Below are 57671 nucleotides of genomic sequence, written 5' to 3'. Positions count from 1 at the left end.
CCGCACGCTGCCCTCGGTCACCTCCGGCACCGCGCTGACCCTGCCCGCCGACCCCGGGTCGGTGGGCCTGGTCGCCCTGGAACCGGGCCGCGAGGGCGAGGTGCTCAGCGAGGTGGACGTGGTGTTCCCGCTGCTGCACGGCGCCTACGGCGAGGACGGCACCATCCAGGGCCTGCTGGAGATGGTCGGCGTCCCCTACGTCGGCCCCGGCGTGCTGGCCAGCGCGGTCGCGATGGACAAGGGCTTCACCAAGAAGCTGCTCGCCGCCGAGGGCCTGCCGGTGGGCCGGTTCGTCGAGCTGCGCCGCACCGCCACCACCCTGACCCCCGCCGAGCGCGACCACCTGGGCCTGCCGGTGTTCGTCAAGCCCTCCCGCGCGGGCTCGTCCACCGGCATCACCAAGGTCTCCGACTGGTCCGACCTGGACGCCGCCATCGCCACCGCCCGCGCGGTCGACCCCAAGGTCCTCATCGAGGCCGCCGTGGTCGGCCGCGAGGTCGAGTGCGGCGTCCTGGAGTTCCCCGACGGCCGCGTCGAGGCCTCCGCCCCCGCCGAGGTCCGCATCCTCGACGAGCGGGTCGAGTGGTACGACTTCGACGCCAAGTACGTCGACGACTCCGTCGAGCTCGACATCCCCGCCAAGCTCGACGACGAGGTCGCCGCCGCCCTGCGCGAGATGGCGATCCGCGCCTTCACCGCCCTGGACTGCCAGGGCCTGGCCAGGGTGGACTTCTTCGTGGGGGAGGGCGGGGAGCTGACCATCAACGAGGTCAACACGATGCCCGGCTTCACGCCCACGTCCGCCTACCCGAAGATGTGGTCGGTGACCGGGGTGGACTACCCGACGCTGCTGGCGACGCTGGTGGACACGGCGCTGGCTCGGGGGACCGGGTTGCGCTGATCGTGGCGGGCGGGGGCTTGCTGCGGGGGCTTGCTCGCCTCGCCTTCGGCTTCGGCGTTGGTAGAGCCCGGTCGTTTTCCGGCTGGCTCGATGCGGTGGTCCTGTTTGGTCGGGGCCCCTGCGGCGATCATGTGCTTGGGGTGGGGGAAAGGTGAGGCCTTCGGCCCCACCCCCCGGTCGTGGGTAGCACATGATCGCCTTCCCCGGCCAAACAAGACCACCGCATCGAGCACCTCCGTAGCCGGGCCGCCGGTTGTGGGGGTGGTGGCGTTGTGGGCAAAGACCGCTTCTTCCGGCAGGGGCGTAGCCGGGCTGGCGGTGGGGGTTGCGTTGTGGGCGAAGCGAAGGAACCCCCGGCTGCGGGGTTGGGGTGAGGCTGGGCCCTTCGGGGGAGTCAGGGGGTGACGGGTTGGGCGGGGAGGACGCGGCCCACGATCTCGGACACGGTCTGCACCGGGCCGGTGCCCACCCCGTCGGGCAGGGTGAGTGCCACGTAGACGCCCCGGTCGACGGCGAACCAGGTGGTGGCGCCGTCGCCTTCCACGGGGAGCCACTGGACGCCGGAGATGACCCGCAGCTGGGAGGTCGGGGTCAGCTCGGGTGGCTTGTTCAGGCCGCAGCGCAGGACGACGGGGTCGCCGGTGCGATCGCCCCAGGCCACCGCGCCCGTGGGGGCGGGGTCGGCGAGGGGGAGGCGGTCCAGGGTCTTGCCGTTGCTGGGCAGGGCGCCGTTCAGCTCGGTGACCAGGGACGTGCACGCCGTCGACCCGGCCGCGGGGGCCTCCACGGGGACCAGGCCCACGGGGCCGGTGCGCGGGGGTGCGGAGGTGGGGGTCGCGGTGGAGGTGTCACCGGGACCGAGGAAGCGGCTGGCGACCACGACGCCGACCAGGAGCAGGACGACCAGGACCGCGGCGGTGGTGACCGCGCGGCGGGGCAGGCCCTGGACCGGGGGCGTTGTGGGGGTGTCGGCGTCGGGCGGTGTGGTCACCGGCCCAGTGGACCACGGGTCAGATGTGCACCACGGGGCAGGTCAGGGTGCGGGTGATCCCGTCGACGTTCTGGATGTTGGCGACGACGAGCTGGCCGAGCTGGTCGACGTTGTCGGCCTCGGCGCGGACGATCACGTCGTAGGGACCGGTGACGTCCTCGGCGGTCGTGACACCCGCCAGGCCGGAGATCTCACCGGCGACGGTGGCCGCCTTGCCCACCTCGGTCTGGATCAGGATGTATGCGTGGACCACGGCGCGCCCCTTCGCGGCTAGGTGTGGGCTGGTGAGAACGTGTCAGCAACGTACCCCAGACCGGGTCGCCGTGGGCCGCGGTGGTGGGAAGTCCACCAGTGGGACGCCAGACTGTCGGTGATCGGAGGACCAGGGTGCGACCGGACACGCCGGGCGAGCAGGAGACGGTGGCCGACCTCGGCGAGTTCGGGGTGATCGGGCGGCTCACCGCGGGCCGGGCGCACCCGGCGGCCACGCTGCTGGGCCCCGGCGACGACGCCGCGGTGGTGAGCGCGGCCGACGGCCGGGTGGTGGCCAGCACGGACGTGCTGGTGGAGGGCGTGCACTTCCGGTTCGACTGGTCCGACCCCGAGCACGTCGGGCACAAGGCGGTGGCGGTCAACCTCGCGGACGTGGCCGCCATGGGCGCGGTCCCCACCGGTGTGCTGGTCGGCATCGCGTGCCCGCCGACCACCAGGGCGTCGGTGCTCGACCGGATCACCGCGGGCATGTGGCAGGAGGCGAACCGGGCCAAGGTGGGCGTCGTCGGCGGCGACATGACCTCCGCGCCCACTGTGGTGATCTCCGTCACGGCCCTGGGCGAGCTGCGCGGGCGCGACCCGGTGACCCGCTCCGGGGCCAGACCCGGTGACGTGGTGGCCATCGCGGGCAGGCTGGGCTGGAGCGCCGCCGGGCTGGCCGTGCTCAAGCGCGGCTTCCGCTCCCCGGTCAACGTGGTGGCCGCCCACCGCGCCCCCGAACCGCCCTACGCCGCGGGCCCGCAGGCCGCCGACGCGGGCGCCACCGCCATGGTCGACGTCTCCGACGGCCTGCTCGCCGACCTCGGCCACGTCGCCACCGCCTCCGGGGTGTCGGTCGACGTGCGCACCGACCTCGTCGAGGTGCACCAGCGGCTGCTCGACGTGGCCTCCGCGCTCGGCGGCGACCCGCGGGGCTGGGTGCTCACCGGCGGCGAGGACCACGCCCTCGCCGCCACCTTCCCCGGCCCGCAGGCCGTCCCGGACGGCTGGCGGGTGGTCGGCACCGTCGGCAGGCCCGCCGCGAGCGGGCCCGCCGTCACCGTCGACGGGGCGCCCTACGCGGGTCCCGCGGGCTGGCAGCACTGGCGCTGAGCGACAATCGGGCCGTGCCGAGCTCCACCGACATCCGCGTCCGCCCCTACGACCACCCCGACTCCGCGCTGCTCGTCGCGGAGGTCCAGCAGGAGTACGTGGTCCGCTACGGCGAGCAGGACGGCAGCCCCGTCGACCCGGCCGAGTTCGCCCCGCCGCGCGGCCTGTTCCTCGTCGCCTACCTCGACGGCCGCCCGGTCGCCAGCGGCGGGTGGCGCACGTACGGCGACGACGCGGTGGAGGTCAAGCGCATGTACGTCACCCCCGCCGCGCGCGGCCTCGGCCTGGCCAGGGCCCTGCTGGCTGAGCTGGAGCGGGCCGCGCTCGCCGCGGGCCGCACCCGGGTCGTGCTGGAGACCGGGGAACCGCAGCCGGAAGCGGTGCGCCTCTACGCCACCTCCGGCTACACCGCGACGACCCCGTTCGGGTACTACGCCGGGGCGCCGCAGTCGATCCACCTCGCGAAGGACCTCACCCCGCAGGAGCAGCAGTGCCCGTCTACGCCCTCGGCGACCTGACCCCCGACATCCACCCGGACGCCTACGTCCACCCCGACGCCACCGTCATCGGCGCGGTCACCCTGCGCGCGGGGGTGTCGGTGTGGCCGCAGGCGGTGCTGCGCGGCGACTACGGCACCATCGAGGTCGGGGAGCGCACGTCGGTGCAGGACGGCACGGTGGTGCACTGCACCGAGTTCCACCCGGTGCGCATCGGCGCCGACTGCGTGCTCGGCCACAACGTCCACGTCGAGGGCGCCACCGTGGGCGACCGCTGCCTCATCGCCTCCGGGTCGGTGCTGCTCAACGGATCGGTCGTCGAGGACGGCGCAGTGCTGGGCGCGGGCGCGGTGATGTCGTTCAACGGCTTCCTGCCCGCCCGCGCCATGGCGCTCGGCGTGCCCGCCCGGGTGCGCGAGGGCCACGTCGTCCCCGAGGACATGACGTCGGGCATCGTGGCCAAGTACCTGGAGAACAGCGCGATCTACAAGCAAGGCCTGCGCAGGCTCGACGCGGTGGGTGAGTAGGCTCCGACGCCGTGCCACGACCACTGACGGAGATCGTCGAAGCGGGCTGGGCCGAGGCCCTCGCCCCCGTTGCGGACCAGATCGCGGCCATGGGCGAGTTCCTGCGCCGCGAGATCGCCGAGGGCCGCCGCTACCTGCCCGCAGGCGAGCACGTCCTGCGCGCCTTCCAGCAGCCCTTCGCCGACGTCCGCGTCCTGATCGTCGGCCAGGACCCCTACCCCACCCCCGGCCACGCCGTCGGCCTCTCCTTCTCGGTGGCCCCCGACGTCCGGCCGATCCCCAAGAGCCTCATCAACATCTACAAGGAGTACCAGGAGGACCTGGGCCACCCCCTGCCCACCAACGGCGACCTCACCCCCTGGGCCGACCACGGCGTCCTGCTCCTCAACCGGGCGCTGACCGTCGAACCCGGCCGCGCCAACTCCCACCAGGGCAAGGGCTGGGAGCAGGTCACCGAGCAGGCCATCAAGGCCCTCGCCGCCCGCGGCGGCCCCCTCGTCGCGATCCTCTGGGGCCGCAACGCCCGCAACCTCAAGCCCATGCTGGGCACCGTCCCCGCCATCGAGTCCGCCCACCCCAGCCCCCTGTCGGCCCACGCGGGCTTCTTCGGCTCCAAGCCCTTCAGCCGCGCCAACGCCCTCCTGGAGGAGCAGGGCGGACAACCGATCGACTGGAAGCTGCCCTAACCCGCGCACCGGGGGTGCCGCCACCACCTGGCACCCCCGCCGCCGCCTCGCCGCCTCGTCCCTTTGCCCCCTTGCCCCCTCGCCCCTTGGCCCCTACGGCCTCGCGCCTCGTCGCCCTCTCGGCCCGCGCTGCCGCAGGCGTACCCCGGGCAAGGGGACCCCTGTTTTCAACGCTACCGGCGCAGGGCAACGAAAAGGGAGCCCACGGCACCGGCTGTGGACAACTCGCCGGGCTGTGGACAACCGGTGAGCTGTGAGCCCGGCTGGAATGGTGGGGCCGCGTGGTTCCCGGCCGATCCCGTGGCCCGGCACGCAACAGAACCGTCCGCGCGGGAGGCAGCCCGCAGCGACGGGGTGCCCCTGCCGGGCGAGGCGGTGCCGCGCTAGGCCTTCTCCAGGAAGGAGGCCTTGTCCTCGGTGACCAACTGGGACACCATCCCGGCCAGCCCGGGGTAGGCCGTCAGCGCGGGGTCGTCGGCGATGAGGGCTTGGGCCACCACCCGGGCGTCCGCGATGACGTCCTCGTCGCGGAGCAGGGAGAGCATCTTCAGGCCGGACTTGGCGCCGGACTGGGAGGAACCGAGGACGTCGCCCTCCCGGCGCTGTTCGAGGTCGAGGCGGGCCAGTTCGAAGCCGTCGAGGGTGGAGGCGACGGCGTCGAGGCGGTCGCGGGTGGCGGTGGCGGCGGGCAGGTCGGTGACCAGCAGGCAGACGCCGGGGGCGGAGCCGCGGCCGACGCGGCCGCGGAGCTGGTGCAGCTGGCTGACGCCGAAGCGGTCGGCGTCGAGGATGACCATGGCGGTGGCGTTCGGGACGTTGACGCCGACCTCGACGACGGTGGTGGCGACGAGGACGTCGACCTCGCCCGCGGCGAAGGCGCGCATGACGCGGTCCTTGTCCTCCGGGGGCATCCGGCCGTGCAGGACGTCGACGCGCAGGCCCGCGAGCGCGCCGCCCGCGAGGTCGGGGGCGACGTCGTTGACCGCCAGCGGGGGCCTGCGGCCGGAGCCGTCGTCGGCCACGTTCGAGTCCTCGTCGCCGATGCGCGGGCACACCACGTAGGCCTGGTGGCCGGAGTCGACCTCCTCGCGGACGCGCTGCCAGACCCGGTCGAGCCAGGCGGGCTTCTCGGCGGCGGGCACGACGGTGGTGGAGATGGGGGAGCGGCCCGCGGGCAGCTCGCGCAGCGACGAGGTCTCCAGGTCGCCGTAGACGGTCATCGCCACCGTGCGCGGGATCGGGGTGGCGGTCATGACCAGCACGTGCGGGCTGACGTCGCCGGAGCGGGCGCGCAGGGCGTCGCGCTGCTGCACGCCGAAGCGGTGCTGCTCGTCGACGACCACGAAACCCAGGTCCGCGAACGACACCTTGTCCTGGATCAGGGCGTGCGTGCCGACCACGATGCCCGCCGCCCCCGACGCCGCGTCGAGCATCGCCTGCTTGCGCGCGGCGGTGGGCAGCGACCCGGTGAGCAGGGTGACCGCGGTGGCGTTCTCCGCCGCGCCGAGCTGACCGCCGCCCGCGAGGTCGCCGAGCATCTCGGTCAGCGAGCGGGCGTGCTGGGCGGCCAGCACCTCGGTGGGCGCGAGCAGGGCCGCCTGCCGCCCCGCGTCGACGACCTGGAGCATCGCCCGCAGCGCCACCATCGTCTTGCCGGAGCCGACCTCGCCCTGGAGCAACCGGTTCATCGGCACCTCGCCGGACAGGTCGGCCGCGACCGCCTCCCCGACCTCCACCTGCCCCCGGGTCAGGGTGAACGGCAGCCGCGCGTCGAAGGCGTCGAGGATGCCGCCCGGGGTGGGCGGGCACGCGGGCGCCGGGCGCGCCCCGGCGGCCTGCCTGCGCTGGGCCAGGGCGAGCTGCAGGGCCAGCGCCTCGTCCCACTTGAGCCGGGTGCGGGCCACCTCCAGGTCGGCCCACTCGGCGGGGCGGTGGATCGAGCGCACCGCCGCGTCGTACTCCGCCACCTGCAAGCGCTTGCGCAGCTCGTCCGGCATCGGGTCCTCGATCTCGTCGAGCACCGCCAGCGCCTGCTGCACGCACTGCGCGATCTGCCAGGACTGGATCTTGGCCGCGGCCGGGTAGACCGGGATGAGCCCGCCGGCGAACTCCTCCACCGCGGGCACCACGGCGCCCTCAGCGCCCTCAGCGCCCTCGACCTCGACGTCGAGCAGCTGGTAGTCGGGGTTGGCCAGCTGGAGCTTGTTGCGGAACGCGGTGACCTTCCCCGCGAACAGCGCGCTGGTGCCCGCCTTGAGCTTGTCGACGTGCCAGGGCTGGTTGAAGAACGCGCACTCCAGGTCGCGCTTGCCGTCGGTGAGCTTGACCTCGACCAGGCTGCCGCGCTTGGTCTTCATCTGCCGCTTGGCCACCGAGACGACCTTGGCCATGACCGTGACGTGCTCACCGATCTCCAGGCCCGCGATGTCGGTGAGCTGCCCCCGCTCGGCGTACCGGCGCGGGTAGTGGCGCAGCAGGTCACCGGCGGTGTGCAGCTCGAACGCCGACGCCAGCGCGTCGGCGGACTTCTTGCCCACCACCCGGTCCAACCGCTCGCCCAGGCCCGTCATCGCCCCACCCCACCCGCTCCCGATCGCCGTCCGTGAGTGCGCGCCTGATTATGTCGAGCACCCCCGACAGCGGCCGGGCCACCCGCCCGGGTTGTCCACAGGTGGGCGCCCGCGGGTCACTCCAGGCCGAGCGCCAGCAGCGAGTCAACCTGCTCGCCGCGGTAGACGACCAGCTCGGTCTGCGGGCTCTCCCGGCGCAGGAACCCGCCCAGCTCCTCGGCCAGCCCGCCCGGCGCGTCCCGGCCCAGCACGGCGGTCACCAGCTCGCCGCCCGCCGCGAGCATCCTGCGCACCACCGCGCACGCGGCCCGCGCCACGGCCGCGTCGTGCGGCGGCCCGGGTTCGACGAGCACCACCTCGCCGTCGGAGAGGGCCAGCACGTCCTGCGCCCGGCACCGCCCCACCCAGGTGATCGCGTCCTCGGCGGCCACCACGACCTCGCCGCGGCGGGTGGCGGTCGCCGCCTCGACCATCGCCACCACGTCCTCGGCGGGCCTGCGCCGGGGGTCGTGCACGGCCACGGCCGCCAGCGCCTGCACCGGGGACGCGCACGGCACGACCACCACGTCCTGCCCGGCCGCCACCGCCCGGATCGCCGCCTCGTCGGCCAGGTCCACCAGGCCGCTGCCGCCGGGCAGGACGGCCACGTGCGCCGCCCGGGTCCCGGTGATCACCTGGAGCAGCTCGTACGGGGTCGGGTCGGTGCCCGCCTCCACGTGCAGCACCGCGACGCCCTCGGCGCGCAGCAGCTCCGCCAGCCCCGGCCCGCGCACCGCCGCCACCACCGCCCGGTCCCGCTCGAACCGCGCGGGCGCCTGGGGGGCGGCGTCGGCGAACCGGGCGACCCGGATGCGCCGGGGCCTGCCCACCTCCACCCCGGCCTCGACCGCGGCACCGATGTCGTTGCAGTGCACGTGCACGGTCCACAGCCCCGCGCCGTCGCCCACCACCGACACCGAGTCGCCGATGCCGACCAGCACGTCCCGCAGCGCCGCCGCCGCCTCGTCCGGCACGCCGTTGAGCAGGTACATGACCTCGTAGGCGTAGAGGTCCGAGCCTGCCTCGCGGGAGGCGAACATGGGGTTGTCCACCCGCTCGGCCACCTCCACGCCGCTCAGGTCCGGCTCCCGCTCCTCCACCACCGCCAGCAGCGCCTCCAGCAGCACCACCACCCCGCGCCCGCCCGCGTCGACCACGCCCGCGTCCGCCAGCGCCCCGAGCTGGCGGGGCGTGCGCTCCAGGGCCACCAGCGCGGCGCCCAGCGCAGCGGCGGCCACGTCGTGCAGCCCGTCCCCGCCGGTGGCGTCCGCGGCGGCGGTCACCACGGTGACCATCGTGCCGGGCACCGGCGCCGCCATCGCCGCCCGCGCCAGCTCCGCCCCCCGGCGCAGCGCCGCCCGCAGGTCCGGCCCGCTGACCTCCGGCACCTCCCGCAGCGCCTCGGCCATGCCCCGCAGCACCTGCGAGGCGATGACCCCGGAGTTGCCCCGGGCGCCGGTCAGCGCCCCGGTGGCCAGCACCCCGAACGCCGCCCCCGCGTCCGCCCGCTCCGCCGCGGGCGCCCGCAGCAACGCCTCCAGCGCCGCCCGGGCCGTGCCCAGCAGGTTCGACCCGGTGTCCCCGTCGGCCACGGGGTAGACGTTGATCCGGTCGATGCCCTCCCGGTGCGCGTCCAGCGCGCCGACGCACGCCGCCGCCCACCGCCGGACCGCCCCCGCGTCGAGTGCCTCCAGCAACCGGGCCTCCCACCGTCGTGCGCCTGCTCGGCGAGCCTAACCGCCCGGGTGGGGCCACCCGGTTTGGAGCGCGGACCGCCCACGGGCTACTCTGTGTCGACCGCCTGGGCCCGCCTGGGCTGACGTAGTGCGCCCGCGCCCCTGGGGAAGCGGGCACCCGCAACCTGAAGGAGTGTCGACGTGGCTGCCGTGTGCGACGTCTGTGGCAAGGGGCCAGGCTTCGGCAAGTCGGTCTCGCACTCGAACCGGCGCACCAACCGCCGGTGGAACCCGAACATCCAGACCGTGCACGCGAAGACGGGCATCTCCCAGCGGAAGCGCCTGAACGTGTGCACCTCCTGCCTCAAGGCGGGCAAGGTCGTTCGCGGCTGAGTCGAGCCAGCAGACAAGACCCCGGGAACCGGCGCCCTCGCTGAGGGCGCCGGTTTCTGCCGTGTCCGGGGTGGGGCGGGCTTGGCTTGCGCTGCGCGGGGTTTTGGACAAGCGGGTGGCTTGGGTGGTGGGCCCGGTTGGGTGGATCCGCTTGGTCGGGGCCCCTATGACGATCATGTGCTGTCGGGCGGGGAAAAGGCGGGCTGAAAAGACGCCCGCCCGTCCCGTTGGGTAGCACATGATCGTCACCCCCGACCAAGCGGATCCACCCAACCGGGCAGTGCCTGCTGTTCGGGCTCGGCTTGTGGGGGTGGGCGCCTTCCCTCCCAACCCAACCCGGCGCCGAGCCAGGGCTCTTCGGTCTTTGCCCACAACGTCACCACCTAGGCAGCAGGCGGCCCGGCTATGCCCCTGCTCGATGCGGTGGTCTTGTTTGGCTGGGGTGGGCGATCATGTGCTACTCACGGCGGGGGGTGGGGCCGCAGGCCTCACCTTTTCCCCACCCCGAGCACATGATCGCCGCAGGGGCCCCGGCCAAACAGGACCACCGCATCGAGCCAGCCGGAAAACGACCGGGCTCTTCACTCCGGGCGAAGCCCGAGCCGCAAAAGCCCCGGGCAGCACAGGAGGCCCCGGTCACGAGGACCGGGGCCTCCCGCATGCCCTAGTGCGTCATCGAACTGTCAGCGAGATCCGAACAACGGGCGAGCCCGTCAGCGCCCCGCGCGGGCGGGGGTGCCGTTCGACGTCTGCGCCTTGGCGTCCGCCTGCTTGGCGGGCGCGGGCTTGGCGTCCGGGGTGGCCGCGGCCTCGGCCTTGGCGAAGACCTCGGCGAAGTGCTTCTTGGCTTCCTCCAGGATGGAGAAGGTGCTGTGCACCTGGGCGCTGACCTTCTTCTCGAAGGCGTCGGCCTTCTCGTGGCGGTCGGTGGCGCTGGCGAGCTTGGACTCGGCGTCGGCGATGAGGTCGGCGGCGCGCTTCTCGGCGGTCTCGCGCTGGGAGCGGATGTCGGCCTCGGCCTTGGCGCGGTGGTCGGCCACCGACTTCTCGGTGTCGGACTTGTGCTTCTCGGCGTCGGCGATGAGCTTCTCGGCCTGCTTCTCCGCGGCCTCGCGCTGCGCGCGGATCTCCGCGTCGACCTTGGCGCGCAGGTCGGCGATGGACTTCTCGGTGTCCGACTTCATCTTCTCGGTGTCGGCCACCAGCTTGGCCGCGGCCGCCTCGGCCTGCTCGCGCTTGGTCTTGAGCTCGGCGTCGGTCCGGCTGCGCAGGTCGGCCATCGCCTTCTCGGTGTCGGCCTTCATCTTCTCCGCGTCGGAGACGAGCTTGGCCGCGGCCGCCTCGGCCTGCTCGCGCTTGGCCTTGAGCTCGGCGTCGGTCTTGGCGCGCTGGTCGGCCAAGGCCTTCTCAGTGGCCGCGGTCTGGTCGGCCAGGGCCTTCTCGGTGCGCGCGGCCTGGGCGTTGAGGTCGGCCTCCACCTTGGCGGTGCGGTCGGCCAGCGCCTTGTCGGTCTGCTCGGTGCGGGCCTTGAGGGTGGCCTCCACCTCGTCGGTGCGCTTGGCCAGGGCCTGCTCGGCCTGGGCGCGCTTGGCGGCCAGCTCCTTCTCGGCCTGGGCGTCGGCGTCCTTGCGCAGCCGCAGCGCCTCGGCGTCGGCGGCCTCGCGGACCCGCAGCGCCTCGGCGTCGAGCTGGTCGCGGTGGGCGGTGGCGTCGGCGTAGAGCCCGGCGATCCGCTCGTCGTTGGCCTTGGACTGGGCCTCGACCTCGGCGCGCGCGTCGGCCATGAGCTTCTTGTGCTCGGCGGTCAGGGTGGCGCGCATGGTCTCGTACTCGGCGTCGAGCTCGGCGTGGTTGCGGGTGTAGTCCGCCTCCAGCTGCTTGCGGCGCTCCTCCAGGTCCACGATCATCTTGTCGTGCTTGGCCTTGAGGTCGGCGGCGTACTTGTCCGCGGCGGCCTTGGTGGCGTTGGCGGCCTCGTTGGCCTTGTTGCCGGTGTTCTGCGCGTACTGCTCGGCCTTCTGCCGGGTCTGCGCGGCGTACTCGTCGGCGCCCTTGCGGGTGCCCGCCGAGTAGCCGTCGGCCTCCTTGCGGGTGTTGGCCGAGTACGTCTCGGCGTCCGCGCGGGTCGACTTGCCGTACTCGTCGGCCTGCCGCTTGAACTCGGCGATCTCCTCCTCCGCCAGCTGCATCATCAGGCGGACCCGCTCGGTCATGCCCTCGGTGCTGTTGGGGTTGGCGCTGATCCGGTTCAGGCGGGTGGTCGTCTCCAGCAGCTGCTGCTGCAGCGACCCGAGCGACTTGGTCAGCTCCGCCACCTTCGACGAGGCCTCGTCCCGGTCCTTCTGGGCGTGGCGCAGGTCGTAGGTCAGGCGAGTGACTCGCTCGTTCACCTGCCGCGGGTTGTACCCGCGCAGGACGGTGTCGAAGTGGGGGAGCCGGTCGTTCGACTCGGCGACGTCACCAGAGGGCATTGCCTCACTTTAGTATGCCCACCCGAGGGGTGAACACGGCGGAGGGCATAATTCCCGGTGACGCCCCGCTCGGCAACTCGACGTGACAACGGCGCGTTGTCCACTGGCACCGGGGGGATCCTGTGGACTTCCGCCCGTGCGTGCTCACCTGGGCGCAGATTTCAGCCCCCGCAAGCCATCGCGGAATTGTCCGTCCTATCAGGCTGGTGTGGAACCGCTTCCGGGCGCGCTCATTTCCGAGCCGGTCCCGATATCCTTTCGTGTTCACCCGCTGACCGGTGGTGGTCGCGGATTCCGGCCTTTCCGGCGCCCCCGTGACACCTCGCCGCCGGGTGTCACCGGCCGGGGTGGCGGCCAGTCGGGGCGCTCCCCCGGACGGCGAACCGGCAACTGGTGAACCTTGCCCCGGCCGAACCAGGTCCGTTACCGAGGTCACATGACCAGGACTCGCGCCGCGGCCGCCCTGGCGGCCCTCGCCCTCAGCGCGCTCGCCGCCACCCCGGCCGCCGCCGCCGACCAGCCCAACCCGCCGAACTGGGGCCTCGACCGCATCGACCAGGTCACCGGGACCAACGGCAACTACCACTACGAGACCACGGCCGCGAACGTCACGGTCTACGTCATCGGCACCGGGGTCAGCCCGCACCCGGACTTCTCCGGCCGCCTGCTGCCCGGCCACGACGCGACCGGCGGCGGCAGCACCGCCGACGGCAACGGCAGCGGCACCTTCCTCGCGGGCCTCGTCGGCGGCACCACCTACGGGGTGGCCAAGGGCGTCAAGCTCGTCCCGGTGAAGGTGCTCGGCGCGAGCGGGTCCGGGTCCACCCAGACCGTCGTCGCCGGCCTGGACTGGGTCGCCGCGCACGCCACCCGGCCCGCCGTCGCCGTCCTGTCCGTGGGCGGCGGCCCCAGCCAGGCGCTCGACGACGCCGTCCGCCGGGTGATCTCCTCCGGGGTCACCGTCGCGGTCGCCGCGGGCGCCTCGGCGAGCGACGCGGGCAACTACTCGCCCTCCCGCGTGCCCGAGGCCCTGGTGGCGGGCGCGCTCACCCGCACCGACTGCCACGCGAGCAGTTCCAACTACGGCCCCCTGGTCGACGTGCACGCCCCCGGCGTCGACATCAAGGGGCCGTGGACCGGCGGCGGCACCAACACCCTGTCCGGCACGACGGCCGCCGCCGCGTTCACCGGCGGCGCGGCCGCGCTGCGCCTGGCGGTGGCGCCGACCATGACGCCCGCGCAGGTGCACGCCGCCGTCGTCGGCTCGGCGGTGCCCAGCGCGTGCGCGTTCCCGGCGGGCACCCCCAACCGCATCCTCCACACCGGACCCTTCGGCCGCTGAGCCGGCACGCGCGCCCGGACCGCGGCAGCGGGCGCGCGTCACCCCCCGTGGTCGAACGGCCTCCGACGGCGGCACCGGGCGCACCGGGGCGCGCGCCCGCGGGGTGGGCGCCGGTGCTCACCCCGTGCGCGAAACCGCGCCGTGGATCTTGTCCGGGCTGCGGTTCTCCCGCACGACCGGCACAATCCCCGGTGAGGTGCGCCGTCGGACCGAGGTCGACCGGGTCGTGGGACGACGCTCCCGCCACCTGGGAAATCCACGGTAACCTGCCGCGACCGACCCTGAATCAGCAGGAGGTAGCCGGGCATGTTCCGCAAGGTGCTGGTCGCCAACCGAGGCGAGATCGCCATCCGGGCGTTCCGAGCCGGGTACGAGCTGGGCGCCGGGACCGTCGCCGTCTTCCCGCACGAGGACCGCAACTCCCAGCACCGGATGAAGGCCGACGAGGCCTACGAGATCGGGCAGCCCGGCCACCCCGTGCGCGCCTACCTCTCGGTCGAGGAGATCATCAAGGCCGCCAAGAGGGCCGGGGCCGACGCGGTCTACCCCGGCTACGGCTTCCTCTCGGAGAACCCCGAGCTGTCCAAGGCGTGCGCGGACAACGGGATCACCTTCGTCGGGCCCTCCGCCGACATCCTGGAGCTGACCGGCAACAAGGCCCGCGCCATCGCCGCCGCGCGCGAGGCGGGCCTGCCGGTGCTGCGCTCGTGCCCGCCGTCCAAGGACGTCGACGCGCTGCTCGCGGCCGCCGACGACATCGGCTTCCCGGTGTTCGTCAAGGCCGTCGCGGGCGGTGGCGGGCGCGGCATGCGCCGGGTGGCCGAGCCCGGCGCGCTGCGCGACGCGCTGGAGGCGGCCATGCGCGAGGCGGAGTCGGCCTTCGGCGACGCCACGGTGTTCCTGGAGCAGGCGGTGCTCGACCCGCGCCACATCGAGGTGCAGATCCTCGCCGACGGCGTCGGCGGGGTCATCCACCTCTACGAGCGCGACTGCTCCCTCCAGCGCCGCCACCAGAAGGTCATCGAGATCGCCCCCGCGCCGAACCTCGACCCGGAGCTGCGCGCGAAGATCTGCGCCGACGCCGTGCGGTTCGCCGAGCACATCGGCTACACGAACGCGGGCACGGTGGAGTTCCTGCTCGACACCCGCGGCAACCACGTCTTCATCGAGATGAACCCGCGCATCCAGGTCGAGCACACCGTGACCGAGGAGGTCACCGACGTCGACCTGGTGCAGGCGCAGCTGCGCATCGCCGCCGGGGAGACCCTCGACGACCTCGGCCTGCGCCAGGAGGACGTCTACCTGCGCGGCGCCGCGCTCCAGTGCCGGATCACCACCGAGGACCCGGCCAACGGGTTCCGCCCGGACACCGGGATGATCTCGGCCTACCGCTCGCCCGGCGGCTCGGGCATCCGCCTCGACGGCGGCACCGCCGCGGGCGCGGAGGTCTCGGCGCACTTCGACTCCATGCTCGTCAAGCTCACCTGCCGGGGCCGCGACTTCGACCTGGCGGTGCGCCGGGCCAAGCGCGCCGTGGCCGAGTTCCGCATCCGCGGCGTGGCCTCCAACATCCCGTTCCTGCAGGCGGTGCTCGACGACCCGGACTTCCGCGCGGGCCGGGTCACCACCGCGTTCATCGAGCAGCGCCCCTACCTGCTCACCGCCCGCCAGTCCGCCGACCGCGGCACCCGGCTGCTGACCTACCTGGCCGACGTGACGGTGAACAAGCCCAACGGCGAGCGCCCCAAGGTCATCAACCCGCTGGAGAAGCTGCCCGCGGTCGACCTGTCCGCCGAGCCGCCCGCCGGGTCGAAGCAGAAGCTGGTGGAGCTGGGCCCGGAGGGCTTCGCGCGGTGGCTGCGCGAGTCCCGCCGGGTCGGGGTCACCGACACCACCTTCCGCGACGCCCACCAGTCGCTGCTGGCGACCCGGGTGCGCACCAAGGACCTGCTGGCCGTGGCCCCGCACGTGGCCCGCACCACCCCGCAGCTGCTGTCGCTGGAGGCCTGGGGCGGGGCCACCTACGACGTGGCGCTGCGGTTCCTGGCCGAGGACCCGTGGGAGCGGCTGGCCGCGCTGCGCGAGGCGGTGCCCAACATCTGCCTGCAGATGCTGCTGCGCGGGCGCAACACCGTCGGCTACACGCCCTACCCCACCGAGGTGACCGACGCCTTCGTCGAGGAGGCCACCGCGACCGGCATCGACGTCTTCCGCATCTTCGACGCGCTCAACGACGTCGAGCAGATGCGCCCGGCCATCGAGGCGGTGCGCGCCACCGGCACCGCCGTGGCCGAGGTCGCGCTGTGCTACACCGCCGACCTGTCCGACCCGGCCGAGCAGCTGTACACGCTGGACTACTACCTCAAGCTGGCCGAGCAGATCGTCGGCGCGGGCGCGCACGTGCTGGCGATCAAGGACATGGCCGGGCTGCTGCGCCCGCCGGCCGCGCAGCGGTTGGTGACCGCCCTGCGCTCGGAGTTCGACCTGCCGGTGCACCTGCACACCCACGACACCGCGGGCGGGCAGCTGGCGACCTACCTCGCGGCCATCCAGTCCGGGGTGGACGCGGTGGACGGAGCCGTGGCGTCGCTGTCGGGCACCACCTCCCAGCCCTCGCTCTCGGCCATCGTCGCCGCCACCGACCACAGCGACCGCGACACCGGGCTGTCGCTGCAGGCGGTGTCGGACCTGGAGCCGTACTGGGAGATCGTGCGCAAGGTGTACAAGCCGTTCGAGGCGGGCCTGCCCGCGCCGACCGGCCGGGTGTACCACCACGAGATCCCCGGCGGCCAGCTGTCGAACCTGCGCACCCAGGCCGTCGCGCTGGGCCTCGGCGACCGGTTCGAGGAGATCGAGACCATGTACGCCGCCGCCGACCGGATGCTGGGCCGCCTGGTCAAGGTGACCCCGTCGTCCAAGGTGGTCGGTGACCTCGCCCTGCACCTGGTGGGCGCGGGGGTGGACCCGGCGGAGTTCGAGGCCGAGCCGAACCGCTTCGACATCCCCGGGTCGGTGATCGGGTTCCTGCACGGCGAGCTGGGCGACCCGGCGGGCGGCTGGCCGGAGCCCTTCCGCAGCAAGGCGCTGCGCGGGCGGGCCGAGCCCAAGGGCGTCGCGGAGCTGACCGCCGACGACCGCGCCGGGCTGGCCGACGACCGCCGCGGCACGCTCAACCGGCTGCTGTTCGCGGGCCCCACCCGGGAGTTCCTGGCCCACCGCGAGCAGTTCGGGGACACCAGCGTGCTGGCCTCCAAGGACTTCTTCTACGGCTTGGAGCAGGGCAAGGAGTACGCCGTCGAGCTCGACCGCGGCGTCACCCTGCTCATCGAGCTGGAGGCCATCGGCGAGGCCGACGAGCGCGGCGTGCGCACGGTGATGGCGACCCTCAACGGGCAGCTGCGCCCGATCCAGGTGCGCGACCGCTCGGTGGCCGCGGACCTGCCCGCCGCGGAGAAGGCCGACCGGTCCAACCCCGACCACGTGGCCGCGCCGTTCGCGGGCGTGGTCACCCTGGCGGTGGCCGAGGGCGACGCGGTCGAGGCGGGCGCCACCGTCGCCACCATCGAGGCGATGAAGATGGAGGCCGCGATCACCGCCCCCAAGGCGGGCACCGTGGGCAGGTTGGCCATCGGCGGCGTGCAGCAGGTCGAGGGCGGTGACCTGCTGGTCGTCCTGGCCTGAGCACCCCCGGCCGCGGGCCGGGTGCGCCGATCGCCGTGCCGCGCGGGCCGGGCCCCTCCACCCGGGGGCCCGGCCCGCGCCGCGCGTACGCGCTTTCCCGTACGCGCGACGCCGGTTCCGCGCGGGTGCCCAGGTCGGCGCGCGGACGCGCTTGGCGCGGACCCCGTGCCCGGTCACGATCTGCGGGCGTCCCGGGAGGGCGGCGCGGGCTCAGCTCGCGAAGAGCACCACCTGGGGGTGGGCTGAGCGCCGCGTGCCCTCCCGAGGACGGCCTGTGTTCCACGAACCCGCCACCCACCCCCACGTCCCCACCCGGCACCGTTCCCGACCTGGCACCACGGCCGCCGGTGTCGCTTGAGGCAGGTCGCTTCAACGACAAAGGAGCTGACGCCGTCCTTCTGGTGGAACACGGCCCTGTGCTGTGTTCCACCAACCCACCACCCGTCCTCGCCCGGCACCGTTCCCGACCTGGCCCCACGGCCGCCGGTGCGGCCCGAGGCGGTTCGCGACGACGACCGCGCTGACGCCGCGCCACCGGTGGAACACGCCCTAGGGTGGCCCCATGGGGGTTGGCGGATATCGGACCGGGGGCGCGCCCACCGCCGTCGCGGCGTTCGTCGGGCGGGGCGCGGAGATCGAGCAGGTGCGGGCGCGCCTGCGGGCGGCGCGCGTGCTCACCGTGCACGGCGCGGGCGGGGTGGGCAAGACCGAGCTGGCGCTGCGGGTGGGCCGCGAGCTGGAACCGGAGTTCCCCGGCGGGGTGCACTTCGCGGACCTGACACCGGTCGCGGACCCGGACACCGTGGAGGCGCTGGTGGCCGACGCGCTGGGCGTGCGCGACCAGTCCAGCCGCCCGGTGGGCGACGCGCTGGTGGACTACCTGCGCGGCCCGGAGTGCCTGCTCGTGCTGGACAACTGCGAGCACCTGGTGCCCGCGGTGGCCGACCTGGTCACCGACCTGCTGGCCAGGGTGCCGCGGCTGCGGGTGCTGGCCACCAGCCGGGAGGCGCCGCTGGGCGCCCCCGACGAGCACCTGCTGCGGCTGGACCCGCTGCCGGTGCCGGAGCTGGGCGCCACCACCGAGGAGCTGGCCGGGTTCGACGCCGTGCGCCTGCTGCGCGACCGGGCCGCCGCGGCGGGCGCCGCGCTGGAGCCGACCGACCGCAACCGCGACGCCGTGGTGCGCCTGGTGCGCGGCCTGGACGGGATGCCGCTGGCGATCACCCTGGCCGCGGCCCGGCTGCGCACCCTCACCGTCGAGCAGCTCGTCGACCGCCTCGACCGGGTGCTGCACCTGCTGGGCACCGGCGCGGGCCTCGACCGCCACCAGCGCACCCTGGCCGCGGTGGTGGAGTGGAGCTCGCAGCTGTGCGACCCGGCCGAGCGGCTGGTGTGGCAGCGGTGCTCGGTGTTCGAGGCGGGCTTCGACCTCGACGACGCCGAGGCGGTGTGCGCCGCCGACCCGATCGACCGGGACCGGGTGCTCGACCTGGTCGACGGGCTGGTGCGCAAGTCGATCCTGGTGAAGCAGGACGGCGAGGGGGTCGCCTGCTACCGGATGCTGGAGACCACCCGCCAGTACGGGGTGCAGCGGCTGGCCGAGCGGGGTGAGCTGGCCGAGGTCCGCGAGCGCCACCTGGCCCACTACGCCGCACTGGCCCGCCGGGCCGCCCGGGAGTGGTTCGGCCCGCGGGAGCTGGACTGGCTGACCAGGGTGCTGCCCGACTTCCCCAACCTGCGGGCCGCGATGCGGCACGCCGCCGAGGTCGGTGACCCGCGCGGGTTGCAGCTGGCCGTCGACCTGGCCGCGCTGCGCGTGTGGTTCTTCCGCGGCCCCATCCGCGAGGGCTACCAGTGGCTGCGCACCCTGCTCGCCGCCACCCCGGGCGTCCCGGTGGACCTGCGCACCCGGGCGCTCACCTGGGTCTGCTGGATGGCGGCGTGCATGGGCGACAAGCACCAGGCCAGGGCCGCCCTCACCGAGGTCAGGGCGCTGCCCGCGGGCAACCCGGCCGCCCTGTTCGCCGAGGGCTGCTACCGGATGCTCATCGAGCAGGACCCCACCGGCGTCCCCGTCCTCGACCGCGCCGCCGCCGAGCTGTGCCTGGCGGGCCGCCCCGGCGACGCCCACATGGCCGCCCTGTTCACCGGCATGGGCGCGGCGTTCCTCGGCTCCCGCCGGGAGGCCGCCGCCGCCACCCGCCGCGCCGACGAGGCCGCCCGCGAGCGGCGGGCGCCCTGGGCGGTGAGCTGGACCCGCTGGACCGCGGCCCTCACCGAGCTGCTGCACGGCACCCCCGACCGCGCGCTGGGCCTGTTCCGCACCTCCCTGCGCGAGCAGCGGGCGATGGGCGAGCGCTGGGGCACCGCGTGGAGCGCCCACGGCGTCGCCTGGGCCATGTCGGCCAAGGGCGAGCCCGCCCGGGCGGCCCTGCTGCTGGGCGCCACCCGGACCCTGCGCGCGGCGACCGGGGTGCACATCACCACGCTGACCGCGTTCGGCGCCCTGCACGCGAAGGTGGAGCGGACCTGCCTGCGCGCGCTGGGGCCGATCGCCTTCCGCGACGCCTTCGAGCGGGGCGCGGCGCTGACACCGGACGAGGGGTTGGCGGCGGCGCTGGACGAGCCGCTGCCCACGCGCGACCCGTGGGCGGAGGTCACCGCCCGGGAGCGGCAGGTGGCCCAGCTGGCGGCGAAGGGGTTGAGCACCAAGGAGATCGCGGCGGAGCTGCGGATCGGTGACCGGACCGTGGAGACGCACCTGCGGCGGTTGCTGCCGAAGCTGGGGCTGCGGCGGCGCGCGCAGCTGGCGCACTGGATGGCCGAGAACCGGTGACGCGCGGCCCCGGCCCGGTGCTCGTGCCGCGGGTCAGGGCCAGTCGGGGTCGGAGGTCAGCACGGTGAGGCGCTGGGTGGCCCGGGTGAGGGCCACGTAGAGGGTCCGGGGGCCGGTGGTGGACTCGGCCACCACCTCGGTGGGTTCGACCAGGACGACCGCGTCGTACTCCAGGCCCTTGGACTCCAGGCCGTCGACGACCCGCAGGCGCTCCTCACCCAGCCCCTCGGCGGCGGTGCGCAGGGCGTCGAGCCTGCCCGCAGGGGTGATGATCCCCACCGTTCCATCCACTTGGGACAGCAGGTCCGCGGCGGCCTTGAGCGCGGCAGACTCGACGTCGTCCGGGTCGGTGAGCTGGACCAGGGGCTCGACGCCGGTGGAGCGCACGGCGATGGGCAGCTGGTCGGGTTCGGCGACGTCGCGGACCACCTCGCCCGCCAGCGCGAAGATCTCCGCGGAGTTGCGGTAGTTGGTGCGCAGCGCGAAGCGGCGGTGCTGAGTGCGGGGACCGCCGAACGCGGCCTCCTGGGCCTCGCGGGCCTCGGCGGGGTCGGGCCAGGAGGACTGCACCGGGTCGCCGACGACGGTCCAGCTGGCGTACTTGCCGCGCCTGCCGACCATCCGCCACTGCATCGGGGACAGGTCCTGGGCCTCGTCGACGACGATGTGGGCGTACTCGTCGTAGTCCTCCCGCGGCGGCGGGGGGCCGACGACCTGCCCGCCGCGGCGGCGCCGGGGCGGCTTGCCCAGCAGCACGCGCAGCTCGTCGAGCAGCGCGACGTCGGCGGTGGAGAAGCCGTCCAGCGCCCAGGAGTCGGCCAGCAGGTCGACCTCGGCGCGGGTCAGGCCCCGGCCCGCCATCCGCGCCAGGCGGCGGCGGTCGGCCAGGCCGCGCAGGACCTCGGCGGGGGTGGGCAGCTGCCACCAGACGACGACGAAGCGGTGGAAGTCCATCCGCTCACCGAGGTCGTTGAGCAGGTCGGCGCGCTTGACCTGGAAGCCGTCGTAGGACTCCGCCTTGCGCCACAGCGCCTCCAGCAGCGCCTCGGCGGCGTCCACCCGGGACTGGTTCGGCGGCTTGCGCCCGTTGTGCACCGCCGAGCGCACGCGTTGCAGCTCGCGCGCGTCCAGCTTGAGCACCTCGCCCTTGTAGACGATGCGGAACTCCTGGGGCGCGTCGGCGGGCGCCTCGCGGATCGCCTTCCTGAGCACCTTGCGCATCCGCAGCGACCCCTTGACCGCCGCCACCGGCCCGGGGTCGACCCTGGTCGCCTTCACGCCGTCCACCAGGTCGCCCAGCGAGCGCAGCTCCACGGTGTCCTCGCCCATCGCGGGCAGCACGCGGGAGATGTAGGAGGTGAACGCGGGGGAGGGGCCGACGACGAGCACGCCGGAGCCGCCCATCCGCCGCCGGTCGCGGTACAGCAGGTAGGCCACCCGGTGCAGGGCCACCGCGGTCTTGCCCGTCCCCGGGCCGCCGGTGATCTCGGTGACCCCGCGCCACGGCGCCCGGATCGCCTCGTCCTGCTCCTTCTGGATGGTCGCCACGATGTCGCGCATGCTCTCGCCGCGCGCGCGGGTCAGCGACGCCATCAGCGCGCCGTCGCCGACCACCGGCATCGACTCCAGCCGGGCGTCGGGCATGAGCAGGTCGTCGTCGATGTCGACCACGCTCTGCCCGGTGGAGCGGATCACCCGGCGGCGCACCACGCCCATCGGCTGCTCGGCGGTCGCCTGGTAGAACGGCGCCGCCGCGGGGGCGCGCCAGTCGGTGACGAGGTTGTCGAACTCGCTGTCGCGCACGCCCAACCGGCCCACGTACATCGTCTCGTGGTCGGTGCTGTCCAGCCGCCCGAACACCAGGCCCTCGTGCTCGGCGTCGAGCGAGCGCAGGATCTGGTTGGCGTGGCGGACCATGACGTCCCGCTCGAACAGCATCGCGGCCTGCTCGAAGACGGCCTCGTTGCGCGCGCCGTGGGCGAGCTCGTCGCCCCGGGTCCGCATCGCCTCGGCCTCGTCGCGCATCTCGGCGACCCGCGCGTAGACGAGGTCCACGTGCTTCTGCTCGACCGCGATCTCGGCCTCTCGCACCGAGCTTTCGGACACCAACTGCTCCCCCGGGGTTCTCGTCGGACGGAGGAACGAGATTACGCGCTCGCCCGCGGCCGGTGACCGGGCGCCGGGTCTATGTGCTCCGCCTCACCCCGCCCGGTGGCCCCCCGACCGGCGGTGCGCCGCCGGGACGACAATGGGGGTGTGACCAGGATCGTCGCGGGCACCGCGGGCGGGCGCAGGCTCGGCGTCCCGGCCAAGGGCACCCGCCCCACCTCCGACCGCGTGCGCGAGGCGCTGTTCAGCGCCCTGGAGTCCTCGGTGGGCCTCGACGGCGCCCGCGTCCTGGACCTCTACGCCGGGTCCGGCGCGCTGGGCCTGGAGGCCCTGTCCCGCGGCGCGGCGCTGGCCACCCTCGTCGAGCACCACCGCGACGCGGTGGGCGTGCTGCGCCGCAACGCCGCCGCGGTCGGGCTGCCCGGCGCGGACGTCCGGCACGGCAAGGTCGCCACCGTCCTGGCCGAACGGCCGCAGGCCCCCTACGACGTCGTCTTCGCCGACCCCCCGTACGCGCTGGCCGACGCCGAACTGGGTGCGGCGCTGGCCGCGCTGGTCGAGCACGGGTGGACCGCGCCGGGCAGCACCGTGGTCGTGGAGCGGGCCGCCCGCGCGGGTGAGCCCGGGTGGCCCGCCGAGCTGGTGCCGCTGCGCTCGCGCCGGTACGGGGACACGGAGCTGTTCTGGGCCTCCCACCAGGGCCCGGTCGGGTAACTTCCGGGCCATGACCCGCGCCGCGTGCCCCGGTTCCTACGACCCGCCCACCACCGGCCACCTGGACGTGTTCGACCGGGCCTCGCGCCTGTTCGACGAGGTCGTCGTCGTGGTCGGGGTCAACCCGAACAAGCGCGGCCTGTTCTCCGTCGAGGAGCGCATCGCCCTGCTCACCGACTCCGTCGCCCACCTGGGCAACGTCCGCGTCGACTCCTGGCAGGGCCTGATCGTCGACTACTGCTCCCGCCACGGCGTCGCCGCGATCGTCAAGGGCCTGCGCACCGCCACCGACTTCGACTACGAGCTGCCGATGGCGCAGATGAACCAGCAGCTCACCGGGGTGGAGACGCTGTTCCTGCCGACCCGCCCGGGGATGAGCCACCTCTCCAGCTCCCTGGTCAAGGAGGTCGCCGCCCTCGGCGGCGACGTCACCGGCATGCTCCCCGACCAGGTCCACCACAAGCTCCTGGAACGCCTCGCGGAGAACCGCAAGGGCTAGCGGAGCCCCCCGCCGAGGCACGACCACCAGAGCCGCCCGGCGGCGAAAAGCGCGTCGAGGCGGTCACCGCAGACCGCGCTCACCAAGTCGGGGACGCTGCCGGGCGGGGACGTGGGGGCGGGTGGCGGGGGGAGTGTTGCCGTGCGCACCAAGCCGGGGACGCTGCCGGGCAGGGACGTGGGGGCCGTTACCGCAGGCCGTGCGCACCAAGTCGGAACGATGCCGGGCGGGGACGCGGGGGGCGGCTGTTACCGCAGGCCGTGCGCACCAAGTCGGGAACGATGCCGGGCGGGGACGTGGGGGTGGGTGGCGGGAGAAAATGTCACAGCGGGAGCTTCATGCCGATGTGGCTGGGGACGAAGCCCAGGCGCTCGTAGAAGCGGTGGGCGTCGGTGCGGGAGGCGTCGGTGGTGAGCTGCACGAGCACCGCGCCGCGTTCGCGGGCGACGTCGACGGCCCACTCCACCAGCCGCTGCCCGAGCCCGTCGCCGCGCTGGTCGCCGCGCACCCGCACGGCCTCGATGGTGGCGCGGGTGGCGCCGACCCGCGACAGACCGGGGGTGAGGGTGAGCTGGAGCGTGCCGACCACCGCGCCGCCCTCGTCGGCCACCGCGAGCAGTTGGTCCGGGTCGCTGTCGATGGCGGCGAAGGCCGCGTCGTAGCGGGGGTCGCCGGGGCGCTCGCGGGCGGCGCCGAGCGGGTCGTCGGCCAGCAGCGCCACGATGCCCGCCACGTCGGCCGCGGTGGCCCGCCGGATCTCCACGTGATCAGACTGCCACAGCGCGTTCACACGACCTCTACCGAGTGATCACCGGTTCGGGTTACGGTTGGTGAATGAGCAACATCACAGCGAAGTCGGTGAAGACGCTCCTCGCCCTGGTGCTCGCGCTGGTCGGGTTCCTCGGTGCCGGGACCACCGCCTCCGCCTCCCCCACCCTGCCCGCCGGCCAGGTCTCCGCCCAGGCCGCCTGCGGGGACACGTCGGGCTTCGACGTCGTCCCCCTGGGCGGCCTGCCCGCGCAGGCCACCGACACCTACGACCTCATCCAGACCGACGGGCCGTTCCCGTTCGACCAGGACGGCACGGTGTTCCAGAACCGCGAGGGCCTGCTGCCCTCGTGCTCGTCCGGCTACTACCACGAGTACACGGTCATCACGCCCGGTTCGAGCGACCGCGGCGCCCGCCGCATCGTCACCGGCAGCGGCGGCGAGTACTTCTACACCGGCGACCACTACGGCAGCTTCTCGCTGATCGACGTGTGACCGGCCCGGGCCCGGTCGTGCGCGTCGGGGGGACACGCCCGGGCCCGGGGTCCCCGCCCCGCGCGCGCCCCGCTGGAACAATCGGCCGCGGGAGCCGCGCGGAGGTGGGTGCTGTGTACAAGGTCTTCGAGGCCATCGACGAGCTGGTCACGATCCTGGAGGAGGCCAGGGGCGTGCCGATGACCTCCGGGTGCGTCGTGCCGCGGGGCGACGTGCTGGAGCTGCTCGACGAGGTCCGCGACGCGCTGCCCGCCGAGGTCGACGACGCCCAGGACGTCCTCGACCGCAAGGACGAGATCGTCGGCGGCGCCGAGCACGCCGCCGAGGCCATGCTCAGCAAGGCCCGCCTGGACGCCGAGACGATGCTCGCCGACGCCCGCGCCGAGGCCGAGCGCCTGGTCGCCGACGCCACCGCCACCGCCGACCGGCTCATCGCCGACGCCCAGGACGAGGCCGACCGCACCAGCGCCGCCGCCCGCGCCGAGTACGAGGACGTCGTGGGCCGCTCCCGCGACGAGGCCGACCGGATGATCCAGGCGGGCCGCGAGTCCTACGAGCGCTCCGTCGAGGAGGGCCGCTACGAGCAGGGGCGGCTGGTCTCCCAGACCGAGGTCGTGCAGGCCGCCAGGGCCGAGAGCACCCGCATCCTCGACGCCGCCGCCGCCGAGGCCGCCCGGCAGAAGGCCGACTGCGACGCCTACGTCGACGACAAGCTCGGTGAGTTCGAGGACCTGCTCAGCCACACCCTGCGCTCGGTCTCCAAGGGGCGGCTGCACCTGCGCGGCGGCGCCGCCTTCACCGGCGCCCCGGCCGCCGTGGTCCCCGGCGGCGCCCCCTTCGACTACGAGGGCGCCTGACCGCGCCCCGGCATCCCGATTTCCGCGCGGGCCCGCGCGTCACGTACCCTGTTGCAGTTGACCGACCGGTCTGACCACACCCCGCAGGTCCGACCACCCCCGCAGAAGGTGCTGACGCGAGAGCCATGTCCCCCGCACGCAAGACCCCCGACAACCGACCGGCGCTGAGCAGCCCGTGGGTCGTCGACACCCGTGAGCTGGGGCGGCGCCCGGGGTCGAGCAGGCCGGTGCGGCGCACCGCCGAGGCCGCGCACGCCATCGGCCTGGAGGGGGTCATCGCGATCCCGCCCGGCGACCCGGTGGAGCTGGACCTGCTGCTGGAGTCGGTCGTCGAGGGGGTGCTGGTCACCGGCACCGCCTCGGGCACGCTGGTGGGCGAGTGCTCGCGGTGCCTGGACCCGATCACCGAACCGGTGGTCGTCGACATCACCGAGCTCTACGCCTACCCGGACAGCACCACCGACGAGACCACCGACGACGACGAGGTCAGCCGCCTGGTCGACGACCGGGTGGACCTCGAACCGGTGGTGCGCGACGCGGTCGTGCTGGCCGTGCCGAACGTCCCGCTGTGCGGGCCGGACTGCGCCGGGCTGTGCCCCGACTGCGGTCGCAAGTGGGCCGAGGTCGGGCCCGATCACCGGCATGAGACCATTGACCCCCGGTGGGCCGCGCTGCAGGAGCGGTTCCAACAGGGGTCGGGTCAGTAGGTCCGCCCCACGCACCACCGCAGATCCTGCACCAACAGCTCGTCCAGAGGAGAGTCAGTCGTGGCCGTCCCCAAGCGGAAGATGTCGCGTTCCAACACCCGCTCCCGCCGTTCGCAGTGGAAGGCTGCCGCCGTGCACCTGGTGCCCTGCTCGAACCGGGCGTGCCGCGAGCTCAAGCCGCAGCACGTGGCCTGCCCCGCCTGCGGCCAGTACGACGGCCGTCAGGTCATCCAGCCCGCGTGACCCCACGCCGCTAGGAGAACGACGGCATGGGGGGCAAGGCGTCCCGCGGCCCGACCGCGGACCCGCAGGAGCTGCTCGACGCGCTCGGCGTCCTACTGGACGCCGAGCTGCTCGGCCTTGCCCTGACGCACCGCTCGTACGCCTACGAGAACGGCGGCCTGCCGCCCAACGAGCGGCTGGAGTTCCTCGGTGACGCGGTGCTCGGGCTGGTCGTGACCGACCACCTCTACCGCACCCACCCGGACCTCCCGGAGGGGCAGTTGGCCAAGCTGCGCGCCAGCGTGGTGAACATGCACGCGCTGGCGGGCGTGGCCAGGGGCCTCGGCCCCGGTGGTCTGGGCGCGCACCTGCTGCTGGGCAAGGGCGAGGAGCTCACCGGCGGCCGGGACAAGGCCAGCATCCTGGCCGACGGCATGGAGGCGGTGATCGGCGCGGTGTACCTCGAGCACGGCATCGACGTCGCCCGCCGGGTCGTGCACAAGCACTTCGACCCGCTGCTGGCCGAGGCGCCGCTGCGCGGCGCGGGCCTGGACTGGAAGACCAGCCTGCAGGAGCTCACCGCCTCGGCGGGCCTGGGCGTGCCCGAGTACCGGGTGCGCGAGGAGGGCCCCGACCACCGCAAGGAGTTCACCGCGGTGGTGGTGGTCAGCGGCCAGAGCTACGGCAACGGCGACGGCAGCACCAAGAAGGAAGCCGAGCAGAAGGCCGCCGAGGCGGCCTGGCGCGAGCTGACCGAGAAGATCTCCCCGGCGGGGGACGGTGCCTGAACTGCCCGAGGTCGAGGTCGTCCGGCGCGGCCTCGCCGAGCACGCCGCCGGGCGCGCGGTCACCGCGGTGGACGTCTTCCACGACCGGGCCGTGCGCAGGCACGTGCCCGGGGCGGTGGACTTCGCGGGCCGCATCGTCGGCACCACCCTCACCGCCGCGCGCCGCCGCGGCAAGTACCTCTGGCTCGACCTCAGCTCCGGCGAGGCCGTGCTGGCCCACCTGGGCATGAGCGGGCAGCTGCTCGTCCAGCCGCCGGGCACCCCCGACGAGAAGCACCTGCGGGTGCGCTTCACCTTCGCCGACGGCGGCCCCGAGCTGCGGTTCGTCGACCAGCGCACGTTCGGCGGGCTGTCGGTGGAGGAGACGACCGAGGTCGACGGCGCCACGCTGCCGCTGCCGGTCGCCCACATCGCCCGCGACCCGATGGACCCCCGGTTCGACCCGGACGCCGCCGTCGCCGCCCTGCGGCGCAAGCGCACCGAGGTCAAGCGCGCCCTGCTCGACCAGACCCTGGTGTCGGGCATCGGCAACATCTACGCCGACGAGGCCCTGTGGCGCGCCAAGCTGCACTGGGCCCGGCCCACCGACAAGCTCTCCCGCGCCAAGGCCGCGGAGCTGCTGGGCGCCGCCACCGACGTCATGGACGCCGCCCTGCGGGTGGGCGGGACGTCGTTCGACGCGCTCTACGTCAACGTCAACGGCCAGTCGGGCTACTTCGACCGCTCGCTGAACGCCTACGGCCAGGAGGGCGAGCCCTGCCCCCGCTGCGGCAGGCCCATCCGCCGCGAGCCGTTCATGAACCGCTCGTCCTTCTCCTGCCCGCGGTGCCAGCCGCACCCGGCGGGCTTCTCCCTCTGACGCCACCGCGGCGTCCCCGGCGTCCGCAGCGTCCCCGGCGTCCACCACCACGCTGAGCTGCACTCCTTCGCGCCCGCTGTTCTGCGACTTGCGCGGTACTGCGTAATGCGTAATAGTGTTCGCAGCGCGATACCGGGGAGTGCGCGGTACCGGGGAGGAGATCGGATGGACACCAGCCAGCTGCTCAAGGGGGTGCTGGACCTGGCCGTGCTCGCCGTGCTGCGGGACGAGGACGGCTACGGCTACGACGTCCTGCGCAGGCTGCGGGCGGGCGGGATCGGTGAGGTCGGGGACGCGTCGGTGTACGGCACGCTGCGGCGGCTGTACAAGGCCGGGCTGCTGACGTCCTACGTCGTGGCCAGCGACGAGGGGCCGCACCGCAAGTACTACGGCATGAACGACGCCGGGCGCGCGCGCCTGGTGGAGTCGGAGAAGGCGTGGCGCGCCTTCCAGGAGACGCTCGACGGGATTCTGCGGAAGGGGGCGGCGGCGTGAACGGCGACGTCGTGAACGGGGGCACCGACACCCGCCCGGAGGTGGCGGACTACGTGGCCGGGGTGCGCGCGGCGCTGTCCGACCTGCCCGCCGAGGAGCTGGGCGACGTGATGGAGGACGTGGAGCGCAACGTCTTCGAGGTGCACGCCGAGACCGGGTCGGTGTCGGGGTTGACCGCCAGGCTGGGTGCACCGGAGGCCTACGCCGACGAGCTGCGGGCAGCCGGGGGCTACCCGCCGCGGGCGGCGGCCCGGCCGGGCGCGCAGGGGGTGCTGGCGCGCGCGGTGGCCTGGCTGACCGGCGTCGCGATGGGGTTGGCGCTGCTGTCCGGCGCGGTGGCCACCCACGAGGAGGAGGTGTCCTTCGGCCTGCTGGTGCTGGCGGTGCTCGCCCTGGTGCCCCCGCTGTGGCTGGTGGTCAGCCGCCGGGTGCGCCGCGCCGACGTGGTGGAGCTGGGGGAGTACCAGGCGCTGGTGCGGGCTGGCCGCTCGCTGGCGGGCGGGTTGCCGCCCGCCTTCGTCGGCTACCTGCGCGGGCTGCGGCCCGCGTGGTGGTTGGCCCGGGTCGTGCTGCTCGGCCTGGCCCTGGTGGCGGCGCTGTCCGCGCGCAGCGCCGGGGTGCTGCTGGTCGCGGTGGTCGCCGTGGTGACGGTCTGGGCCGGGCTGCGGGTGCGCGAGGACGGCCGGTTCGCCCCGCTCGTCCTCACCGCCAACGCCTTCGCCGTCGGCGTGCTCATCGGGCTGCTGGCGACCCTGGTGGAGGGCTCGGGGAACCGCTCGTCACCGGTCGCCTACGCCACCGCGCCGGGGGTGTACGTCGACGGCCGGTACGTGGAGAACTTCTACGCCGTCGACGCCCAGGGCAAGCTCGTCGAGCGCTTCTACCTCTACGACGACGAGGGCAGGCCGATCGCGCTGCCGCACCGGACCTGCTCGGACGGGGTGGTCGACCGCGCGCTGGACAACCGGTTCCCGCGCCCGGAGGTCGACTACCGGTCGGGCCGGTGCGTGGAGAGCACGAGCGCGCCGTTCGTGCCGCCGCTGGTGCCGTCCGCGTCGACCGCGCCCAGCACCACCGCCACCACCGCGCCGACGAGCGCACCGACGACCGCGCCGACGAGCACCCCGCCGACCAGCGCACCGGCGGTGACGACCACCACCAGGTGATCGGGAGGCCTGGTGGCCAGGGGGGACGGGGCGGGGACGGGCGTCGGGGGCCCGTCCCCGCCCCACCGTCTACCGTGGACCGCGTGACCCGGGTGCTGGTGGTGGACGACGAGCCGCAGATCGCGCGCGCGCTCCGCATCACCCTCACCGCCCACGGCTACGACGTCGTCACCGCCGCCGACGGCGCCGCCGCCCTGCGCGCCGCCGCCGAGCGCCACCCGGACGTGGTGATCCTCGACCTCGGCCTGCCCGACCTCGACGGCACCGAGGTCATCGCGGGCCTGCGCGGCTGGACCACCGTCCCCGTCATCGTGCTGTCCGCCCGCGTCGACAGCCCCGACAAGGTCCGCGCCCTCGACGCGGGCGCCGACGACTACGTCACCAAGCCCTTCGGCATGGACGAACTGCTCGCCCGCCTCCGCGCCGCCCTGCGCCGCGCCACCCCGGCCGCAGGCGAACCCGTCGTCACCACCGCGGGCTTCACCGTCGACCTCGCCGCCCGCAAGGTCCTGCGCGCGGGCACCGAGGTCCACCTCACCCCGACCGAGTGGGGCCTGCTGGAGGTCCTGGCCCGCAACCCCGGCAAGCTCGTCCCGCAGCGCACCCTGCTGCGGGAGGTGTGGGGCGAGGCCTACGCCAAGGAGACCCACTACCTGCGCGTCTACCTCGCCCAGCTCCGCCGCAAGCTGGAGGACGACCCCGCCAAGCCTCGCCACCTCATCACCGAGGCGGGCATGGGCTACCGCCTCGAACCCTGAAGCGCTGGGTTCCACAGACCCGCCACCCACCCCCGCGTCCCCGCCCGGCACCGTCCTCGACCTGGCGCCACGGCCGCCGGTACCGGCCGAGGCAGCCCGTCACGACGACGCACGAGCTGCACGCCCTAGACCTCGGGCGCCGCCTCGGCGGGTTCTTCAGTGGGGGGCTCGGCCACCTCGACCTCGGCCGGTGCCGCGTCCCCTGCCACCGGGTCCACCGCCGCTGGGGCCTCGGCCGGTGCCGCGTCCTGCGCAGGGGCCGGTGGGGCGGTGATGCGGGCGGGGGGCTTGCGGGTCTCGTTGAGGCGCTGGGAGATGACCTGGGTGATGCCGTCACCGCGCATGCTGACGCCGTAGAGGGCGTCGGCGATCTCCATGGTGGGCTTCTGGTGGGTGATGATGATGAGCTGGCTGCTCTCCCGGAGCTGGTCGAGCAGGCCGATGAGGCGGCGCATGTTGGTGTCGTCCAGGGCGGCCTCGACCTCGTCCATGACGTAGAAGGGCGAGGGGCGGGCGCGGAAGATCGCGACCAGCATGGCCACCGCCACCAGGGACTTCTCCCCGCCGGAGAGCAGCGACAGGCGCTTGACCTTCTTGCCGGGCGGGCGGGCCTCCACGTCGACGCCGGTGACGAGCATGTCCTCGGGCTCGGTGAGCACCATCCGGCCCTCGCCGCCGGGGAACAGCACGTCGAACACCACCTCGAACTCGCGGGCGACGTCGGCGTAGGCGGTGGTGAAGACCTCCAGGATCTTGTCGTCCACCTCCTTGACCACGGTGAGCAGGTCGCGGCGGGTGTCCTTGAGGTCCTCCAGCTGGGTGGACAGGAACCGGTAGCGCTCCTCCAGGGCCGCGAACTCCTCCAGCGCCAGCGGGTTGACCTTGCCCAGGGTGGCCAGGTCGCGCTCGGCGCGCTTGGCCCGGCGCGCCTGGGTGTCGCGGTCGTAGCGGGTCGAGGGCGGGCGGACCACGTCCTCGCCGCGCTCGCGGGCCGCCTCGTACTCGGCCAGCTCCCCCGCCGGGGGCGGCACCTCGACGTCCGGGCCGTACTCGGCCACCAGGTCGTCGAGGCCGATGCCGAACTGCTCGGTGATGCGCTGCTCCAGCTGCTCCAGGCGCAGCCGCTGCTCGGCGCGCAGCACCTCGTCGCGGTGCACGGCGTCGACCAGCTTCTCCAGCTCCGCGGACAGCTCGCGCACCTTGGCGCGCACGTCGGTGAGCACCCGCTCGCGGTCGGCGCGCCGGGCGGCGACGACGTCGCGCTCCTCGGCGGCGCGGGCCAGCGACCGCGCGATCCGCTCCAGCGCCAGCTCCCCGCCCTCGACCACGGCGTCGGCCACGGTCGCCGCGCGCCTGCGGGCGGCCATCGCCCTGGCGGCGCGCTCGCGGGCCTCGCGCTCGGCGCGGGCGGCCCGGCGCAGCTGGTCGGCCTTGCCCTGCAGGGCCCGGTGGCGCTCCTCGGCGGTGCGCAGCGACAGCCGGGCGTCCATCTCCTCCTGGCGGGCCGCCGACAGCGACGCGCTGTACTCGTCGCGCTCGGCGGAGTCCGGCTCGTCCTCGACGTGCTCCTCCTGCACGGCGAGCAGCCGCTCCTCCAGGTCGGCGAGCTTGGCCAGGGCGTCCTCGCGGGAGGCCTCGACCTTGCCGCGCTGGGTGAGCGCGCGCTCGACCTCGGCCTCGGCCGAGCGCAGCACCTGGCGCAGCCGGTTCAGCCGCTCCGAGGAGCGGGCGGCGCGCACCTTGGCCTCGTTCATCAGCTCCTTGACGGCGCTGACGTCGTCGCGGCGGGCCTGCTGCTCGGCGCGGGCCCCCTCCAGCTGGGCGGCGGCGTGCTCCAGGGCCCGCTCGGCGGCGGCGAGCCTGGTGCCCGCCTCGTCGACCGCGGCCTGCACCTCGATGGCGCTCTGCGCCTTCTCCGACCCGCCGATCGCCCAGTGCGCGCCGAGCAGGTCGCCCTCCGCGGTCACCGCCCGCACCGCGGGGTGCTCGTCCACCAGCGCCCGGGCGGCGGGCAGGTCGTCGACCACGGCCACCCGGTCCAGCGCCCGGTGCACCGCGGGCAGCAGCGCGTCGGGGGCCTGCACCAGGTCGACGGCCCAGTGCGCCGACGGCGGCAGCGCGGGCCACCCCGACCGGTCCACCGGACCGTCCCCGCCCACCAGCAGCCCGGCGCGGCCCGCGTCGCCCGCGCGCAGCATCCGCAGCGCCTCGACCGCGCCGTGCGGGTCGCGCACCGCCACCGCGTCCGCGACCGGGCCGAGCGCGGCGGCCAGCGCCCCCTCGTGCCCCGGCCGCACGGTCAGCAGCGCCGCCACCGAGCCCAGCAGCCCGGGCAGCCGGTCGGCGGCGGCCAGCAGCGCGCCGGTGCCGTCCTTGCGCCGCAGCCCCATCGACAGCGCGTCCACCCTGGCCCGCCAGGAGGCGATGTCCCGCTCGGCCTGCCGCTCGGCCCGCACCAGCTCGTCCACCCTGGCCCTGGCGTCGTCGGCGGCGGCCGACGCCCGCTGGTGGCGCTCGGCCAGCCCGGCGTCGTCGGTGTCCTCGACCTCGGTGCCCGCCTCGGCCTCGGCCAGCTCCTCGGCGGCGACCTCGGCGCGCCTGCGGGCCTCCCCGAGCGAGGACGACAGCCGCTCGACCTCGGCGCCGGTGGCGTTGACCGTCGAGCGCAGCGCCTCGACCTGCCCGGAGAGCCGGGCCAGGCCCTCGCGGCGGTCGGCGATGGCGCGCACCGCGGCCAGGTGCGCCTTCTCCGCGGCCTGCACCATCCGCTCCAGCTCGGCGCGCCGCTCGGTGGACTCGGCCAGCGCGTAGCGGGCCTCGGCGACGGCCTCGAAGAGCTCGGCCTCGCGCATCGCGGTGACCTCGGCCTCCTCCTCCAGCTCCTCCGGGTCGCGCCCGCCGGTGCGGGTCTCGGTGGCCGCCGACAGGTGCCTGGCGCGCTCGACGGCGAGCCGGACGGTGCCGCGCAGCCGCTCCTCCAGCGCCGAGAGCCGGTACCAGGTCTCCTGGGCGGCGGCCAGCAGCGGCTGGTCGGCGGCCAGGTCCTCCTCCAGCTCCTGCTGGCGGGCCTGGCCGAGCTCCAGGGCCTGCTCGACCTCGGCGCGCTTGCGCCGGGCGGTGGCCTCGTCGGCCTCCTCGCGGGCGATGTCGGCGCGCTGGGACACCAGGTCGTCGGCGTGCAGGCGCAGCCGGGCGTCGCGCAGCTCGGCCTGCACGGTCTGGGCCCTGCGGGCGATCTCGGCCTGCTTGCCCAGCGGCTTGAGCTGGCGGCGCAGCTCGGCGGTGAGGTCGGTGAGCCGGGTGAGGTTGGCCTGCATCGCGTCGAGCTTGCGGATGGCCTTCTCTTTGCGCTTGCGGTGCTTGAGGACGCCCGCGGCCTCCTCGATGAACGCGCGGCGCTCCTCGGGCTTGGACTCCAGGATGGCGCTGAGCTGGCCCTGCCCGACGATGACGTGCATCTCCCGACCGATGCCGGAGTCCGACAGCAGCTCCTGGACGTCCATCAACCGGCAGCCGTTGCCGTTGATCTCGTACTCGGAGGCGCCGTCGCGGAACATCCGCCGGGTGATGCTGACCTCGGCGTACTCGATGGGCAGCGCGCCGTCGGCGTTGTCGATGGTCAGCGTCACCTCGGCGCGGCCGAGCGGGGCCCGCCCGGCGGTGCCCGCGAAGATGACGTCCTCCATCTTGCCGCCGCGCAGGCCCTTGGCCGAGCCCTCGCCCATCACCCAGCGCAGGGCGTCGAGCACGTTGGACTTGCCGGAGCCGTTGGGGCCGACGACGCAGGTGATGCCCGGCTCGAACTTCAGCGTCGTGGCGGAGGCGAAGGACTTGAAGCCCTTCAGCGTCAGGCTCTTGAGGTGCACGAGGCTCGACCCCTTCGCTGCCCGCGGCCGGTGCTCATCCGCAGCAGGCTACCGGGGCCCGCCCGGGGGCCGGGCGGGTGCCGCCGATCAGCCCAGCAGGGCGTCGACGAACGCCTCCGGCTCGAACGGCGCCAGGTCGTCGGGGCCCTCGCCGAGGCCGACGAGCTTGACCGGCACCCCCAGCTCGCGCTGCACCTGGAAGACGATGCCGCCCTTGGCCGTGCCGTCGAGCTTGGTCAGCACGATGCCGGTGACCTCGACGACCTCGGAGAACACCCGGGCCTGGGTGAGCCCGTTCTGCCCGGTGGTGGCGTCGAGGACGAGCAGCACCTCGTCGACCTCGGCCTGCTTCTCCACCACCCGCTTGACCTTGCCCAGCTCGTCCATCAGGCCGACCTTGGTGTGCAGCCTGCCCGCGGTGTCGACCAGCACGGCGTCGACGCCGTCGGCGCGGCCGGTCTTGACCGCGTCGAAGGCGACCGCGGCCGGGTCGCCGCCCTCCTTGCCGCGCACGACCCGCGCGCCCACCCGGTCGGCCCAGGTCTGGAGCTGGTCGGCGGCGGCGGCGCGGAAGGTGTCGGCGGCGCCGAGCACCACCGAGCGGCCGTCGGCGACCAGGACGCGGGCGAGCTTGCCGGTGGTGGTGGTCTTGCCGGTGCCGTTGACGCCCGCGACGAGCACGACGGCGGGCTGCTTGGCCTCGCCGTCGCCGTGCGGCAGCGCGCGCACCGCCCGGTCGAAGTCGGGGCGCAGCGCCTCGACCAGCACCGAGCGCAGCACCGCGCGGGCCTGCTCGGCGGTGCGCACGCCCCGGGTGGACAGCTCCGCGCGCAGCTTCGCCACGACGTCGGCGGTGGTGGCCGCGCCGAGGTCGGCCAACAGCAGGGTGTCCTCGACGTCGGTCCAGGAGTCCTCGTCCAGGTCGCCCGCGCCGAGCAGGCCGAGCAGGCCCTGGCCGAGGCTGGAGCGCGAGCGGGAGAGCCTGCCGCGCAGCTTCTCCAACCGGCCCGAGGTGGGGGCGATCTCCTCCTCGACCGGTGCCGCCGTGGCGGGCACCGGCGTGGTCGGGGGCGCCTGCGCGGGGATCTGCTCGGTGGGCGGCTCGGCCTGCGCCGGGATGCGGTCGGTCGGCAGGCTGCCCGCGGGTTCGTCGGGCAGGTCGACGTCGACCAGGGTGCGCTTCTCGGAGTCGCGCGGGACCGAGGCGTCGTCGCCGACCCCGGGCTGCCCGTCGACCTCGGTGCGCTCGCCCGCCGGGTGCGGCGGCGGGGCGGTGGGCGCGTCCTTGGGCTTGGCGGGTGCCAGGCTGATGCCCGAGCCCGCCTGGTAGCCGCCGCCGCGGGGCTTGTCCACCTGCTCCGGCTTGTCCAGGGTGATCCGCCTGCGGCGGGCCAGGACCGCGCCGGTCACCACGGCGGCGACCAGCAGGACGGCGACGACGACCAGGATGGTGATCACGGTGCTCGACACCGGGCCATCCTCGCACCCCGGTCGGGGCGCGGCCGCCCGGACGTGCCCACGTGGGATGTCGACTGGTTTGGCGACGATCCGGGAAAAATTTCACCAGAGTCTTGCGCAACCAGCGGGTGTGCAATAGACCACAGGGCTGTGGGTTGGCGGCGCGTGCTCGGGATGATCTCCGGAACGTCGGTGGACGGCATCGACGTGGCCGTGGCCGACCTGCGGCTGGAGTCGGGGGTGGTCGAACTGGCTCCGGTGCGCCACGCGGAGGTCGACCTCCCCGCCGACCTGCGCGCGCGGCTGCTCGCCGCGCTGCCCCCCGGCCCGTGCGACGCCGCTGGGGTGTGCGCGCTCGACACCGGTGTCGGGCAGGCGTTCGGGGCCGCCGCGGCCGCGCTGGCGGGCGCGGTGGGCGGCGTCGACCTCGTGGCCTCCCTCGGGCAGACCCTCTACCACTGGGTCGACGGCGACCGCTGCCTCGGCACGCTGCAACTGGGCCAGCCCGCCTGGATCGCGGAGGCGACCGGCCTGCCCGTGGTGTCGGACCTGCGCGCCCGCGACGTCGCCGCCGGGGGCCACGGCGCCCCGCTGGCCGGGGTGCTCGACCGGCTGCTGCTCGCGGGCGACCCCTCCGCCGCCGCGCTCAACCTCGGCGGCATCGCCAACGCCACGGTCGCGGGCACCGCCTTCGACACCGGCCCCGCCAACGCCCTGCTCGACCACGCCGCCCGCACCCGGCTCGGGCTGCCGTGCGACACCGGCGGCGCGGTCGCCCGCCGCGGCCGGGTCCGCGCGGACCTGCTCGACGTGCTGCTGACCGACCCCTACTACGCCGCGCCGCCGCCGAAGTCGACCGGCAAGGAGCACTTCGGCGCCGAGCACCTCGACGCCGCGCTGGCGCGGGTGCCCGCCGTCGACGACGCCGACCTGCTCGCCACCCTCGTCCAGTTGACCGCCACCACCGTCGCCCGCGCCCTGGCCCCCTACCGGCCGACGCGGGTGCTGGCCTCCGGTGGCGGCGTGCGCAACCCGGCGCTGATGGACGCCCTGGCGGTGGCCCTGGGCCCGGCCGAGCTGACCACCACCGACGCCCTGGGCCTGCCCGCGGAGGCCAAGGAGGCCTACCTCACCGCCCTGCTGGGGTTCCTGACCTGGTGCGGCATCCCCGTCGACACCGGCACCGGCGGCGGCGCGCGCGTCCTGGGCAGCGTCACCCCCGGCCGCGACCCCGCGCGCTGGCCCGAACCGGTGGCGGGCACCGCGAACGCCTTGCGGATCGCCCCCGCCGGGCGAGGATCGCCGCAGCAGGACAGCAGCCCCCCGAGCACCACCCCCGACCCGGTCCCCGCTGGAGGCCCGCATGCGCGCCCTTGACCTCGCGATCATCGCGGTCTTCCTCGTCGGCATGCCGCTGCTGGGGGTGTGGATCGGCGGCAGGCAGCGCTCCGGCAACGACTACTTCGTCGGCGAGGGCCGCATCTCCTGGTGGGTCGCGTGCCTGTCGGTGGTCTCCGCCGAGACCTCCACGCTGACCGTGCTGAGCGTGCCCACGGTGGCCTACCTGGGCGCCTCGACGTACCTGACGCTGGCCATCGGCTACATCCTCGGGCGCATCGTGGTGTCGTTCGTGCTGCTGCCCCGCTACGTCGCGGGCAACATGACCACGGCCTACAACTTCCTCGGCAAGCGCTTCGGCGCCGGGTTGCAGGGCACCGCGTCGGTGACGTTCCTGCTCACCCGGCTGCTCGCGGACGGGGTGCGGCTGTTCGCCACGGCCATCCCGGTGAAGGTGGTGCTGGCCGCCTACGGCCTCGACGCGTCCTACTTCGCCATCGTCGTGGTGCTGGGCATCGCCATGGTCGTCTACACCTTCTTCGGCGGCGTGCGCGCGGTCATCTGGGTCGACGCCATCCAGATGCTCTGGTACGTCCTCGGCGGCGCGGCGGTCATCGCGGTGCTGGCGGGCAAGCTGCCCGACGGCTGGTTCACCGCGGCGCTGGACGCGGGCAAGTTCCAGGTGCTCGACTTCGCCTCCAGCCCGGTCACCGGCCCGTACGCGGCGCTCACCGGGGTGCTCGGCGGCGCGGTGCTGTCGATGGCCAGCCACGGCGCCGACCAGCTGATCGTGCAGCGGCTGATGGCCTGCAACGACGTGCGCGCTTCGCAGAAGGCGCTGATCGCCAGCGGTGTGGTGGTGTTCCTGCAGTTCGCGCTGTTCCTGTTCATCGGTACGATGCTGTGGTCGTTCTACCGCGGCGCCGACCCGGTGACCGGGCTCGGGCTGGGCACCAACGACGAGCTGTTCGCCCACTTCGTCGTCTCCGAGCTGCCCAGCGGGCTGTCCGGGTTCGTCATCGCGGGCATCCTCGCCGCCGCGCTGAGCTCCTCGCTGGGCGCGCTGGCGTCCTCGACGGTGACCGACGTGTACCAGAAGCTGGTGCGCCGCCCGCTGTCCGACGCCGAGCTGCTCAAGCAGGGCCGGATCTGGACGGTGGTGTGGGCGGGCGCGCTGATCGTGTTCGCCTCGATGTTCACCACCACGAAGAACCCGATCGTCGAGACGGCGCTGGCGATCACCGGCTACACCTACGGCGCCCTGCTCGGCGCGTTCTTCCTCGGGCTGTGGCTGCGCAAGGCCCGCCAGGTCGACGCGATCACCGGGTTCGTGGCGTCGGTGGCGGTGATGGCGTTCGTGATCCTGGGGTTGAAGTTCGCCCCGGACGGGACCTTCCTCGGGGTGGACTTCGCCAAGGCCACCGCCGACTCCAAGGCGCTCGCGTTCCCCTGGTACACCCCGCTGGGCGCGCTGGTGGTGCTGCTCGTCGGCGGGCTGCTGTCGTTGCGGCACAAGGACCCCGCGCCCGCGGCCGAGGAAGGTGAGCCCGCGCCGGAGCCTGCGTGACGGCTCAGCGGCGCCGGTAGCCCGCCAGCTCCAGCTCCAGCTCGAAGCCGAGCTTGGCGAACATCCGCTCGGAGGCGTCGTTGCCGAGCGAGATCGTCGCCGCGGCCTTGGGCCGGGGCCCCGACGCCGCCGCCAGCTCCCGCAGCAGGGCGCGCACCAGGGCCTGCCCGGTGCCGACCCCGCGCATGTCGGGGTCGACGGCCACGTAGTCGACGTAGTGCTCCGCCTCCTGCGGGTAGCCCGCGGCGTAGCCCAGGACGCCGTCGACGCCGGTCAGCACGACCACGGTGTGCCCGCGGTCGCGGGTGACGAGCTGGTGGCCGGTGACCGTGCGGTTCGGGAAGCACCGCTCGTGCAGCGCGGCCACCCCCGCCGCGGCACCGGAGCCCGCGCGGGCGAGCGGCACCGGTCGCTCGTGCTCGTCCGGCGCCGCGCCGACGAGCACCGCCCGCAGCGGCGCCCCGGTGAGGGCGAAGACCCGGCTGGCGCCGGTGGCGTCGAAGCCGTGCCGGGCGGCGAAGTCGGCCAGCAGCCGGTGCTTGCGGTGCCCGAACAGCTCCAGGTCCGCGACCCCGGTCAGCCGGGGCAGCCGCAGCGCGGTGTCGAGCAGGTCGTCGGCGGTGTTGTGCCAGGCCTGGCGGGGCACGGGGTGGCCGTCGGGCAGCTCGACGAACGGGCCGTGCAGCCAGGCGCGGCCCACCACCGGGTCGGCGTCGACGCTGAGCACCCCGCGCACCGCGCCCGCGTCGTCCACCGCCAGCGCGGCGCCGCCCGCCCAGTCCGGCGCGAACCCGGCCAGCTCGGCCTCCACCTCCTCGGCGGTCGTGCCGTGGTAGCCGATGTGCTGCGCGGGATCGGCCTGCAGGCGGGCGACCAGCTCGACGACCGCGGGGCGGTCGGCGGCGGTGGCGGGACGAGTGGCGTACATGCCCGGAATCGTGAACGCTGGACGCGTTCCCCGCGAGGGAATTACGGCCCGGGGACGCCGTGGCGCGGGGCGCTCGGCGGTGCGGGCGGACGCGGTGAGCAACCGGTTCCCAGCGGTGAGTAGTCGGATCCGACCATTAGGACCCATGGCCTCACCCGGTTGGGTAAACCCGCAGGTGCGATGTGCTTTCGTGACTTGCGCCGGTCCGGGGTGGACGGATACTTGTGCGTCGCCGGGCGGTCCGAAGCCGATCGCCCGCCTCCCCGCTCCGCCGCCCAGGAAGGCGCCCCACGATGGCCAACTTCGACCCCAAGACCGTCACCCCCGTCGAGTGGGCTGGGGTGGGGGCGGGCGCCGCCGCCTTCATCTTCAGCTTCTTCCCCGCCTTCAGCTACGACGCGGGCCTGCCGGGCTACTACGACGTCTCGGTCAGCTGGAGCGCCTGGAGCGTGGGCACCATGATCCTCGCCGTGCTGCTCATGATCGGCGCCGCGGTGGTCGTGCTCCTGCCGCACCTGGGCGTCCAGGTGCCCTACCGCTCGATGATCTGGGCGGGCGCGGGCGCCCTGGCCGCGCTGTTCGTGCTGGTGTCGCTGGCCTCGGGCCCCGGCGGCCCCACCATCGGCTGGTTCCTGCTGCTGCTGGCCGTCATCGCCTCCGCCGGGTCCGGCGTGGTGACCTTCCTGGCGAACCAGAAGGGCGGCGCGCCCGCCGCCTGAGTTGAACCCCCCGGGTCGTCCCGTCCATGCTGCCCGCGTGGACGGGACGACCTTGTTGCGCGCCGTGGAGCACAGCGCGGGTTTCTTGGAGCGGCACCTCGACGGCGACTGGCGGCGCCCCGGCGAGCAGGTGGAGATGTCGGCCGCGCAGCTGGTGGCGCACATGGCGAACTGCCTGCTCTGGTACGGCGTCGACTTCTGCGCCGGGCCGCGGGAACTGGCGACGAACACCGTGTCGGTGGACGACGGCGCCGAACCCGTCGAGCTGCTGCGGGCGCTGCGGGCCGCCGGGCGGGTGCTGGCGGCGGTGGTGGACGCGGCGGACCCGGGCGACCGGGGTTGGCACCCGGCAGGCATCGGGGACGCGTCGGGCTTCGCGGGCATGGGGTGCGACGAGGTGGTCGTCCACACCCACGACGCGGCGCAGGCGCTGGGCGTGGACTTCGAGGGCCCCGCGGACGTCGCGCACGCGGTGCTGGGGCGGATGTTCCCGTGGGCGCCCGCGGGCGGCGACCGGTGGCAGGTGTTGTTGTGGGCCAACGGGCGCGCGGTGCTGGGGGCGCGGCCGCGGCTGACGTCCTGGCGCTGGCACGTGGCGCCCCTGGCGGAGTGGGACGGCACTCGGCCGTGACGTGCGCCGGATGGCGAGGGGCCGTGACGTGCGCCGGGTGGCGAGGGGCCGTGAGGTGCGGCTCGGCCGTGCGGTGAGCCGAGGGATCAGCGGCCGAAGTCCTGGACCCAGTAGTAGCCGTCGAGGGTGAAGCCGACGCCCAGGGTCTTGAGGTCGCAGTCGAGGATGTTGCGGCGGTGGCCCTCGGAACCCATCCACGCCTCCATCACCTGCGCGGGCGTGCGCTGGCCCTTGGCGATGTTCTCGGCGGCGGGCGAGGGGTAGCCCTGCGCCTCGATGCGCTGGCCGAACGTGCGGCCGTCCTGGCTCACGTGCGAGAAGTAGTCGTGCGCGGACATGTCGTCGCTGTGGGCCTGCGCGGCGGCGGTGAGCCGGGGTTCGAGGGACACGGGGGCGCAGGACGCCTTGGCGCGCTCCTCGTTGACCAGGGCCAGCACCGCCTCGTCGGCGTTCGACGCCGCGGCCGTCACGGGCGGCTCGGTCGTGGTGGTCGTGGTGTCCGCGGTCGTCGGCGGCGCGGACGTCGTGGTGCCGGTCGTCGTCGTGGGCGCGGTGGTGGGAGCGGGGGCGGGCCGCCCGCCGCCGTCGATCTCACCCGAGCCGGTACCGCGCGGGTAGGCGATCACCGGGCCGTCCTGCGGCGGCATGGTTATGCGCTGCGCGGTCAGGCCGAGCGGCACCCCGTCGGGCTGGGCAGCCGGGAGCAGCGGGGTGATGCCCAGGGTGGTGGTCACCCCCGCCGCGCCCGCGCCCGCGAGGGCGGCGACGAGCGCGGCGCGGACCAGTGCCGTGCGGCGCCTGCGTGCGGAGGTCACGATTGGGCAACGTACCACTGGTGGGTGAACCACCCACTACCCCAACAGCACCAAAACGCCTGGTCCTACAGGCCGGACGTGGACGACCCCGGGTTCGACGGCTGGGTGGTCGGCGTGGTCGTGGGGGGCGTCGTCGGCGGGGTGGTCTTCGTGGTCGAGGGGGTGGTCGGCGAGGGCTGGTTCGAGGTCGGGCCGGGGTTGCCCCCGCCGCCCCCGCCCGGGTTGCCGCCGCCACCGGGGTTGCCGCCACCGCCGCCGGGGTTGCCGCCGCCCGGGTTCTGGTGCGAGGACGGGCGCTTGGTGGTCGTGGTGGTCGACTCGTCCGCCGTCGTGGTCGACGTGGTCGTCGTCTCCGCCGCCGACGTGGTGGAGGGGGTGTCGGTGGCCGTCTCGGTGGTGATGGTCGCGGTGGTGCCCGACGTGCGCGGCCCACCCACCTCGACCTGCCGGTTGACCGGGGTCGGCTGGCTCTGCCCGCCCCCGCCCGCGGCGAACGCCGCCACCGCGGCGAACACCGTCGCCAGCACCACGCCGCTCACCCCGAGGATGGCGTAGGAGGAGCGGCGCAGGCCCTGCCCGTCCTCGGGTGGGGCCACCTGCTCGCGGCCCAGGTCGGTGATCCTCGTCGCGTCCTCGTGCCCGGTGGGGTCGAACGGTGCGGACATGTCCCGACATTCCTCCCTGGTCGCCCCGGCGGCTTGTCCGCGCGGGCGGCGCATCACGGCCCGGTAACGTAGCACCCCCGGATGAGGGGACCCGAGGTGCGGATGAGCGCCTCGTCCGGTATCGGGCACGATAGTGGGGTGTCCGCACCGCCCAGCGCGCCGTCCCCCGTCCGGTTGACCGCGTGGGTCCGCGGCCGCGTGCAGGGCGTCGGCTTCCGCTGGTGGACCCGCGCGCGGGCGCTGGAGATCGGGCTGGTCGGCTGGGCCCGCAACACCGCGGACGGCCGCGTCGAGGTGGTGGCCGAGGGCGCCCGGGAGGGCTGCGAGCGGCTGCTGGCGGCGCTGCGCTCCGGCACCACCCCGGGGTCGGTCGAGGCGGTGGTGGAGCAGTGGGCCGGGCCGAAGGGGAACCTGGACGGCTTCGTCGAGCGGTGAGAGGTCGGGTGAACCGACCAGGCCCCGGCGGCGTAGGAGGGGGTGTGCCCACCCCGGACCCCGACGACGCGTTCGTCCGCGAGCTCTACGACCGCTACCGGCGGCCGCTGCTGGGGTTCGTGCTGCGGGCGGTCGGCGGGGACCACCAGCGGGCCGAGGACGTCGTCCAGGAGACGCTGCTGCGCGCCTGGCGCAACGCCGGGACCCTGGAGGCCGAGAAGGCCGGGCCGTGGCTGTACACGGTGGCGCGCAACCTGGTGATCACCGGCTACCGCAGGCAGCGCGCCCGCGTCGCCGAGGTGCCCATCGAGGACAAGGACTGGCCGCGCTCGGGCGACGAGTTCGAGCAGGTCCTGCAGGGCTGGCAGGTGGCCGAGGCGATGCGCGCGCTCTCGCGCGACCACCGCGCGGTGATCGCGGAGCTGTTCTACCGCCGCCGCACGGTGGCCGAGGCCGCCAAGGTCCTCGGGATACCCCCGGGCACGGTCAAGTCGAGGTCGTTCTACGCGCTGCGGGCGCTGCGGAACGCGCTGGAGGAGCGAGGGGTGACAGAGCTGTGACCTGCGCGCGGACCACGTCACTCGGGGCGTACCTGCTGGGTGCGCTCGACCCGGCCGAGCGGGCCGACTTCGAGGCCCACCTCGCAGGCTGCGCGGACTGCCGCGCCGAGCTGGTGCGGCTGTCGCCGCTGCCCGGGCTGCTGCACCGGGTGGGCGTCGAGGACTTCGAGGACGCCGTCGAGCCCACCGCGGCCGACCTCGCCGTCGTGCCCGCCCCCGCCCCGGCGGCACCCGGCCGCTGGGCCCGCCACCGGGTGCTGCTCAGCGCCGCCGCCGCGGTCGTCGCCCTCGCCGTCGGCGGCGTCATCGGCTACTCCCTGCTGCGCGCGGGCGACCCCGCGGGCCCCGGCGTCAGCTGGTCGGCCACCGACTCCACCAGCGGCGTGCGCGCCGACGTCCAGCTCATCGACCGCGCCTGGGGCACCGAGGTCAAGCTCACCCTGCGCGACGTGCCCCCCGGCAAGCCCTGCAAGCTCGTCGTCCGCGGCCGCGACGGCAACCGCGAGGTCGCGGGCTGGTGGTCCAGCAGCTCCCTGCAGGACGAGGTCATCCCCGGCAGCACCTCCATCACCCGCTCCGCCATCGACCGCGTCGAGGTCGTCACCGACGACGACCGCGTCCTGGTCGACGTCCCCGCGCCGGCCTGACCCGCCCCGCCCCTGACCCGTCCGCGCTCGGCCTGCCCTCGCTCGGCCGGCCTGTGGACAACCCCTGGCTCCGGGCACTGTTCTGTCGGTCCCCTGCGCGAGGATGGAAATCGGGGGTCCCCCGGGGCCTGTGGGTAGATTTCACCGCCGCACTGCGGTTCGTGGTAGGGGATTGCGGTTCGTGGTGGGGCGGCGCGGGGTGGTCGCGGGGTGCGGGGTGGGGCACGGTGTGGGCGTGGAACTGGTGCGGCTGTGGCTGGTCGACGATCACGAGCTGGTGACCGAGGCGCTGGCCGCCCGGTTGGCCGAGGTGGCGGACCTGTGGGTGGTGGGGCGGGGCGCCACCGACGACCCGGACCTGGTGTCCCGGTTGGAGCGGGACCGGCCCGCGGTGGTGTCGGTGGACCCGGACACCTCCCGGGTGGACGAGGGCGAGTTGTTCGACGCGGTGCGGCGGGGGGCGCCGCAGGCCCGGTTGGTGGTGCTGTCCGGGCTCGTGGACACCGCGCGGGTGGTGGCGGCGGCGCGGGCCGGTGCGGACGCGTGGGTGCCGAAGGCGGAGGGGGTGGAGCGCGTGGTCGAGGTCGTGCGGGGGGTGGCCCGCGGGCAGGGCTGGTACCCGCCGGAGCACCTGGGGGCGGTGCTGCGGGCGTTCCGGGACGAGGTGGCGCGGTACCGGGAGGGGCGCGACCCGCTGGCGGCGCTGTCGGGGCGGGAGCGGGAGGTGCTGGCGGCGCTGGTGGACGGGTTGCGGGGGCCGGAGATCGCGGTGCGGCTGGGGCTGTCGTCGAACACGGTGCGTACACACACCCACGCGCTGTACGGCAAACTCGGCGTCCACTCGCGTTTGGCCGCCGTCAGCGCCGGGCGGGCGGCGGGACTGGTGCCCCAGCGGGGCGATCTCCCCCGGTCGTCGTAGCGAATCTCATACCGGGGGCTGACCCCAATGGTGGCAATGACGCCTACGGTGAGTGACACTCGGTCGGCGGACGGCCGGTCGGTCCCGTCCCGGTGAGAACAGTGGGGTTCGCTCGTGATTCCAGCCTGGTTGCTGGCGCTGCTCGTGGTGGGGATCGGTCCGCTGGTCAACGCCCTGCTCGGGGTGCTGCGCCGGGACCGCGAGCGCGGGTCGCTGGCGGGCGTGCGCAGGCCGCGCGCCGGGGCCAGGCACGGCGACGTGGCCGTCGTGATCACCGCGCACGACGCCGAGGCCGACATCGCCGACGCGATCGCCTCGGCCACCCGCATGGTCGCCGCCGAGGACGTCTACGTCGTCTCCGACGACTCCACCGACCGCACCGCCGCCCTGGCCCGCGACCTCGGGGTCAACGTCGTCGAGACGGCCAAGCCGCTGGGCCGCGCCGCCGCGGCCACCACCGCGCTCGACGGGTTCCACCTCGTCGACGAGTACGACTACGCCCTGCTGCTCGACGTCGACCACCGCCCGCACCCGGCCTACCTCGACCGCACCCTGCCGATGTTCGACGACCCCGAGGTCGTGGCCATCGCCGGGTTCGCCCGCACGGACTGGACCACCGCCCGCCGCACCCCGTTCGGCGCGCTGCTCACCGCGTTCCGCGCCCGCGCCAACGCCCTCACCCAGGCGCTGCTGACGATCATCCGCACCCGCCCCAACGGCGAGGCCGCCCGGCTGCTGCCCAGCCCGGCGCGGATGTTCCGCACCAGCGTGCTCACCGACCTCGACCTGGCTCCCGAGGGGCTGGCCACCGCCGACTTCGACGTGTCGAACCAGGTCTACCGCAAGGGCCTGGGCCGCATCGTCGTCGTGCGCGGCGCGGTGGTGAGCACCCGCGACCCGGACACCCTCGTCGGCTACGTGCGGCAGGTGTGGCAGTGGTCGGTGGGGTTCTGGCAGGCGGTGCGGCGCAACGGCCTGCGCCGGGGGCCGCAGGTGCTCGGGCTGGGCTGGTTCGCCGTGGAGAGCGCGGTGACCTCGGTGGTGCTGGTGGCGCTGCCGTTCCTGGTGGGCTTCGGGCTGCAATCGGTGTGGTCGGTCCTGCTCGGGGTCTGGGTGCCCGACCTGCTGCTCACCGCGCTCGTGGCCGCCCGGCACCGCCAGCCCCGCTTCCTGGCCCCCGCCCTGTTCCTGCCGTTCGTGCGGCTGCTCGACGCGGTGCTGTTCCTGGCCGCGCTGCCGCACGCCTTCGTCGAGCGCGCGGCCCGGTCGCCGTGGCTGAGCCCCGCGCGCACCGCAGCCCCGGAGCCCGCGGGCAAGCCGTGGTGGCGCTGGTGGCCGGTCCCGGTGGTGGGCTGGGTCGCCGCCGCGGCCGCCGCGGCGGGGCTGGCCCACCGGGTGTCGGGCACCGCGGCGGCGCTGCCCGCGACGGCCACCGAGCCCGGCCTCGTCGACGCCGTCTTCGGCCGGGTGGCCGGGTTCGGCGGCGACGTGCCCGAGGGCCTGGCGCCCGCCACCGCGCAGTTCGCCGGGTTCGGGTCGCTGGCCAGCAGCTTCGACCGGCACGCCTCGGTGCTCACCGGCGTGCGGGAGCTGTCGGTGGTGTGCGCGGTCGTGATCGCGCTGGGCCTGCTCGTGGCGACCGCCGTGCTGCGCCTGCACCCGCTGGCGGCGGCGCTGGCGACCGCGGCGGTGGCGCTGTGCCCGCCCGCGCTGGTGGTGCTGGCCGGGTCCGGCGCCGGACCGCTCGCCGCCGCCTGGCTCGCCGTGGCGGCGGTCCCGCTGGCGCTGGCGACCCGGATCGGGTGGAAGGCGCTGCCCATCGCGGTGATCCCGGTGGCGGGCGCCGTCGTCACCGCGCCCGCGCTGGTGATCCCGTTCGCCGTGGCCACCGCTGCCTGGTGGGTCGGGACGAAGGAGCGGCTGCGCGACCGCAAGCGCGTCGCCGTCGCCGCGGGCGTGCTCGCCGTCGGCGCGGGCCTGGCCCTGCTGCTGGGCGTGCTCGGCCTGCTCGCCCCCGCGGAGACCTCGGCGCTGACCGGGTCGCAGCGGGCCTGGCTGCTCACCGCCGGTGCCGTGCTGGGGCTGGGCGGCCTGGTGCGCCTGCGGTCGCGCACGGGCGCCGCCGGGTTGCTGGCCACCGCGGCGACCTCGGCCGTGCTGGGGTCGGACGTGCTGCTGGCGGTCGTGCTCGCCGGGTCGGTGCTGGTGCTCACGGCGCTGGTCGACGGGCTGGCGGAGCGGCGGCCCGCGCGCCGCGCGGCGATGGGGCTGGCCGCCGCGGCGGGCCTGGCCGTCGTCGTCGCGGGCGTGGGCGCGGTGCCGCCGACCGCGCCGCCGGTCGACCACGCGGCCGCCGCGGACTGGTTCCTCGCCGCCGCGGCCCCCGGGGCCACGCTCTCCGCCCCGCCGCTGCTCCTGTCCGACCTGCGGCGCGACCTGCGCGGCCGCGCGCCCCAGCTGGTGCGGCCCGAGGGCGAGTACACCCAGTACGCGGTGGGCACCGGTGTCGGCGCGGGCGTCGAGGTCGCCCGGTTCGCCGGGCTCACGCTGCGGCTGCTCGACACCGGCCCCGCCCAGCCCGCGCCGGACCGCACCGCGGCGGGCGCGCAGCTGGCGGACAACCCGCGCATCCGCGCCACCCAGCAGGTGCGCGACGAGCTGCGGGCCGGGCGGGTCGACTTCCGCGCGATGGCCGTGCTGGCCGAGATCAGCGCCCAGCACGAGCTCGTCGTCGGCGCGGTGCTCAACCCCGCCGCCGAGCAGGGCTCCGGGCAGCCGCTGCGCACGGTCGTGGTCGACCTCGTCGACGGCAGGCCCGCGGGCGACCCGGCCGTGCTGGAGGCCCTGCGCACCTGGGTCACGGCGCAGCGGTCGCCGTACGCGCCGTCGACCGTGCGGCCCCTGGCCGAAGGCGGGGCGGCCCTGGACTGGCGCATCCCGAATCCCGGCGACCCCGCGCCGCGGTAGCGCGCCGGGGCGAAACAAGCGGCCACATCGGACGATGAACAGGGCATCCCCGCTGGTACCAGTCCCCGCTGGCAGTGCCCCCGAAGGACCCCGATGCGCTCGACGCTGCGCCGAACCCTGATCCCGCTGCTCGCCGCGGCCACCCTCCTGGGGGCCGCGTCGGCGTTCCTGCCCGCCGCCGCCGCGACGGGCACCTACCTCCGGTTGGCGCACTTGTCGCCGGACACCCCGGACGTGGACGTCACCGTCACCAGCTTCGCCCGGCCGGACTGGTCGGTGAAGCTCAACGGCGTCGGCTACGGCGACATCTCCGGCTACCAGCGCATCGAGCCGGGCAACTACACCGTCGCGATGCGACCGGCGGGCGCGGACCCGGCGAGCGCGCCGGTCATCTCCGCCACCCTCGACGCGGGCGAGGGCAACGCCTACACCGTCGCGGGCCTGGGCAAGTTCGACGGGCTGGCGCTGAAGGTGCTCGCCGACGACATCACCCTCCCGCCCTCGGGGCAGGCCAGGATGCGCGTGGTGAACGCCGCCCCCGACGCGGGCGAGCTCAAGATCGACCTGTCCGGGCGGACCGTGCTCGACCAGGCGGGGTTCGGCACCGCCTCCGACTACGCCCTCATCGACTCCGGCGCCCCGCGGCTCACGGTGGTCCCGGCCAGCGGCACGTCCACCGAACTGCCGGTGACGATCGACGCGGGCGGGGTCTACACCGTCCTGGTGCTGGAGCGGCAGGGCGCGCTGGTCGCCGAGGTGAAGGCCGACGCCAAGGGCGCCGAGGTCGTCCCGGCGGGCGGTGTGGAGACCGGCTTCGGCGGCACGGCGGGCACCTCCGGTGGGCCGTCGACGCCCGCCGCCCTCGGGCTGCTGGCCGCCGCGGGCGCCGCCGGTGCCCTGTTCGCCCTCCTCGTCCGGCGCCGCGTGGCATGAGGCGGTCGCTGACGGCGCTCGGGGTCGCCGCGGCCCTCGCGGTCGGCGGCTGCCAGTCCGCCCCCGACCCCGCCGCGCCCCCGCGCGCCCCGGTGCCCTGGGCCGCCGTGCCCGACCAGGACGCCGCGAGCGGGCCCGCGCCCACGTGGGAGAACGGCGCCACCGCCGACGCGAGCCCGCAGCGGCCCACGCACCTGCGCATCCCGGCCATCGGCGTCGACACCGACGTGGTCGACCTGGCCGTCGACGGCACCGGCGCCCTGGTGCCGCCGGAGTCGGCCGCCGTCGCGGGCTGGTTCGCCGCGGGGGCCGCGCCCGGCTCGGTCGGCCCGGCGCTGCTCGCGGGCCACGTCGACTCGCACGCCGGGCCGGGGGTGTTCTGGAAGCTGGTCGACCTGCGCCCCGGCGACGCGGTGGAGGTGGGCCGGGCGGACGGCTCCACGGCCCGGTTCCGCGTCACCGGCACCACCCAGTCGCCCAAGGCCGCCTTCCCCACCGCCGAGGTCTACGCGCCCACCCCCGGCCCGGAGTTGCGCCTGGTCACCTGCGGCGGCACCTTCGACAGGTCCGTCCGCAGCTACCGGGACAACGTCATCGTCTCGGCCGTGCCCGACCCGGGGGGAACCCGCTGACCCGCACCGAGCCGCCCGAGGTCGTGCTCTGCGACGGGCACGCCGTCGTGGCCGAGGCGCTCGCCCCCGCGCTGGGCGGCCACGGGTTCCTGGTGCGCCCGGTGACGACGCTGGCCGGGGCGCTGGCCGCGGTCCGCGACTGCGGGCCGCGCGTGCTCGTCGTGGAGCGCGCCCTGCCCGACGGCGACGCCCTCGCCGCGCTGCCCTCCTTCGCCGCCGCGGCCCCCGGCACCCGGGTCGTCGTGCTGACCGGTGCCGCCGACGGGGCGTCGGTGCGCCGGGCGCTCGCCGCGGGCGCCGCCGGGTACCTGCACAAGACCTGCGCCGTCCGTGATCTCGCCCACGCGCTGCACCGGGTGCTCGACGGCGAGGTGGTCGTGGAGGTGCCCACCGGGCGGGCCCCGCGCCAGGCCCCCGACACCGCCGCCGCGCACGCCCTCGCCGCCCACCTCACCCCGCGCGAGCGCGAGTGCCTGGCCCTGCTCGTCGAGGGTGCGGGCACCGCGGCGATGGCGTCCGGGCTCGGCGTCTCGGCCACCACCGTGCGCACCCACGTGCGGGCGCTGCTGACCAAGCTGGGCGTGCACTCGCGGGTGGAGGCGGCCGCGCTCGCCGTGCGCCACCGGCTGCTCTCGACGCCACCCGGTCGGGCCACGGGTACCTGAAACCCGGCCCAGCGGTCAGTATGTCCGCATGGCCGACAGCGCGATCGAGATCACCGGGCCGGACGTCGAGCGCGGCGGGGAGGTGCTCACCCCCGCGGCGCTGGCGTTCGTCGCCGGGCTGCACACCGCCTTCGCCGGGCGCCGCGACGAGCTGCTGCGCGCCCGCGCCGCCAAGCGGGAGCGGGCCGCGGCCGAGCGGTCGCTGGACTTCCTGCCCGAGACCCGGGCGGTGCGCGAGGCCGAGTGGCGGGTGGCGCCCGCCCCGGAGGCGCTGCGCGACCGGCGGGTGGAGATCACCGGGCCCACCGAGCGCAAGATGGCGATCAACGCCCTCAACTCCGGCGCCCGGGTGTGGCTGGCCGACCTGGAGGACGCCAACACCCCGCACTGGGTGAACGTCGTGTCCGGTCAGGTGAACCTGTTCGACGCCGTGCGCGGGCGGATCGAGTTCACCTCCCCCCAGGGCAAGACCTACGCGCTGGACCCCGGCGTGCGCCCCGCGACGATCGTGGTGCGCCCGCGCGGGTGGCACCTCGACGAGAAGCACCTGCTGGTTGACGGGGAGCGCGCGGTGGGCGCGCTGGTCGACTTCGGCCTGCACTTCTTCCACAACGCCGCCGAGTCGCTGGCGCGCGGCGCCGGGCCCTACTACTACCTGCCCAAGGTGGAGGGCCACCTCGAAGCCCGGCTGTGGGACGAGGTGTTCACCCACGCCGAGCGCGAGCTGGGCATCCCGCACGGCACCGTCCGCGCCACCGTGCTCATCGAGACCATCCCGGCCGCGTTCGAGATGGAGGAGATCCTCTACGAGCTGCGCGACCACGCCGCGGGCCTCAACGCGGGCCGCTGGGACTACCTGTTCAGCCTCATCAAGTACTTCCGCGACGCCGGGCCGGGGTTCGTGCTGCCCGACCGCGACAGCGTCACCATGACGGCCCCGTTCATGCGCGCCTACACCGAGCTGCTGGTGCGCACCTGCCACAAGCGCGGGGCGTTCGCCATGGGCGGCATGGCCGCGTTCATCCCCAACCGGCGCGACCCCGAGGTCACCGCGCGGGCGCTGGCGAAGGTGCGCGAGGACAAGGGCCGCGAGGCCGGGGACGGGTTCGACGGCTCCTGGGTCGCCCACCCCGACCTGGTGCCGGTGTGCCGCGAGGTCTTCGACGGCGTGCTCGGCGACCGCCCCAACCAGCTCGACCGGCTGCGCGCGGACGTCACCGTCGCCGCGGGCGACCTGCTGGACCTGGCGAGCGCGCCGGGCGGCGCCACCGCCGCGGGCCTGCGGTCGGCGATCGACGTGGGCATCCGCTACCTGTCGTCGTGGTTGGGCGGCAACGGCGCCGCGGCGATCCACAACCTGATGGAGGACGCCGCCACCGCCGAGATCTCCCGGTCGCAGGTGTGGCAGTGGGTGCGCAACGGCACCGTCCTCGACACCGGGGACACCGTCACCGCCGACCTGGTGCGCGGGGTGCTGGCCGAGGTGCGCGCCGACCTGGCCGACCTGCCCGACCTCGACGTGGCCGCGGAGCTGTTCGAGCAGGTGGCCCTGGCCGAGGACTACCCGGACTTCCTGACCGTCCCGGCCTACGAGCGGATCTGAGGCATGCCGACCTCCCTCGACCCGGCGCTGCTGGCCGCCGCCACCGCCCGCCTCGCCGCCCCGGACGCCGAGCGCGCCGCCCGCTACCCCGGCGACCCGGGCACCCGCCAGCCCGTGCACACCTGCTACGTGCCCGCCGACCGCGTGGACGCGGGCACCCCGGCGGCGTGGGGCGCCGCCGCGCTGGCCGCCCTCGACGAGCACCTGCCCTCCGCCGCCGACCTGGCCGCCCTGCTCGACCTCGACGACGCCCTGGCCGGACCGGTCCACCAGCGGGTGCGGGAGAAGCTGGCCGCCGAACCGGTCGAGGACCTGCGGGTCGACTTCGAGGACGGCTACGGCACCCGCGCCGACGCCGCCGAGGACGCCGACGCCCTGCGCGCGGCGGCCCTGCTCCGCGGCTGGGGCCTGCTCAGCAGCGGCATCCGGATGAAGTCCTTCGACACCCCGGAACTGCTCACCCGCGGCCTGCGCACCCTCGACCTGCTGCTCACCGAGCTGGGCGCGCCGCCTCCCGGGTTCACCATCACCTTCCCCAAGGTGACGATGCCCGAGCAGGTCGAGACCCTGGTGGGGGTGCTGACGCTGCTGGAGACCGCGCTGGGCCTCGACCGGCTCGGCTTCGAGATCCAGGTCGAGACCACCCAGGCGGTGGTCGACGGCGAGGGCCGGTTCGCCGTCCCCCGGTTGATCGCCGCGGGCTCCGGCCGGGTCACCGGGCTGCACTTCGGCACCTACGACTACACCGCCGCGTGCGGGCTCGGCGCGGGCAGCCAGCACCTCGACCACCCGGCCGCCGACTTCGCCAAGCACGCCATGCAGGTCGGCGCGGCCGGGACGGGGGTGCGCCTGTCCGACGGGTCGACGAACCTGCTGCCGGTGGGCGACCGGGAGGTGGTGCACCGCAACTGGCGCACGCACTACCGGCTCGTGCGGCGGTCGCTGCGCATGGGCTACTTCCAGGGCTGGGACCTGCACCCGGCGCAGCTGGTGACCCGCTACGCCGCCGTCTACGCCCACCACCTGACCTCGGCCGCGGCCGACGGCGCCCGGCTGGCCGCCTACGTCGCCCGCAGCACGGGGACCGCGGTGCTCGACGAGCCCGCCACCGCCGCGGCCCTGGCGCTGTCGCTGCGCCGGGCCGTGGACTGCGGCGCCCTCACCGCCGACGAGGTCGTCGGCCACTGCGGACTGGGCGCCGACGACCTCACGGCGCTGATCGAGCGGAGGACCCGGTGACCGACCTGCTGTTCCGCGCCCGCCGCGCCGTCGTCGACGGCGTCGAGGGCCCCGCCGCCGTGCGCGTCTCCGGCGAGCGCGTCACCGCCGTGCTGCCCCACGACGCCGACCCGGCGGGCGCCAGGGTGGTGGAGCTGGCCGAGGACGAGGTGCTGCTGCCGGGCCTGGTGGACACCCACGTGCACGTCAACGACCCCGGCCGCGCCGACTGGGAGGGCTTCCCCACCGCGACCAGGGCCGCCGCGGCGGGCGGGGTCACCACGATCGTCGACATGCCGCTCAACAGCCTGCCGCCGACGGTGGACCTCGACGCCCTGCGGGTCAAGCAGCGGGCCGCGCGCGGGCGGGTGCACGTCGACGTCGGTTTCTGGGGCGGGGCGGTGCCGGGCAACGCCGGGGAGCTGGCCGCGCTGCACGAGGCCGGGGTGTTCGGCTTCAAGTGCTTCCTGCTCGACTCCGGCGTCGAGGAGTTCGGCCACCTGTCCCCGCGCGAGCTGCACGAGCACATGGCCGTCACCGCCGGGCTGGGCGCGCTGCTGATCGCCCACGCCGAGGACGGCGCCATCGTCGCCGACGCCCCGCACGGGCGCGGCTACCGGGACTTCCTCGCCTCCCGCCCCCGCGCGGCCGAGGACTCCGCGATCGGCTGGGTGATCGAGGCCGCGCGCGCCACCGGCGGGCGCGCGCATGTGGTCCACCTGTCCTCTTCGGACGCCATCGGCGCGATCGCCGCCGCCCGCGCGGAGGGCGTGCGGCTGACGGTGGAGACCTGCCCGCACTACCTGACGTTCACCGCCGAGGACGTCCCCGACGGCGCCACGCAGTTCAAGTGCTGCCCGCCGATCCGCGAGGCCGCCAACCGCGAACTGCTGTGGCAGGCCCTGCGCGACGGCGTGGTCGACGTGGTGGTCAGCGACCACTCGCCGTGCACGCCCGACCTCAAGCGCCTCGACACCGGCGACTTCGGCGCCGCCTGGGGCGGGGTGTCGAGCCTGCAACTGGGCCTGCCCGCGGTGTGGACGGGGGCGTCCGCGCGGGGCATCGGGCTGGCGGAGGTCGTCGGCTGGCTGGCCGGGGGCACCGCCGAGCTGGTCGGCCTGCGGCGCAAGGGCCGCATCGCCGTGGGCTGCGACGCCGACCTGGTGGTGTTCGCCCCGGACGAGCGGTTCACCGTGGACGCCCGCGCGCTCGCGCACCGCAACCCCGTCACGCCCTACGACGGCGTGGAGCTGCGCGGTGCCGTGCGGCAGACCTGGTTGCGCGGGGCGCTGGTGTCCGACGGGCAGGAACCGCGCGGCGCGCTGCTGGAGAGGGGCGTGGCATGAGCGAGCGCGCGTGGGTGGCGCTGGTCGACCTGGCCTCGCGCCGGGTCGGCGGGTCGGTGCTGTGGGCCAACGACGAGACCTTCGCCGAGCGGGAGAACCTCATCACCCCCGCGCCGCCGGGGTTCCGCCCGCAGACCTTCGGCCACAAGGGGCAGGTGTACGACGGCTGGGAGACCCGCAGGCGCCGCGAACCCGGTGACGACACCGCGATCGTCCGCCTGGGCCTGCCCGGGGTGATCGCCGGTGTCGTGGTGGACACCGCCTTCTTCACCGGCAACTACCCGCCCGAGTGCACGGTGTCGGCGTGCGCGGTCAGCGGCTACCCGAGCCCCGAGGAGCTGCGGGCCGCGGAATGGGAGGTCGTCGTCCCCCGCTCGCCGCTGGCCGGGGACACGCGCAACCCGTTCGACGTCACCTCGACCCGCCGGTACACCCACGTCAAGCTCACCATCCACCCGGACGGCGGGGTGGCGCGGCTGCGCGTGCACGGCTCGCCCGTGGCCGACCCGGCGCTGCTCGACCTGTCCGCGCTGGACCTGGCGGCGCTGGCCAACGGCGGCCGGGTCGTCTCGTGCAGCAACATGTTCTACTCGACCCCCGCCAACCTCATCGCCCCCGGGCACGCGCAGGTGATGGGGGAGGGCTGGGAGACCGCCCGCCGCCGCGACGCGGGCAACGACTGGGTGGTGGTGGAGTTGGCCGCGGCGGGCGTGGTCCGCTTCGTCGACCTGGACACGACCCACTTCAAGGGCAACGCCCCCGGCTGGGCCACCGTGTCCGGGTGCGACGCCCGCTCCGGCGACCCGGAGGACCCCGCGGCGTGGTTCCCGCTGCTGCCGCGCACCCGCCTGCAACCCGACACCCCGCACCGCTTCGCGCTCGACGGCGCGGCGGGCGCCCGGGAGGTCACGCACGCGCGGCTGGACATCCACCCCGACGGCGGCATGGCCCGCATGCGCCTGCACGGCGCGCTCACCCCGGCGGGGCGGGAAGACCTCCTCCGCCGCTTCGCGGAGGTCCAGGGCTAGGGCTCGTCCCTTCGCCCGAGCGGTTTTCGCCCGAGCGGTTTTCGCGCGGGGACCCGACTAGCGGGCGGCGCGCACGGGGGATGAGAAGTGGACGGTGCGCGGGGCCTGCGGCGCGCTGTCCTCGTGCGGCGCGGCCTCGCGGGTGGCCTGGGTGTCGACGTGGCTGAAGGTCAGGGGGACGACCGGCGCCTTGGTGGGCCGGGGTGCGCTGGTGGCGCTCATGGGGTTCTCCTCCGGTGGGGACTGCTCTGGCGGGTGCCCGAGCAGGTGAGGACCGGGTCTGGTGGTACCGCTGGCGACCGCGCCGTGGCGCGGGAGCGGTGGGGCTGGGGCGGGTCGCGGCGCACGTCCGGTGTGGCGGTGCTGCGTCGTTGACCGGTGCTGCGTCGTTGCCTCGTGCTGCGCCGTCCGGTGCTGCGTCGTGCTGTGCAGCGTCGTGCTGTGCGTTCGGGCCGCGCGGGCAGGTCCTCGGCCGCCCTGGAACGCGTGCACCACCCAGCGTACACGCCGACGCAACCCTCCGTGTCGGCCACGTTGACCAACGCCGCGCGGCGTGCTCTACTGGTGGAGGTTGAAGATTTTTGTGTTCGTTCCCCATGACGCTCGCAGAAGTTTTTTCAGCGAGCGCTCCACCGGTGGATCCACAGTCTGCTCCGCGCTCGCGGCCCGGCGCGCTCGACCGAGCACGCGCCGAACACCCGATGCGACTGGAGAAGCGCATGGCTCAGGGCACCGTGAAGTGGTTCAACTCCGAGAAGGGCTTCGGCTTCATCAGCCCCGACGGCGGCGGCCCGGACGTCTTCGTCCACTACTCGGAGATCAACGGCGGCGGCTACCGCAGCCTGGACGAGAACGCCCGCGTGCAGTACGAGGTCGGCCAGGGCAACCGCGGCCCGCAGGCCACCGGCGTCACCGTCATCTGACGCACCGCGCCGGACCCCGGCGCACTGTCGACGCCCCGCCGCGCACGTCGCGGCGGGGCGTCGACGCGTCTGTGGGTCTCCAAGCCGTTGCCCGGGCGCACCCCCCCGTCGTGCCGGGGGCGGACTAGCCGCCGAACGCGGCGCGCAGCCTGCGCTCGCGCTCCGCGGGCTCCTGGCGCGGGCAGCTGGTGCACTTCGCCGACCCGGCCAGGTACAGCAGGCAGCACGACGAGCGCCGCACCACCGCATGACCCCGCACGGAAACAAAGCGCGGCACCGGCAGTGACGCTCCGACACCGCGCGCGAGCGCGACCGCCGTTTCCCCGGTGCCACCGGCCCACAGCACCCGATTCGCCAGGGAATCGCTGGCGATGGCCCAGAACGGCCGCTCGGAGGTGTCCAGCAGGTCGGCCAGGAGCCGGGCGAAGGAGCCGATCACCGCCGCCAGCGCCCGCCCCGGGTCGGGACTCACCGCGTCCGACCGGGCGGCCAGCAGTCGCCCATCCGGGTGGATGTAGACGGTCACCGCCCCCGGGTCGAGGGCAGTCCCGGTCACCACCAGTGATTCCACCGTGGGCGCCAACAGCACCGAGCTGAGCGAGTACCACCAGAGCGTGCCCAGCACCCGCGCGTCGTCGGTTCGGTGCATATCGGACGACGCGGCGATCCGCTCCCGCGCGGCCCCGGGCACCAGCAGTTCCGCGACACCCACGCCGACCAGCCCCGATGTCGCGGAACCGGCGTGGTGGGGGAGGCGGCGGGCCAGTCGGCCGTAGATGCCCGGTGCGTCAAGCATGGCGAGGTCACGTTACAGCCACGGGTCTGCCGCCGTCCCCGCGCGCTCCCGGCGGGAAACCTGGCCGTAACAGGACCAGGAGCGGAGTTCACGACGGGGAAACGTGGCGCACCCGGTTGCGAAACAGGCCCACTCGATGCTTCCCGCAATCAACAGTTCACGGGAGGACGATGTGAACGCAGGAGACACAGCCTGGGTGTTGGCGAGCGCGGCACTGGTCATGCTCATGACGCCGGGGCTCGCCTTCTTCTACGGCGGGATGGTGCGCGCCAAGAGCGTGCTCAACATGATCATGATGAGCTTCATCGCCCTGGCCGTGGTCAGCGTGCTGTGGGTGCTCTACGGCTACAGCCTCGCCTTCGGCAACGACGTGGGCGGCGGCCTGCTCGGCGGCGGCGACTTCCTCGGCATGAAGGGCGTCGTCGGCACCCTGGTGGGCACCGCGCCGACCGACGCCAACCAGCCGTGGGTCGACGGCCACCAGATCCCGCACCTGGTGTTCATCGTCTTCCAGCTGATGTTCGCCATCATTACCGCGGCGCTCATCTCCGGCGCGATCGCCGACCGCGCCAAGTTCTGGGGCTGGACGGTGTTCGTCGC

52 protein-coding genes (2 of these 52 only partly in view) are annotated in these 57671 nt (G+C 74.8%); 38 read left to right on the top strand and 14 right to left on the bottom strand.

Annotated elements, in window-relative coordinates; all coding sequences use genetic code 11:
- On the top strand, positions 1-901 hold the 3' portion of the coding sequence (locus BJP25_RS20775) for a D-alanine--D-alanine ligase family protein (RefSeq protein ID WP_075976658.1). The gene continues 194 nt to the left of window position 1, outside the view; only the last 901 of its 1095 coding nucleotides appear in the window; its start codon lies off the left edge, out of view; the stop codon is at positions 899-901.
- Positions 902-1295: 394 nt separating this feature from the next.
- On the opposite strand, the gene BJP25_RS20770 is transcribed toward BJP25_RS20775, so the two are convergent.
- On the bottom strand, positions 1296-1892 hold the full coding sequence (locus tag BJP25_RS20770; protein ID WP_075976657.1) for a DUF3515 domain-containing protein: 597 nt from the start codon (positions 1890-1892) through the stop codon (positions 1296-1298).
- A gap of 19 nt (positions 1893-1911) precedes the next feature.
- Positions 1912-2145 carry an Lrp/AsnC ligand binding domain-containing protein gene (locus tag BJP25_RS20765; protein WP_075976656.1) on the bottom strand — a complete coding sequence of 78 codons (234 nt, stop codon included), beginning with the start codon at positions 2143-2145 and terminating at the stop codon, positions 1912-1914.
- Positions 2146-2279: 134 nt separating this feature from the next.
- Between BJP25_RS20765 and BJP25_RS20760 the strand changes: the two genes are divergently transcribed.
- The 4 genes from BJP25_RS20760 to BJP25_RS20745 are packed head-to-tail and all read left to right on the top strand — an operon-like array spanning position 2280 to position 4967.
- Entirely contained in the window at positions 2280-3257 is a 978-nt protein-coding gene (locus BJP25_RS20760) for a thiamine-phosphate kinase (RefSeq protein ID WP_075976655.1), read from the top strand.
- Positions 3258-3271: 14 nt separating this feature from the next.
- On the top strand, positions 3272-3775 hold the full coding sequence (locus BJP25_RS20755) for a GNAT family N-acetyltransferase (protein ID WP_075976654.1): 504 nt from the start codon (positions 3272-3274) through the stop codon (positions 3773-3775).
- A complete protein-coding gene (locus BJP25_RS20750) occupies positions 3748-4281 on the top strand; it encodes a gamma carbonic anhydrase family protein (protein WP_075976653.1) in 534 nt (177 codons plus the stop codon). Before BJP25_RS20755 ends, BJP25_RS20750 begins: the two co-directional genes overlap by 28 nt.
- Before the next feature lie 11 nt (positions 4282-4292).
- Complete coding sequence (locus BJP25_RS20745; protein ID WP_233158185.1) at positions 4293-4967, top strand: uracil-DNA glycosylase; 675 nt, start codon at positions 4293-4295, stop codon at positions 4965-4967.
- 383 nt (positions 4968-5350) lie between these two features.
- On the opposite strand, the gene recG is transcribed toward BJP25_RS20745, so the two are convergent.
- Together recG and BJP25_RS20735 are read right to left on the bottom strand one after the other, a co-directional pair.
- Positions 5351-7537 (bottom strand): ATP-dependent DNA helicase RecG, encoded by a 2187-nt coding sequence (recG, locus tag BJP25_RS20740; RefSeq protein WP_075976652.1) that lies wholly within the window; start codon positions 7535-7537, stop codon positions 5351-5353.
- A 116-nt stretch (positions 7538-7653) separates the two neighbouring features.
- Positions 7654-9270, bottom strand: a complete 1617-nt coding sequence (locus BJP25_RS20735; RefSeq protein ID WP_075976742.1) for a DAK2 domain-containing protein — start codon at positions 9268-9270, stop codon at positions 7654-7656.
- 183 nt (positions 9271-9453) lie between these two features.
- Here BJP25_RS20735 and rpmB point away from each other — a divergent pair, with 183 nt between their 5' ends.
- Complete coding sequence (gene rpmB / locus BJP25_RS20730) at positions 9454-9645, top strand: 50S ribosomal protein L28 (RefSeq protein ID WP_075976651.1); 192 nt, start codon at positions 9454-9456, stop codon at positions 9643-9645.
- Positions 9646-10358: 713 nt separating this feature from the next.
- Here the strand turns inward: rpmB and BJP25_RS20725 are convergent.
- Entirely contained in the window at positions 10359-12116 is a 1758-nt protein-coding gene (locus BJP25_RS20725) for a hypothetical protein (protein ID WP_075976650.1), read from the bottom strand.
- Between the two features lie 436 nt (positions 12117-12552).
- Between BJP25_RS20725 and BJP25_RS20720 the strand changes: the two genes are divergently transcribed.
- The 3 genes from BJP25_RS20720 (at position 12553) to BJP25_RS20710 (ending at position 19975) form a co-directional block, all read left to right on the top strand.
- Positions 12553-13458, top strand: coding sequence for a S8 family peptidase (locus BJP25_RS20720; RefSeq protein ID WP_075976649.1), 906 nt, complete (start codon positions 12553-12555; stop codon positions 13456-13458).
- A gap of 306 nt (positions 13459-13764) precedes the next feature.
- On the top strand, positions 13765-17139 hold the full coding sequence (locus BJP25_RS20715; RefSeq protein WP_075976648.1) for a pyruvate carboxylase: 3375 nt from the start codon (positions 13765-13767) through the stop codon (positions 17137-17139).
- A gap of 562 nt (positions 17140-17701) precedes the next feature.
- On the top strand, positions 17702-19975 hold the full coding sequence (locus BJP25_RS20710; RefSeq protein ID WP_075976647.1) for an ATP-binding protein: 2274 nt from the start codon (positions 17702-17704) through the stop codon (positions 19973-19975).
- A gap of 33 nt (positions 19976-20008) precedes the next feature.
- Here the strand turns inward: BJP25_RS20710 and BJP25_RS20705 are convergent, their stop codons facing one another.
- Positions 20009-22081: a HelD family protein gene (locus BJP25_RS20705; RefSeq protein WP_075976646.1), complete on the bottom strand. Its 2073-nt coding sequence runs from the start codon at positions 22079-22081 to the stop codon at positions 20009-20011.
- Between the two features lie 150 nt (positions 22082-22231).
- On the opposite strand from BJP25_RS20705, the gene rsmD reads away from it, so the two are divergent.
- Together rsmD and coaD are read left to right on the top strand one after the other, a co-directional pair.
- Complete coding sequence (gene rsmD / locus BJP25_RS20700; protein WP_075976645.1) at positions 22232-22798, top strand: 16S rRNA (guanine(966)-N(2))-methyltransferase RsmD; 567 nt, start codon at positions 22232-22234, stop codon at positions 22796-22798.
- A 10-nt stretch (positions 22799-22808) separates the two neighbouring features.
- Positions 22809-23297 carry a pantetheine-phosphate adenylyltransferase gene (coaD, locus tag BJP25_RS20695; RefSeq protein ID WP_075976644.1) on the top strand — a complete coding sequence of 163 codons (489 nt, stop codon included), beginning with the start codon at positions 22809-22811 and terminating at the stop codon, positions 23295-23297.
- A 322-nt stretch (positions 23298-23619) separates the two neighbouring features.
- Here coaD and BJP25_RS20690 read toward each other — a convergent pair whose 3' ends face one another.
- Complete coding sequence (locus tag BJP25_RS20690) at positions 23620-24060, bottom strand: GNAT family N-acetyltransferase (RefSeq protein ID WP_084794274.1); 441 nt, start codon at positions 24058-24060, stop codon at positions 23620-23622.
- A 71-nt stretch (positions 24061-24131) separates the two neighbouring features.
- On the opposite strand from BJP25_RS20690, the gene BJP25_RS20685 reads away from it, so the two are divergent.
- The 9 genes from BJP25_RS20685 (at position 24132) to BJP25_RS20645 (ending at position 30412) form a co-directional block, all read left to right on the top strand.
- Positions 24132-24560 carry a ribonuclease domain-containing protein gene (locus tag BJP25_RS20685; RefSeq protein ID WP_075976643.1) on the top strand — a complete coding sequence of 143 codons (429 nt, stop codon included), beginning with the start codon at positions 24132-24134 and terminating at the stop codon, positions 24558-24560.
- A 113-nt stretch (positions 24561-24673) separates the two neighbouring features.
- Positions 24674-25417, top strand: coding sequence for a polysaccharide deacetylase family protein (locus tag BJP25_RS20680; protein ID WP_075976642.1), 744 nt, complete (start codon positions 24674-24676; stop codon positions 25415-25417).
- Between the two features lie 125 nt (positions 25418-25542).
- Positions 25543-26124, top strand: a complete 582-nt coding sequence (locus tag BJP25_RS20675) for a YceD family protein (protein WP_075976641.1) — start codon at positions 25543-25545, stop codon at positions 26122-26124.
- Between the two features lie 60 nt (positions 26125-26184).
- Positions 26185-26367, top strand: a complete 183-nt coding sequence (rpmF, locus tag BJP25_RS20670) for a 50S ribosomal protein L32 (RefSeq protein ID WP_075976640.1) — start codon at positions 26185-26187, stop codon at positions 26365-26367.
- Positions 26368-26393: 26 nt separating this feature from the next.
- Complete coding sequence (rnc, locus tag BJP25_RS20665) at positions 26394-27134, top strand: ribonuclease III (RefSeq protein WP_075976639.1); 741 nt, start codon at positions 26394-26396, stop codon at positions 27132-27134.
- The gene (gene mutM / locus BJP25_RS20660; RefSeq protein WP_075976638.1) at positions 27127-27993 is read left to right on the top strand and encodes a bifunctional DNA-formamidopyrimidine glycosylase/DNA-(apurinic or apyrimidinic site) lyase; all 867 of its coding nucleotides are present in this window, start codon (positions 27127-27129) and stop codon (positions 27991-27993) included. The genes rnc and mutM overlap by 8 nt, the downstream gene beginning before the upstream one ends.
- Positions 27994-28158: 165 nt before the next feature.
- Entirely contained in the window at positions 28159-28488 is a 330-nt protein-coding gene (locus BJP25_RS20655) for a PadR family transcriptional regulator (RefSeq protein WP_075976637.1), read from the top strand.
- The gene (locus BJP25_RS20650; RefSeq protein ID WP_075976636.1) at positions 28485-29654 is read left to right on the top strand and encodes an HAAS signaling domain-containing protein; all 1170 of its coding nucleotides are present in this window, start codon (positions 28485-28487) and stop codon (positions 29652-29654) included. Before BJP25_RS20655 ends, BJP25_RS20650 begins: the two co-directional genes overlap by 4 nt.
- Before the next feature lie 83 nt (positions 29655-29737).
- Positions 29738-30412: a response regulator gene (locus tag BJP25_RS20645; protein ID WP_075976635.1), complete on the top strand. Its 675-nt coding sequence runs from the start codon at positions 29738-29740 to the stop codon at positions 30410-30412.
- Between the two features lie 125 nt (positions 30413-30537).
- Here the strand turns inward: BJP25_RS20645 and smc are convergent, their stop codons facing one another.
- Both smc and ftsY read right to left on the bottom strand, forming a co-directional pair.
- A complete protein-coding gene (gene smc / locus BJP25_RS20640) occupies positions 30538-34278 on the bottom strand; it encodes a chromosome segregation protein SMC (RefSeq protein ID WP_075976634.1) in 3741 nt (1246 codons plus the stop codon).
- Between the two features lie 87 nt (positions 34279-34365).
- Positions 34366-35748: a signal recognition particle-docking protein FtsY gene (gene ftsY, locus BJP25_RS20635; RefSeq protein ID WP_075976633.1), complete on the bottom strand. Its 1383-nt coding sequence runs from the start codon at positions 35746-35748 to the stop codon at positions 34366-34368.
- Between the two features lie 162 nt (positions 35749-35910).
- On the opposite strand from ftsY, the gene BJP25_RS20630 reads away from it, so the two are divergent.
- Positions 35911-37113 (top strand): anhydro-N-acetylmuramic acid kinase, encoded by a 1203-nt coding sequence (locus BJP25_RS20630; protein ID WP_075976740.1) that lies wholly within the window; start codon positions 35911-35913, stop codon positions 37111-37113.
- Positions 37100-38641 (top strand): sodium:solute symporter, encoded by a 1542-nt coding sequence (locus BJP25_RS20625; RefSeq protein WP_075976632.1) that lies wholly within the window; start codon positions 37100-37102, stop codon positions 38639-38641. The genes BJP25_RS20630 and BJP25_RS20625 overlap by 14 nt, the downstream gene beginning before the upstream one ends.
- Before the next feature lie 4 nt (positions 38642-38645).
- Here the strand turns inward: BJP25_RS20625 and BJP25_RS20620 are convergent, their stop codons facing one another.
- Entirely contained in the window at positions 38646-39569 is a 924-nt protein-coding gene (locus BJP25_RS20620; protein ID WP_075976631.1) for a GNAT family N-acetyltransferase, read from the bottom strand.
- Positions 39570-39862: 293 nt separating this feature from the next.
- Between BJP25_RS20620 and BJP25_RS20615 the strand changes: the two genes are divergently transcribed.
- Together BJP25_RS20615 and BJP25_RS20610 are read left to right on the top strand one after the other, a co-directional pair.
- A complete protein-coding gene (locus BJP25_RS20615) occupies positions 39863-40288 on the top strand; it encodes a hypothetical protein (protein WP_075976630.1) in 426 nt (141 codons plus the stop codon).
- A 37-nt stretch (positions 40289-40325) separates the two neighbouring features.
- A complete protein-coding gene (locus BJP25_RS20610; RefSeq protein ID WP_075976629.1) occupies positions 40326-40919 on the top strand; it encodes a maleylpyruvate isomerase N-terminal domain-containing protein in 594 nt (197 codons plus the stop codon).
- Between the two features lie 86 nt (positions 40920-41005).
- Here BJP25_RS20610 and BJP25_RS20605 read toward each other — a convergent pair whose 3' ends face one another.
- The gene (locus BJP25_RS20605; RefSeq protein ID WP_075976628.1) at positions 41006-41734 is read right to left on the bottom strand and encodes a CAP domain-containing protein; all 729 of its coding nucleotides are present in this window, start codon (positions 41732-41734) and stop codon (positions 41006-41008) included.
- 65 nt (positions 41735-41799) lie between these two features.
- Positions 41800-42399, bottom strand: a complete 600-nt coding sequence (locus BJP25_RS34280) for a hypothetical protein (protein WP_158075693.1) — start codon at positions 42397-42399, stop codon at positions 41800-41802.
- Between the two features lie 102 nt (positions 42400-42501).
- Here BJP25_RS34280 and BJP25_RS20595 point away from each other — a divergent pair, with 102 nt between their 5' ends.
- The 12 genes from BJP25_RS20595 to alc all read left to right on the top strand — a co-directional run bounded on the left by BJP25_RS20595 (position 42502) and on the right by alc (position 55352).
- The gene (locus tag BJP25_RS20595; protein ID WP_075976627.1) at positions 42502-42834 is read left to right on the top strand and encodes an acylphosphatase; all 333 of its coding nucleotides are present in this window, start codon (positions 42502-42504) and stop codon (positions 42832-42834) included.
- 44 nt (positions 42835-42878) lie between these two features.
- Positions 42879-43394 (top strand): sigma-70 family RNA polymerase sigma factor, encoded by a 516-nt coding sequence (locus tag BJP25_RS20590; RefSeq protein ID WP_075976626.1) that lies wholly within the window; start codon positions 42879-42881, stop codon positions 43392-43394.
- A complete protein-coding gene (locus tag BJP25_RS20585; RefSeq protein ID WP_075976625.1) occupies positions 43391-44041 on the top strand; it encodes an anti-sigma factor family protein in 651 nt (216 codons plus the stop codon). The genes BJP25_RS20590 and BJP25_RS20585 overlap by 4 nt, the downstream gene beginning before the upstream one ends.
- 235 nt (positions 44042-44276) lie before the next feature.
- Entirely contained in the window at positions 44277-44960 is a 684-nt protein-coding gene (locus BJP25_RS20580) for a response regulator transcription factor (protein ID WP_075976739.1), read from the top strand.
- A 114-nt stretch (positions 44961-45074) separates the two neighbouring features.
- Positions 45075-47927 carry a glycosyltransferase gene (locus BJP25_RS20575; protein WP_084794268.1) on the top strand — a complete coding sequence of 951 codons (2853 nt, stop codon included), beginning with the start codon at positions 45075-45077 and terminating at the stop codon, positions 47925-47927.
- A gap of 93 nt (positions 47928-48020) precedes the next feature.
- Positions 48021-48860, top strand: coding sequence for a DUF4397 domain-containing protein (locus BJP25_RS20570; protein WP_075976623.1), 840 nt, complete (start codon positions 48021-48023; stop codon positions 48858-48860).
- A complete protein-coding gene (locus BJP25_RS20565; protein ID WP_075976622.1) occupies positions 48857-49492 on the top strand; it encodes a class F sortase in 636 nt (211 codons plus the stop codon). Before BJP25_RS20570 ends, BJP25_RS20565 begins: the two co-directional genes overlap by 4 nt.
- 23 nt (positions 49493-49515) lie before the next feature.
- On the top strand, positions 49516-50157 hold the full coding sequence (locus BJP25_RS20560; protein WP_233158183.1) for a response regulator transcription factor: 642 nt from the start codon (positions 49516-49518) through the stop codon (positions 50155-50157).
- A gap of 28 nt (positions 50158-50185) precedes the next feature.
- Entirely contained in the window at positions 50186-51760 is a 1575-nt protein-coding gene (aceB, locus tag BJP25_RS20555; RefSeq protein WP_075976621.1) for a malate synthase A, read from the top strand.
- Between the two features lie 3 nt (positions 51761-51763).
- Positions 51764-52999 carry a DUF6986 family protein gene (locus tag BJP25_RS20550; protein ID WP_075976620.1) on the top strand — a complete coding sequence of 412 codons (1236 nt, stop codon included), beginning with the start codon at positions 51764-51766 and terminating at the stop codon, positions 52997-52999.
- A complete protein-coding gene (gene allB, locus BJP25_RS20545; RefSeq protein WP_233158182.1) occupies positions 52996-54324 on the top strand; it encodes an allantoinase AllB in 1329 nt (442 codons plus the stop codon). Before BJP25_RS20550 ends, allB begins: the two co-directional genes overlap by 4 nt.
- Complete coding sequence (gene alc, locus BJP25_RS20540; RefSeq protein WP_075976619.1) at positions 54321-55352, top strand: allantoicase; 1032 nt, start codon at positions 54321-54323, stop codon at positions 55350-55352. The genes allB and alc overlap by 4 nt, the downstream gene beginning before the upstream one ends.
- Before the next feature lie 57 nt (positions 55353-55409).
- Here alc and BJP25_RS34275 read toward each other — a convergent pair whose 3' ends face one another.
- Entirely contained in the window at positions 55410-55574 is a 165-nt protein-coding gene (locus tag BJP25_RS34275; RefSeq protein ID WP_158075692.1) for a hypothetical protein, read from the bottom strand.
- Between the two features lie 497 nt (positions 55575-56071).
- On the opposite strand from BJP25_RS34275, the gene BJP25_RS20535 reads away from it, so the two are divergent.
- A complete protein-coding gene (locus BJP25_RS20535; RefSeq protein ID WP_075976618.1) occupies positions 56072-56275 on the top strand; it encodes a cold-shock protein in 204 nt (67 codons plus the stop codon).
- A 124-nt stretch (positions 56276-56399) separates the two neighbouring features.
- Here BJP25_RS20535 and BJP25_RS20530 read toward each other — a convergent pair whose 3' ends face one another.
- Entirely contained in the window at positions 56400-57071 is a 672-nt protein-coding gene (locus BJP25_RS20530; protein ID WP_143219225.1) for a (2Fe-2S)-binding protein, read from the bottom strand.
- 136 nt (positions 57072-57207) lie between these two features.
- On the opposite strand from BJP25_RS20530, the gene BJP25_RS20525 reads away from it, so the two are divergent.
- Positions 57208-57671: the beginning of an ammonium transporter gene (locus BJP25_RS20525; RefSeq protein ID WP_084794266.1), read on the top strand. The gene runs 946 nt beyond the window's last position; the window shows 464 of its 1410 coding nt (coding positions 1-464); the start codon lies at positions 57208-57210; its stop codon lies off the right edge, out of view.

The sequence above is a fragment of the Actinokineospora bangkokensis genome (assembly GCF_001940455.1).
GTDB classification, from domain to species: domain Bacteria; phylum Actinomycetota; class Actinomycetes; order Mycobacteriales; family Pseudonocardiaceae; genus Actinokineospora; species Actinokineospora bangkokensis.
The sequence above is the reverse complement of the archived record's forward strand: the minus strand, read 5'-3'. Positions and strand labels throughout refer to the sequence as shown.

Excerpts from the sequence above, each read along its gene's own strand:
- recG (WP_075976652.1), bottom strand. The coding sequence starts at position 7,537 with ATGACGGGCCTGGGCGAGCGGTTGGACCGGGTGGTGGGCAAGAAGTCC.
- BJP25_RS20725 (WP_075976650.1), bottom strand. The coding sequence starts at position 12,116 with ATGCCCTCTGGTGACGTCGCCGAGTCGAACGACCGGCTCCCCCACTTC.
- BJP25_RS20720 (WP_075976649.1), top strand. The coding sequence starts at position 12,553 with ATGACCAGGACTCGCGCCGCGGCCGCCCTGGCGGCCCTCGCCCTCAGC.
- BJP25_RS20715 (WP_075976648.1), top strand. The coding sequence starts at position 13,765 with ATGTTCCGCAAGGTGCTGGTCGCCAACCGAGGCGAGATCGCCATCCGG.
- BJP25_RS20710 (WP_075976647.1), top strand. The coding sequence starts at position 17,702 with ATGGGGGTTGGCGGATATCGGACCGGGGGCGCGCCCACCGCCGTCGCG.
- coaD (WP_075976644.1), top strand. The coding sequence starts at position 22,809 with ATGACCCGCGCCGCGTGCCCCGGTTCCTACGACCCGCCCACCACCGGC.
- BJP25_RS20685 (WP_075976643.1), top strand. The coding sequence starts at position 24,132 with ATGAGCAACATCACAGCGAAGTCGGTGAAGACGCTCCTCGCCCTGGTG.
- BJP25_RS20675 (WP_075976641.1), top strand. The coding sequence starts at position 25,543 with ATGTCCCCCGCACGCAAGACCCCCGACAACCGACCGGCGCTGAGCAGC.
- rnc (WP_075976639.1), top strand. The coding sequence starts at position 26,394 with ATGGGGGGCAAGGCGTCCCGCGGCCCGACCGCGGACCCGCAGGAGCTG.
- BJP25_RS20655 (WP_075976637.1), top strand. The coding sequence starts at position 28,159 with ATGGACACCAGCCAGCTGCTCAAGGGGGTGCTGGACCTGGCCGTGCTC.
- BJP25_RS20630 (WP_075976740.1), top strand. The coding sequence starts at position 35,911 with ATGATCTCCGGAACGTCGGTGGACGGCATCGACGTGGCCGTGGCCGAC.
- BJP25_RS20625 (WP_075976632.1), top strand. The coding sequence starts at position 37,100 with ATGCGCGCCCTTGACCTCGCGATCATCGCGGTCTTCCTCGTCGGCATG.
- BJP25_RS20620 (WP_075976631.1), bottom strand. The coding sequence starts at position 39,569 with ATGTACGCCACTCGTCCCGCCACCGCCGCCGACCGCCCCGCGGTCGTC.
- BJP25_RS20615 (WP_075976630.1), top strand. The coding sequence starts at position 39,863 with ATGGCCAACTTCGACCCCAAGACCGTCACCCCCGTCGAGTGGGCTGGG.
- BJP25_RS34280 (WP_158075693.1), bottom strand. The coding sequence starts at position 42,399 with ATGTCCGCACCGTTCGACCCCACCGGGCACGAGGACGCGACGAGGATC.
- BJP25_RS20595 (WP_075976627.1), top strand. The coding sequence starts at position 42,502 with ATGAGCGCCTCGTCCGGTATCGGGCACGATAGTGGGGTGTCCGCACCG.
- BJP25_RS20570 (WP_075976623.1), top strand. The coding sequence starts at position 48,021 with ATGCGCTCGACGCTGCGCCGAACCCTGATCCCGCTGCTCGCCGCGGCC.
- BJP25_RS20565 (WP_075976622.1), top strand. The coding sequence starts at position 48,857 with ATGAGGCGGTCGCTGACGGCGCTCGGGGTCGCCGCGGCCCTCGCGGTC.
- aceB (WP_075976621.1), top strand. The coding sequence starts at position 50,186 with ATGGCCGACAGCGCGATCGAGATCACCGGGCCGGACGTCGAGCGCGGC.
- BJP25_RS20550 (WP_075976620.1), top strand. The coding sequence starts at position 51,764 with ATGCCGACCTCCCTCGACCCGGCGCTGCTGGCCGCCGCCACCGCCCGC.
- alc (WP_075976619.1), top strand. The coding sequence starts at position 54,321 with ATGAGCGAGCGCGCGTGGGTGGCGCTGGTCGACCTGGCCTCGCGCCGG.
- BJP25_RS34275 (WP_158075692.1), bottom strand. The coding sequence starts at position 55,574 with ATGAGCGCCACCAGCGCACCCCGGCCCACCAAGGCGCCGGTCGTCCCC.
- BJP25_RS20535 (WP_075976618.1), top strand. The coding sequence starts at position 56,072 with ATGGCTCAGGGCACCGTGAAGTGGTTCAACTCCGAGAAGGGCTTCGGC.
- BJP25_RS20530 (WP_143219225.1), bottom strand. The coding sequence starts at position 57,071 with ATGCTTGACGCACCGGGCATCTACGGCCGACTGGCCCGCCGCCTCCCC.